43 protein-coding genes, 2 tRNA genes and 2 pseudogenes are annotated in these 57671 nt (G+C 72.4%); 9 read left to right on the top strand and 38 right to left on the bottom strand.

The annotated features are described in order from the left end of the window. Window positions 1-111: 111 nt before the first annotated feature. The 5 genes from DEH69_RS02390 to proB form a co-directional block, all read right to left on the bottom strand. On the bottom strand, window positions 112-1197 hold the full coding sequence (locus tag DEH69_RS02390; protein WP_113685184.1) for a hypothetical protein: 1086 nt from the start codon (window positions 1195-1197) through the stop codon (window positions 112-114). Window positions 1198-1294: 97 nt separating this feature from the next. Then, window positions 1295-2002, bottom strand: coding sequence for a hypothetical protein (locus tag DEH69_RS02385; protein WP_113685183.1), 708 nt, complete (start codon window positions 2000-2002; stop codon window positions 1295-1297). Window positions 2003-2051: 49 nt separating this feature from the next. After that, on the bottom strand, window positions 2052-3344 hold the full coding sequence (locus DEH69_RS02380; protein ID WP_113685189.1) for a glutamate-5-semialdehyde dehydrogenase: 1293 nt from the start codon (window positions 3342-3344) through the stop codon (window positions 2052-2054). Window positions 3345-3397: 53 nt separating this feature from the next. Next, window positions 3398-3787, bottom strand: a complete 390-nt coding sequence (locus DEH69_RS02375) for a hypothetical protein (protein WP_258534382.1) — start codon at window positions 3785-3787, stop codon at window positions 3398-3400. Between the two features lie 207 nt (window positions 3788-3994). Then, complete coding sequence (proB, locus tag DEH69_RS02370) at window positions 3995-5137, bottom strand: glutamate 5-kinase (RefSeq protein ID WP_113685182.1); 1143 nt, start codon at window positions 5135-5137, stop codon at window positions 3995-3997. Between the two features lie 204 nt (window positions 5138-5341). Here proB and DEH69_RS02365 point away from each other — a divergent pair, with 204 nt between their 5' ends. Then, complete coding sequence (locus DEH69_RS02365; RefSeq protein ID WP_113685181.1) at window positions 5342-7450, top strand: hypothetical protein; 2109 nt, start codon at window positions 5342-5344, stop codon at window positions 7448-7450. 77 nt (window positions 7451-7527) lie between these two features. Here the strand turns inward: DEH69_RS02365 and DEH69_RS02360 are convergent. Further along, window positions 7528-8152 (bottom strand): annotated as a pseudogene (locus DEH69_RS02360) (alpha/beta family hydrolase); the annotation flags it as partial. A gap of 77 nt (window positions 8153-8229) precedes the next feature. Between DEH69_RS02360 and DEH69_RS02355 the strand changes: the two are divergent. After that, window positions 8230-9309: an acyltransferase family protein gene (locus tag DEH69_RS02355; RefSeq protein ID WP_113685180.1), complete on the top strand. Its 1080-nt coding sequence runs from the start codon at window positions 8230-8232 to the stop codon at window positions 9307-9309. Between the two features lie 13 nt (window positions 9310-9322). Here the strand turns inward: DEH69_RS02355 and DEH69_RS02350 are convergent, their stop codons facing one another. The 20 genes from DEH69_RS02350 to DEH69_RS02255 all read right to left on the bottom strand — a co-directional run bounded on the left by DEH69_RS02350 (window position 9323) and on the right by DEH69_RS02255 (window position 39307). Then, entirely contained in the window at window positions 9323-12109 is a 2787-nt protein-coding gene (locus tag DEH69_RS02350) for a CDP-glycerol glycerophosphotransferase family protein (RefSeq protein WP_309302750.1), read from the bottom strand. A 4-nt stretch (window positions 12110-12113) separates the two neighbouring features. Beyond that, on the bottom strand, window positions 12114-14219 hold the full coding sequence (locus tag DEH69_RS02345) for a hypothetical protein (protein ID WP_258534380.1): 2106 nt from the start codon (window positions 14217-14219) through the stop codon (window positions 12114-12116). Then, window positions 14216-15736 (bottom strand): bifunctional cytidylyltransferase/SDR family oxidoreductase, encoded by a 1521-nt coding sequence (locus tag DEH69_RS02340; RefSeq protein ID WP_113685179.1) that lies wholly within the window; start codon window positions 15734-15736, stop codon window positions 14216-14218. Before DEH69_RS02340 ends, DEH69_RS02345 begins: the two co-directional genes overlap by 4 nt. A 187-nt stretch (window positions 15737-15923) precedes the next feature. Further along, the gene (obgE, locus tag DEH69_RS02335; protein ID WP_113685178.1) at window positions 15924-17366 is read right to left on the bottom strand and encodes a GTPase ObgE; all 1443 of its coding nucleotides are present in this window, start codon (window positions 17364-17366) and stop codon (window positions 15924-15926) included. 116 nt (window positions 17367-17482) lie between these two features. Then, the gene (gene rpmA, locus DEH69_RS02330) at window positions 17483-17743 is read right to left on the bottom strand and encodes a 50S ribosomal protein L27 (RefSeq protein WP_113685177.1); all 261 of its coding nucleotides are present in this window, start codon (window positions 17741-17743) and stop codon (window positions 17483-17485) included. Window positions 17744-17757: 14 nt separating this feature from the next. Next, window positions 17758-18081 (bottom strand): 50S ribosomal protein L21, encoded by a 324-nt coding sequence (rplU, locus tag DEH69_RS02325; protein ID WP_113685176.1) that lies wholly within the window; start codon window positions 18079-18081, stop codon window positions 17758-17760. A gap of 219 nt (window positions 18082-18300) precedes the next feature. Continuing rightward, on the bottom strand, window positions 18301-22065 hold the full coding sequence (locus DEH69_RS02320; RefSeq protein ID WP_113685175.1) for an Rne/Rng family ribonuclease: 3765 nt from the start codon (window positions 22063-22065) through the stop codon (window positions 18301-18303). Window positions 22066-22262: 197 nt separating this feature from the next. Further along, on the bottom strand, window positions 22263-23057 hold the full coding sequence (locus DEH69_RS02315; RefSeq protein ID WP_113685174.1) for a TIGR03936 family radical SAM-associated protein: 795 nt from the start codon (window positions 23055-23057) through the stop codon (window positions 22263-22265). A 107-nt stretch (window positions 23058-23164) separates the two neighbouring features. After that, on the bottom strand, window positions 23165-23710 hold the full coding sequence (locus tag DEH69_RS02310; protein WP_113685187.1) for a GNAT family N-acetyltransferase: 546 nt from the start codon (window positions 23708-23710) through the stop codon (window positions 23165-23167). A gap of 117 nt (window positions 23711-23827) precedes the next feature. After that, the gene (locus DEH69_RS02305) at window positions 23828-25753 is read right to left on the bottom strand and encodes a TIGR03960 family B12-binding radical SAM protein (RefSeq protein WP_113685173.1); all 1926 of its coding nucleotides are present in this window, start codon (window positions 25751-25753) and stop codon (window positions 23828-23830) included. A 72-nt stretch (window positions 25754-25825) separates the two neighbouring features. Next, on the bottom strand, window positions 25826-27301 hold the full coding sequence (locus DEH69_RS02300; RefSeq protein WP_113685172.1) for a CYTH and CHAD domain-containing protein: 1476 nt from the start codon (window positions 27299-27301) through the stop codon (window positions 25826-25828). Between the two features lie 83 nt (window positions 27302-27384). After that, window positions 27385-28569, bottom strand: coding sequence for an FtsW/RodA/SpoVE family cell cycle protein (locus DEH69_RS02295; RefSeq protein ID WP_258534381.1), 1185 nt, complete (start codon window positions 28567-28569; stop codon window positions 27385-27387). Between the two features lie 46 nt (window positions 28570-28615). Then, the gene (gene mrdA / locus DEH69_RS02290) at window positions 28616-31030 is read right to left on the bottom strand and encodes a penicillin-binding protein 2 (protein WP_113685170.1); all 2415 of its coding nucleotides are present in this window, start codon (window positions 31028-31030) and stop codon (window positions 28616-28618) included. Further along, window positions 31027-31740, bottom strand: coding sequence for a rod shape-determining protein MreD (mreD, locus tag DEH69_RS02285; protein ID WP_113685169.1), 714 nt, complete (start codon window positions 31738-31740; stop codon window positions 31027-31029). The genes mrdA and mreD overlap by 4 nt, the downstream gene beginning before the upstream one ends. 3 nt (window positions 31741-31743) lie before the next feature. Next, entirely contained in the window at window positions 31744-32835 is a 1092-nt protein-coding gene (gene mreC / locus DEH69_RS02280; protein ID WP_258534379.1) for a rod shape-determining protein MreC, read from the bottom strand. 81 nt (window positions 32836-32916) lie between these two features. Next, a complete protein-coding gene (locus DEH69_RS02275) occupies window positions 32917-33936 on the bottom strand; it encodes a rod shape-determining protein (RefSeq protein WP_113685168.1) in 1020 nt (339 codons plus the stop codon). Window positions 33937-34266: 330 nt separating this feature from the next. Then, window positions 34267-34680: a nucleoside-diphosphate kinase gene (ndk, locus tag DEH69_RS02270; protein WP_113685167.1), complete on the bottom strand. Its 414-nt coding sequence runs from the start codon at window positions 34678-34680 to the stop codon at window positions 34267-34269. Window positions 34681-34768: 88 nt separating this feature from the next. After that, window positions 34769-35125, bottom strand: coding sequence for a DUF4233 domain-containing protein (locus DEH69_RS02265; protein WP_113685166.1), 357 nt, complete (start codon window positions 35123-35125; stop codon window positions 34769-34771). Then, entirely contained in the window at window positions 35125-36645 is a 1521-nt protein-coding gene (locus DEH69_RS02260; protein WP_113685165.1) for a folylpolyglutamate synthase/dihydrofolate synthase family protein, read from the bottom strand. Before DEH69_RS02260 ends, DEH69_RS02265 begins: the two co-directional genes overlap by 1 nt. A gap of 31 nt (window positions 36646-36676) precedes the next feature. After that, window positions 36677-39307, bottom strand: a complete 2631-nt coding sequence (locus tag DEH69_RS02255; RefSeq protein WP_113685164.1) for a valine--tRNA ligase — start codon at window positions 39305-39307, stop codon at window positions 36677-36679. A gap of 408 nt (window positions 39308-39715) precedes the next feature. Between DEH69_RS02255 and DEH69_RS02250 the strand changes: the two genes are divergently transcribed. Further along, window positions 39716-40726, top strand: a complete 1011-nt coding sequence (locus DEH69_RS02250; RefSeq protein ID WP_113685163.1) for a hypothetical protein — start codon at window positions 39716-39718, stop codon at window positions 40724-40726. 115 nt (window positions 40727-40841) lie between these two features. On the opposite strand, the gene clpX is transcribed toward DEH69_RS02250, so the two are convergent. The 5 genes from clpX to DEH69_RS02225 all read right to left on the bottom strand — a co-directional run bounded on the left by clpX (window position 40842) and on the right by DEH69_RS02225 (window position 45440). Beyond that, window positions 40842-42149 (bottom strand): ATP-dependent Clp protease ATP-binding subunit ClpX, encoded by a 1308-nt coding sequence (gene clpX / locus DEH69_RS02245; RefSeq protein ID WP_113685162.1) that lies wholly within the window; start codon window positions 42147-42149, stop codon window positions 40842-40844. 195 nt (window positions 42150-42344) lie between these two features. After that, window positions 42345-42995, bottom strand: coding sequence for an ATP-dependent Clp protease proteolytic subunit (locus tag DEH69_RS02240; RefSeq protein WP_113685161.1), 651 nt, complete (start codon window positions 42993-42995; stop codon window positions 42345-42347). 64 nt (window positions 42996-43059) lie between these two features. After that, entirely contained in the window at window positions 43060-43662 is a 603-nt protein-coding gene (locus tag DEH69_RS02235; RefSeq protein WP_113685186.1) for an ATP-dependent Clp protease proteolytic subunit, read from the bottom strand. Window positions 43663-43812: 150 nt separating this feature from the next. Continuing rightward, window positions 43813-45261, bottom strand: a complete 1449-nt coding sequence (gene tig, locus DEH69_RS02230; RefSeq protein ID WP_113685160.1) for a trigger factor — start codon at window positions 45259-45261, stop codon at window positions 43813-43815. 102 nt (window positions 45262-45363) lie between these two features. Further along, window positions 45364-45440, bottom strand: a tRNA-Pro gene (locus DEH69_RS02225). Between the two features lie 115 nt (window positions 45441-45555). On the opposite strand from DEH69_RS02225, the gene DEH69_RS02220 reads away from it, so the two are divergent. Further along, window positions 45556-45626: transfer RNA gene (locus DEH69_RS02220), tRNA-Gly, on the top strand. Window positions 45627-45679: 53 nt separating this feature from the next. Here DEH69_RS02220 and DEH69_RS02215 read toward each other — a convergent pair. Beyond that, window positions 45680-45898 carry a hypothetical protein gene (locus DEH69_RS02215; RefSeq protein ID WP_077061373.1) on the bottom strand — a complete coding sequence of 73 codons (219 nt, stop codon included), beginning with the start codon at window positions 45896-45898 and terminating at the stop codon, window positions 45680-45682. Between the two features lie 484 nt (window positions 45899-46382). On the opposite strand from DEH69_RS02215, the gene DEH69_RS02210 reads away from it, so the two are divergent. Beyond that, window positions 46383-47636, top strand: a complete 1254-nt coding sequence (locus DEH69_RS02210; RefSeq protein WP_113685185.1) for an acyltransferase family protein — start codon at window positions 46383-46385, stop codon at window positions 47634-47636. Here DEH69_RS02210 and DEH69_RS02205 read toward each other — a convergent pair. Both DEH69_RS02205 and DEH69_RS02200 read right to left on the bottom strand, forming a co-directional pair. Next, the gene (locus DEH69_RS02205) at window positions 47626-48384 is read right to left on the bottom strand and encodes a murein hydrolase activator EnvC (protein WP_258534378.1); all 759 of its coding nucleotides are present in this window, start codon (window positions 48382-48384) and stop codon (window positions 47626-47628) included. The two genes, DEH69_RS02210 and DEH69_RS02205, sit on opposite strands and share 11 nt — an antisense overlap. A gap of 179 nt (window positions 48385-48563) precedes the next feature. Further along, entirely contained in the window at window positions 48564-49718 is a 1155-nt protein-coding gene (locus DEH69_RS02200) for a PP2C family protein-serine/threonine phosphatase (RefSeq protein WP_113685158.1), read from the bottom strand. Between the two features lie 124 nt (window positions 49719-49842). Between DEH69_RS02200 and DEH69_RS02195 the strand changes: the two genes are divergently transcribed. Then, window positions 49843-51072: a GNAT family N-acetyltransferase gene (locus DEH69_RS02195; protein WP_113685157.1), complete on the top strand. Its 1230-nt coding sequence runs from the start codon at window positions 49843-49845 to the stop codon at window positions 51070-51072. 164 nt (window positions 51073-51236) lie between these two features. Here the strand turns inward: DEH69_RS02195 and DEH69_RS02190 are convergent, their stop codons facing one another. The 3 genes from DEH69_RS02190 to DEH69_RS02180 all read right to left on the bottom strand — a co-directional run bounded on the left by DEH69_RS02190 (window position 51237) and on the right by DEH69_RS02180 (window position 53202). Then, on the bottom strand, window positions 51237-52058 hold the full coding sequence (locus DEH69_RS02190; RefSeq protein ID WP_113685156.1) for an Fpg/Nei family DNA glycosylase: 822 nt from the start codon (window positions 52056-52058) through the stop codon (window positions 51237-51239). A gap of 6 nt (window positions 52059-52064) precedes the next feature. Continuing rightward, window positions 52065-52541, bottom strand: coding sequence for a ribose-5-phosphate isomerase (locus DEH69_RS02185; protein ID WP_113685155.1), 477 nt, complete (start codon window positions 52539-52541; stop codon window positions 52065-52067). Between the two features lie 70 nt (window positions 52542-52611). Next, window positions 52612-53202: a biotin transporter BioY gene (locus DEH69_RS02180; protein ID WP_113685154.1), complete on the bottom strand. Its 591-nt coding sequence runs from the start codon at window positions 53200-53202 to the stop codon at window positions 52612-52614. 191 nt (window positions 53203-53393) lie between these two features. On the opposite strand from DEH69_RS02180, the pseudogene DEH69_RS02175 reads away from it, so the two are divergent. Then, window positions 53394-53483, top strand: a pseudogene (locus DEH69_RS02175) (superoxide dismutase); the annotation flags it as partial. Between the two features lie 149 nt (window positions 53484-53632). Here DEH69_RS02175 and DEH69_RS02170 read toward each other — a convergent pair. Further along, window positions 53633-54271, bottom strand: a complete 639-nt coding sequence (locus tag DEH69_RS02170) for a DsbA family protein (RefSeq protein ID WP_113685153.1) — start codon at window positions 54269-54271, stop codon at window positions 53633-53635. 159 nt (window positions 54272-54430) lie between these two features. Between DEH69_RS02170 and pepN the strand changes: the two genes are divergently transcribed. Together pepN and DEH69_RS31210 are read left to right on the top strand one after the other, a co-directional pair. Continuing rightward, window positions 54431-57028, top strand: a complete 2598-nt coding sequence (pepN, locus tag DEH69_RS02165) for an aminopeptidase N (protein WP_113685152.1) — start codon at window positions 54431-54433, stop codon at window positions 57026-57028. 312 nt (window positions 57029-57340) lie between these two features. Beyond that, window positions 57341-57490 carry a hypothetical protein gene (locus DEH69_RS31210; protein WP_181727214.1) on the top strand — a complete coding sequence of 50 codons (150 nt, stop codon included), beginning with the start codon at window positions 57341-57343 and terminating at the stop codon, window positions 57488-57490. Window positions 57491-57671: the final 181 nt, after the last annotated feature.

Genomic DNA, 57671 nt, shown 5'->3' with positions numbered 1-57671 from the left:
CCGGGGGAGGTACTCGCGCGATGCGGCAACGCAGCCCGGGAGTCCCCCCGGACGAACTCTGGGGGAGGGATGCCAGTCGTCGCGAGCCCGCCGGGGATGGTCAGACAGGCCCTAGACCGGGGGGTCGGGCCTGGGGTCGCCCGCCGCGAACGTGGCGCACAGGGCGGCGCGTTCGGCGTCGAGGACATACGGGTCGGCGCCCTCGGACGCCGGGTGGTCGGCCCGCTCGCCCGCGAGCAGCGGGTGGAGCACCGCCGAGCGGTCCACGGCGCAGTCCATCGGCCCCGCCGCGGTCTCCACCTGCCGCACCACGACATAGCGGTCGCGCAGCTCCTCCTCGCCGAACTGGAGCCGCACCTGCCGCTGCACCGTGAACAGCGCGGCGGGCGCGGCCCGCACCCCGGCCGGGCGCAGCGCGTACACGAAGACGTGCCTGCCGTGGACCTGGAGGATGTCGTCGGCGACCTCGGTGATGCTGAAGCCGCCCTCCACCCGCACCTGCGGGTCGGCGAGGACGGCCTCGTCGGGGTCGAAGCGCACCAGCCAGTCGGTCGCGACGGAGAGCGTGCCATGGCCGCCCACCGCCTCGTCGAAGTGCTGGCGCTGCTCGGCGCCCAGGAGCTCGCGCACCGGAACGGTCGTCGTCCCTGCCAGCACCTCGGGCGTCAGCGCGCTGGCGACGACATACTCCTTGGCCAGGGTCAGCGCGGTGAGGACCTGCTCGGTGGAGAAGTGCGCGGTGGCCACGGGGTCGGGCAGGTCGACGCCGCCGGGGCCCGCGCCATACCCGGCCGCCGGCCCCTGGGCGTAGAGGCGCGCGACGTCGTCGCCACCGGGGACCTCGCCCTCGGGCGCCAGCGCGACGGTCAGCGCGGACGGGGGGTCGGCGACCAGGGAACGGCCCACGTCGTAGGGGTTGTTGGCGCCCAGGTAGATGGCGGCGGCGAAGGCCATCAAGATGATGAGCGCCAGGGCTATGCCCTGCTTGGGCACCGTTCTGCCGCCCTGGCCACCGGGCTCGGGCGGGCGGGTGCGCACGGCGGTGGTGTGGTCCTCGAGGCGCTGGCGCGCGGAGAACTCCTGGAGGCGGGCAGCCCTGACGAACGACTCGTCGAAGACGGTCGCTCGGTACTCCTCGTCCCCGGCTCCCGGGGCTCCCCCGGAACCTCCCCCGGGAGGGTCAGCTCGCCCGGCCACCCTTCAAGCGTAGGTCGCCGGGCGAGGTGTCAACAGCCCTCACGGCGGGGCAATTCACGACGCGGCCCGCCGAGGCGGCCGCCGGGGGGCGCCGTTGTCATGAGCCGCCCTCGGCGCCGTCCGGCTCGACCACCGTCCGCTCGTCCTCGCCGGGGCCCGGGTCGCGGGACTGGACCGCGCCCGCGCGCTGCACGGCTATCAGCGCGAACGCGATCACGCTGATCCCCATCACCATGGCCAGCACACAGGCGACGGGCCGCTGCCAGCGGGCGGGCCGCCAGCCCGGCCCGCGCGTCCCCCAGTGCGGCGGGCGGCTCCTGGCGTGCGGGGGCGAAGGCGGGGCGGGGGCGAACGCCGGTGGCAGGCCCGCGCCTTCGCCGCCGTCCGGCTCATCGGTGGTGTAACGCGTGTAGTCGGAGCGGTCGAACCGGCCCTCCTCGTCCGGGTCTTCGCCGTCCGGGTCTTCGCCGTCGAAGCCGGAGAACGGGTCGGCCCGCTCGGGTCGGAACAGGTCGGAGGGGTCGGGGGAGTCGGGTCCTTCGAAGCCGGTGAGCCCGTCGGCGCCACCCGGGTCGATGTCCGGATCGCGGTAGTACAGGCCGAACTCGGCCACCGCCTCGGACTCCGCGCGCTCCATCGCGGCGAACAGGATCCGCTCGGCGGCGGTCGGCTCGTGGATCTCCGCGGCTTCGACAAAGTCGTCGTCGAGGACCAGGGAGGCGAACGCCTCGTCGGCGGCCCTCCGTTCCTCGCTGTCGGGGCCCTCGCCGTCTCGGAACGGCAGGCCCCCCAGATCGTCCGGCACGCATCCAGCCTAGGACGAATGTGTCCGTGAGGGGAGGGTCGCCCGGAATTCACCCCCGGGTGTGACCGTCCCCCGTCACCACATACGTGGTCGAGGTGAGCTCGGGGAGGCCCATCGGGCCCCTGGCGTGCAGCTTCTGCGTGGAGATGCCGATCTCGGCGCCGAAGCCGAACTGCCCGCCGTCCGTGAAGCGGGTGCTGGCGTTCACCATCACGGCCGTGGAGTCCATGCGCGCGACGAACCGCCGCGCCGCCGCCGTGTCGCGCGTCACGATCGCCTCGGTGTGGCCCGAGGTCCAGCGGCGGATGTGCTCGACGGCCGCGTCGAGCGAGGGCACGACGGCCGCCGCGATGTCGTAGCTCAGATACTCGGTCTCCCAGTCGGCCTCGGTCGCGGGGACGACGGGCGTGCCCGCGTCCTGCCCTGCCTTCTGCCACGCCTCGTCGCCGTGCACCGTGACCCCCGCCTCGGTCAACGCGGCCAGCGCGCGCGGCAGGAAGCGGTCCGCGATCCCGGCGTGCACGAGGACGGTCTCGGCGGCGTTGCACACGCTGGGGCGCTGGGCCTTGGAGTTGACCAGGATGTCGACGGCCATGTCGAGGTCGGCCAGCTCGTCGACGTACACGTGGCAGTTCCCGACGCCGGTCTCGATGACCGGGACGGTGGACTCGGTCACCACCGTGCGGATCAGGGAGGCGCCGCCGCGCGGGATCAGCACGTCGACCAGGCCGCGGGCGCGCATCAGGGCGTGCACGCAGGCGCGCCCCTCGCCCGGCACCAGCTGCACCGCGTCGGCGGGCAGCCCCGCCCCCGCGACGGCGTCGCGCAGGACGGCGACGAGCGCGGTGTTGGAGGCGTACGCGGAGGAAGAGCCGCGCAGCAGCACGGCGTTGCCCGACTTCAGGCACAGGGCGGCGGCGTCCACGGTGACATTGGGCCTGGCCTCGTAGACGATGCCGACCACGCCGAGCGGGACGCGGACCTGCCGCAGCTCGAGGCCGTTCGGCAGGGTGGAGCCGCGGACCACCTCGCCCACCGGGTCGGGCAGCGCCACCACGTCGCGCACATCGGCCGCGACGGCGGCGATCCGCTCGGGGGTCAGGGTGAGCCGGTCCACGATGGCCGCCGGCGTCCCGGCGGCGCGGGCCCGCTCGACGTCCGCGGCGTTGGCCTCGACGACCTCGGCGGAACGGGCCGTGAGCGCGTCGGCCACGGCCGTGAGCGCCGCGTCGCGCGCGGTGCGCGGCAGCGGGGCCAGCAGGGCGGCCGCTGCCTTGGCGCGGCGGGCGGCGGCGATGACGTCGGCCGCCTCGGGGGTGGTCTGCTCGGGGTCGCGGCTCATGCGGTGCAGCATAGTCGGGTCCTCGGACACCGGACCGCCGGATATCGCCACGCTCAGAAGGGGTGGACCCCCACCGGAACTGCCGGGGGCGGGCCGTAGCCCTCCGCGATCCGCTGGTGGTACGTCTCGCGCCCGATGACCTCGAGGCCGACGATCTCCCAGGGCGGCAGCTGCGCCGTGCGCCGGTGCTCGCCCCACAGGCGCAGCGCGACGGCCGCCGCGTCGTGCAGGTCGCGGGCCTCTTCCCAGTAGCGGATCTCGGCGTGGTCGCACGCGTAGCGGCTGGTCAGCAGGAAGGGGTGGTCGTGGGCGAGGCGTTCGAGGCCGCGCCGGACATCCGTCAGCGGAGCCGCGTCCCCGGCCACGCTGAGCGTGATGTGCCACAGGCGCGAAGCGTCGCGCCGCGCCCTCTCCCAGCGCTCGTCTTCCCCGACGCTGGCCAGTCGTCTCACCGGCAGCCTCCTGACATGGTGCTGACTGACATGGTGCTGAAGTGGTGCAGTGTGGTGGGGGTGGGCACCCCGCACGAGTGGACCAGGCCGCGCTGACGCGGGGGGCCGTTTCCCCGGACCTTCCGTGGAAAGACTGGTCTTTCACAGATCCGGCACCGACCCGGGCCCCCTCACGGGTACACGGACTCGCCGAAGGGACTATGCCCGCAACAGAACCAGGTCATCGCGATGTACGACTTCTCTTTCGTATGCAGGGCCGAGATCGCGCGCCAGCTCGTGCGTGGAACGCCCGATCAACCGGGGGATTTCCCTCGCGTCGAAGTTGACGAGGCCACGGGCGATCACCCGGCCCCCCGCATCGCGCAGCTCGATGGGCTCACCCACCGTGAACTCCCCTTCCACGCCCGTGATTCCGGCGGGCAGCAGCGAGCTGCCGCGCTCGGTGACGGCGGCCACCGCGCCGTCGTCGAGGATCACGGCGCCGCGCGGCGTGGAGGCGTGGGCGAGCCACAGCAGGCGGCCCGCGGCCCTGCGCCCGGTGGGCGCGAAGTAGGTGCCGACGGGCGCGCCGGAGAGCGCGTCCGCCGCGGCGCTCGCGGCGGAGAGGACCACGGGGATGCCCGCGCCGGTCGCGATGGCCGCGGCCTCGACCTTGGTGGCCATGCCGCCCGTGCCGACCCCGGCCCGCCCGGCGCGGCCGAGCTCGACGCCCACCAGGTCGCCCGGTCCCCTGACCTCGGAGATCCGGCGCGCGCCGGGCCTCGCCGGGTCGCCGTCGTAGAGCGCGTCGACGTCGGAGAGCAGCACCAGCAGGTCGGCGCGGACGAGATGGGCGACGAGCGCGGCGAGCCTGTCGTTGTCGCCGAAGCGGATCTCGTCGGTGGCGACGGTGTCGTTCTCGTTCACCACGGGGGTGACGCCCATGGCGAAGAGCTGGTCAAGGGTGCGGTAGGCGTTGCGGTAGTGCGCGCGGCGGCTGGTGTCGTCCGAGGTCAGCAGCACCTGCCCGACGCGCCGGCCGTAACGGGCGAACGACGCGGTGTAACGCGCGAGGAGCAGTCCCTGCCCGACGGAGGCCGCGGCCTGCTGGCGCGCGAGGTCGGCCGGGCGGCGCGGCAGGCCCAGCGGGGCGAGACCTGCGGCGATCGCACCCGAGGAAACCAGTACGATCTGCCTCCCGTCCTGTTTCACCAGCACATCGACGAGCGCGTCCACGCGGTCGGCGTCAAGCCCGCCTGCCGCGGTGGTCAGTGAGGATGAGCCGATTTTGACGACGACCCTGCGCGCATCGGAGACTCCCGGTCTCCCCGGTGCCTGGGCGGCCGCTTCCGTGTCGCTCACGGTGGCACTACCTCCGCCTTCGTCGCTCACCGGCCGAGCCGGGCTTACCTCCGTAATCTATGTCACCGCGCGAGGGAGTCGCTCGCTCATATCACCGCCATGAAAGCCGCCCCCGCCCCACACCTTCCATCCCCCAACCGGAGCCAGACCGTGTCAGCAGGACCGTGGTCCCGCCGCGGCGCCCAGTGGAGCGCGCTCGTCGCGATGGGCTGCCTCTTCACCCTCCAGTTCGTCGGCGCCCAACTCCCCAGCGCCCTCATACTGTTCATCGCCACCGGCCTCGGCCTCGCCCTCGACCTGACGCTGCGCCGCTGGCAGCCCGGCATCATCGGCGCCCTCGGCAGGCTGCACTTCGACGAGGCCGTCAGACAGCTGCTGCGCGACCTGCTCGTCGTGCTGGGCATCGCGCACCTCTCGGGCATCGACACGGTCGCGCGGCTGCTCATGGTGGGCGGCCTCCTGGCGTGCTACGCCGCGCACTTCGTGTGCCGGGCCCTCGCGGTGGTGGTGCGGCGTTCGCGCACGCTGCCCGTGGTGACCAGGAACATCGACACCGCCGCCCTCGGCCTGACCCCCGCCCCCCCGCGCCTGCTGCTGCGGCCCGCGCACCGCATGCCGCTGCTCCAGGTGCCCGCGACGCTGGGGATGCTGCTCACCGCGGTGGCCGACCGGGCGATCTGGGGGCTGCTCGGCGTCGGGATCTCGCTCGTGCTGCTCAGCGGCTGCGTGGCCCACCTGGCCACGTGGCTGCTGCCGGGGAAGCGGTCGCCTGGCGAGGAGCGCACGCTGGCGTTCTTCCAGAGCTGGCTCGACTCCTACCGCCCCGACGTCGGCATCTACTTCTCCGGCGGCTCGGGGACCGCGTACCAGGCGAACATGTGGCTCTCCACGCTGGCCGCCGTGGCCGAGCGGCCGCTCGTGGTGCTGCGCGAGCGCGGCATGGTGCAGCAGATCGCGGCCACGGACGTGCCGGTCATCTGCGTGCCGAGGGTGGCGCACCTGATGCTGCTCGAGCGCTCCACGCTCAAGATGCTGCTGCACCCGGCCAACGCGCCCAAGACGTCGCAGGTGCTGCGCATCCCGACGATCAAGCATGCGTTCACCAACCACGGCGAGAGCGACAAGCTCTCAAGCTGCAACCCGTATGCCAAGGTCTACGACCAGGTGTGGGTCGCGGGGCCCGCGGCGCGCAAGCGGTACGCGGTGGCCGACGTGGGCGTGGACGACCGGGACGTCGTGGAGGTGGGCCGCCCGCAGCTCGCGCCGATCAGGCCATGGGCCGGGCGGCCAGAGCCGGGGCGCGCGCTGACCGTGCTCTACGCCCCCACGTGGGAGGGCTGGACGAACGACCCGGGGAACACCTCCGTGCTGCTCGCGGGCGAGAACATCGTCAGGACCCTGCTGGCCGACCCGCGTGTGCGGCTGCTGTACAAGCCGCACCCGATGACGGGCTCGGTCAACCGCAGGGCGGGCGAGGCGGACGCGCGGATCCGCACGCTGATCGCGGAGGCGAACGCCGGGACGGCGGCGCGCGCGGAGCGCTCCGACCGCGCTGGCCTGGGCGCGCGTTCCGAACGCGGCTCGCTCGCCACGCCCCCCACCGCCACCGACACCGTCGCGGCCGAGCCCGCGCGGGGCAGGGGCGAGGGGGCGGCATCCGCCGAGGCCCGCGCCGAACTCGCGAGGTGCACCGAGGAGTTGAACCGGCTCACGGCCCGTGTCTTCCGCCCTGGCGCGGACGAGATGGAGCGGATGATGCGGCAGTCGGCCCCCGAGCCCGGGCGGGCCGAGGCGGTCGAGGCGGCCATGGAGGCGTGGCGGGCGGCGTTCTGGGCGGCGCAGCCGCGCGACGCGCACCTGGTGCTGACCGGCTCGCGGCCCGACATCTACAGCTGCTTCAACCAGGCCGACCTGCTGATCTCGGATGTCTCGTCCGTGGCCGCCGACTTCCTGGCGAGCACCAAGCCCTACGCGGTGGTCAACACCAGCGGGCTGTCCGAGGCGGACTTCCGCGCGGCCAACCCGACGGTCAGGGCGGCCACGATCATCACGCCCGAGGCGCGGGAGATCCCCGCGCTGCTCGCGGCCGTGGCCGACCCCGACCTGGACACGCTCGCCGACGAGCGGGTGGCGCTCCAGACGTATCTGCTTGGCCCGTCCGACCCGCCGTCGCTGACGCGGTTCACGGAGGCGACCAGGGCGCTGTCCGCCGAGGCGGATGCCCGCAGGTCGCGTCAGACGCGGCTGGCCTCGGGCGACTCCGGCGTGGAGCTGCCGATACCGCGACCTTCGGGCCACCGGATCACGGGCTGACCCGGTCCAGGACTCCCCCGAGCCAGCGAAACGGCGCTGGCGGCCGCGGCCGCCAGCGCCGTTTCGCGGTCCTGGGCCGCGCTCTTGGGCACGGCGAAGCCGTGGTCGGCGTCCGGGACCGTGACCAGCTCGGTCCCATCGGGGAACTCATCGGGCCGCCCGAAGAGGTCGCGGGACCCCTGGACCACCAGCGTGGGAACGCCGGAGCCCAGCAGCTCGGCCACGCGGGACCGCTCGGGCCTGCCGGTGGGGGTACCTCCAGGCCCCCGAGGGCCTGGGGGACGATGGAGGGGGAACGCCAGCGCGAGAACGGCGTGTGCGCCGGTGGTGCGCGCCGTGCGGCAGGCGACCCGCGCCCCGGCGCTGCGCCCGCCCACGACGACGGGGACGCCAGGCTCGGCGAGCGCGGGGGCCAGCGCGGTCCAGGCCGCGTCGAGGGTGCGCGGCGGGGGCGCGAGGCGTTTCCCCTTGACACTCCCCCAGGCCCTAGGGGCCTGGGAGGTACCCCCATGGGCTGCTCGACCAGCGCGACGGTGTAGCCGCGCGGGGGCAACGCGGCGGCCAGGGCCGCCAGATCGGGGGCCTCGATCCCGCCGCCCGCGCCATGGCCGAGCGCGACCACGGCGCGGGGCCGGGGGCGGCGGCGTGGTGCCAGGTGATGCGGGCGTCCCCGACGGGGGTGGGGTGCGGCGTGCACGTCATGCGCACAAGTCTCCTCCAACCTCCGCGACCCCCGGGGGACACCTGGGCGTCACCTGTCGTTAAGGTGCATTGGTGTGATGAGCGGCCCGCAGCAGACGAAGGAGAGCGCGTCCGTTCCCCCTCAGGCCCACGAGGGCGCCGGAGCGGGGGCGCGCGCGCCGGAGCGGGACGCGTTCTTCGACAACGCCAAGTATCTGGCGATCGTGCTGGTCGCCGTCGCCCACGCGTGGGAGCCGCTGCACCCCGACTCGCGCGTCGTCATGGCGCTGTATATGACGGTGTACACGTTCCATATGCCCGCGTTCATCGTGATCGCGGGGTACTTCTCCCGGAGCTTCGACCACAGTCCCCGTCGTGTGGCGCGGCTGGTGACCGGGGTCGCGGTGCCCTATGCCGTCTTCCAGGTGGCCTATGTCTTCTGGATGCGCTGGCTCGATGACGACCGGAACACCTATGTGCCGCTGTTCGAGCCGAAGTGGCTCATGTGGTTCCTGCTTGCGCTGCTGCTGTGGCGGCTGACCGTGCCGCTGTGGCAGGCCGTGCGCTGGCCGCTGCCCCTGTCGCTCGCGATCGCGGCCGCCGCTTCCGCCTCGCCCTCGCTTGGCAACGACCTCCAGATCCAGCGCGTGCTCCAGTTCCTGCCGTTCTTCGTGCTTGGACTGGTCTTGCGGCCCGAGCACTTCAGGATGGCCAGGCAGCGCGCGGTGCGGCTGCTCGCGCTCCCGGTCTTCGCGGGCGCGACGGCGGTGGCGTACCTGGTCGCGCCGCGCATGGAGTACCAGTGGCTCTACCACCGCGAGTCCGCGCAGGAGCTGGGCGAGGCGTGGTGGGCCGGGGTCGGGATGACGCTGGCGCTCTTCGGCTGCGCGGTGGTGCTGACCGTGTGCTTCTTCTCGCTGGTGCCGGGGCGGCGCACCTGGTTCACGGCGCTGGGCGCGGGCACCATCTCCGGCTATCTGCTGCACGGCTTCCTGATCTCGGGGGCCCGCGCGTGGGGCTGGTACGACCCCGAGGTGGTGCGGCAGCTGCCCTCGTCGCTCGCGATCACCTCGGCGGTCGCGGCCGTGGGCGTGACGCTGCTGTGCACGCCCCCGGTGCGGCGGGCGTTCGGCCCGGTGATGGAGCCACGGATGGCCTGGTTCTTCCGCCGCCCGTGACCCCACCCACTCCTCAACGGCGCCGGTCGGCCCACTGAAGCATCGTGTCCACCACCTGGGCCGTCGCCCGGCCGTCCGCGGGCTCGCAGAACTTCTCGACGAACGCGGCGTAGCGGTCGGCGTACTCCTTCTCGACCGTCTCCAGGTCCCGCAGCGCGTCGATCAGCTCCTCGGTCGTCTTCACCAGCGGCCCCGGCGAGGTGCCGGTGAAGTCGAAGTAGAAGCCGCGCAGCGTGTCCCGGTAGTGCTCCAGGTCATAGGTGAAGAAGACCATCGGGCGCCCGGTGTGCGCGAAGTCGAACATCGACGACGAGTAGTCCGTGATGAGCACGTCCGAGACCAGATAGAGGTCGGAGATCTCCGCGTACGCCGCCACGTCGCGCACGAAGCCGTCGCGCGCGCCCGTGATGTTGTTGAGCATCTTGGGGTGCTTGCGGAACAGCAGCACATACTCGTCGCCCAGCGCCCGCTCAAACGCCGCCAGGTCGAGCTGAAGGTCGAGCTTGAACTTCTTGCCCGTGCCGAAGCGCTGGTCGTCGCGCCAGGTCGGCGTGTAGAGCAGCACCTTCTTGCCCTCGGGCAGCCGCAGCGTCCTCCGCACGCGCGCCGCGATCTCCTCGCGGTCCTCGCGGTAGAAGACGTCGTTGCGCGGATAGCCGGTCTCCAGGATCTCGTTGGGGAAGCCGAACGCGCTGCGCATGATCGGGGTGGTGAACGCGTTGGGCGAGACCAGGTAGGCGAACTGCTCGAAGCGGCCGGGCAGCGTCGCGATGTAGGCGGGGTTCGCCTTGGACGTGCCCAGCAGGTCGGCGCCCATCTTCTTGAGCGGCGTGCCGTGCCACGTCTGGACGAACAGCTGGTCCTCGCGCCGCTTGATCCACGACGAGATCATCACGTTGGTGACCAGGAAGCGGCTGGTGGCCAGCGCCTCGTGCCACTCGGCGCTCTTCCACTCCACCGTGCGCATGCCATCGGGCACCACGGCCTGCCGGTCGCTGGTCCCCCACACGTGCTCGACATCGGCGCCGCGGCGCACCAGCTCCTCGTAGATCGCGCGGGGCGAGTCGGAGAACTGGCGGCCGTGGTAGCAGTTGTAGAAGACGACGTCGCGCAGCGGCTTCTCGCGGTCGCGCACATACAGCTCGCGCAGCCTGCGCTGCCGGTACTTGCCGCGGTCCTCCTCGCGCAGCGGCGAGCCAGCGGCGAGGAAGATCCGGTCGAAGAAGCGGCGTTCGACGGTGTACGTGCGGTGCGCGCCCTGGTGGGTCAGCGGCAGCGTGTCGACGAGGTCGCCGCGGATCTTGACGGGCACGTCGCCGCCCCTGTCGGCCTCGCCCTCGGGGCGGAACGACAGGTACCAGCGGCCCTCGCGCAGCTCCTGCGGGCCGTCGTAGGACTCCATGCGGTCCGGCGGGATCACCAGCGTGAAGCGGTTGTCCTCGCGGGTGAACGGGAGGGTCTTCTCCTCCATGTACTTGCCGTGCCGCAGGACGAGTTCGAGGCCGCTGGCGTCGCCCGTGTAGGCGCCGCGCAGCTCGAGCTCGCCCGCCTCGGTCCAGCGCAGCTCGTCCACCACGGCCTGCCGCACCCGGTCGTGCAGCTTGAGCAGCCCAGGCCCGTCGGTCGTGACGGCGATCTCGCGGCCCTCGGCCACGGGGTACTGGCCGGGCGCGAACCCCGCGCGCACGGTGGCCCTGCGGGGCTCGCCCTCCGCGAACTCCAGCGTGGCGATGAGGTCCTGGGTCGGCGCGTCGGCCGCCCCCGCCACCGTCAGATCGGCGAACGGGACATCGGCCGCGAGCCCTTCCCCCTCCGCCCCCTCCGCCCCCTCCGCCACGACGTCGTAGGCGCCCGTGAACGCGCCGCCCTTGTGCGCGAGCAGGAGCCGCTTCGGCGCCCTGCCGCTCGGCCCCGGGGGCACGCGCAGCCGCAGGCGCAACGCGTCGCCCACGCGCTCGTGCCCGGCGATCTCGGCCGCCGGGGTGTCGATGGTGAGCTGGAGGCGCTCGTCGGAGAAGCCCGCGACCAGCCTGACGCCATCGGCCAGTTCGCGGGCCTGGGAGTGGCCCGCGCTGCCGATGTCGGTGCGGTCGAGCGAGCCGAGGCGCACGACGCCTGGCGAGGGCAGCGCGAGCGTCAGCTGCCACACGCCCGCCTGCCAGCGGCCCGACGTGCGCAGCTTCGCCGGGTCGACGGTCAGCTCGAACCCGGCCTCGTCGTAGGAGTGCAGTGCCTGCCCCGAGTCGCGGGTGGCGCGCAGATCGGTGCGCGGGCGCACCCGCACGGGAACGCGCCGGCGCGCGCCCTGCTGCCGCAGCCAGCCAAGGCGCGGCAGGCGCACCCTGCCATCGGCAGGGACGTTCTGCACATAGGCGTAGCCGGTGACGACGAGCTTGCCGTCCTGCCAGCGCGCCTCGGTGGCCTTGCCCTTCACGGGCAGCTCGCCCTGGCGCAGCCGCACCACGTCGGGGGGCAGCGAGCCGCTGTCGAGCCCGGGGATCGCCAGGCGCGGGCGCAGCCTGCCGGTGACGGAGAACGACGAGGCGCGGTACTCGCGTTCGTGCGCGAGCACGGTCAGCAGGTCGTCGAGCCGCCGCTCGCGGGCGAGCTGCCACTTGACGCGCATGAGCGGCGGCAGCTTGGCGAGCTTGCGCGGGTCGGCGGTCGCGAGGAACGCGCCCGCCTCGTCGAAGAACGCCTCGCGCTCCTCGGCGGAGGACTCGGGGAGCCAGTGCATCGAACGCCGCAGCTCAGCGGGGAGGAAGTCCTCCGGCTTCTTGGCCGGTTTCTTGGGGGCCACCGGGTCAGCCTTCCTGAGCGGGGACGGGGCGGCGCGCCGGGTCGCCCGGCGCGGGGACGGTGTGCGCGGAGGGCGCCTCGTCGGCGCCCTGCGCGGTGTTGCGCGCCTCGGCCTTGGCGGCCAGGGCGGCGACGGCCGCGGCGAAGCGCGCCTGGGACGGCGGCTCGTCGGGGCCGATGAGGTACTGCCTGAGCTCGCGGCGCGCGCCCGCGAGCGGGTCGCGCTCCGGGTCGCCCGGGGCGTGCGCGGCGGCGATGACCTCGCCGAGCCGGTCGGCGTCGTTGGAGAGGATCACGGCGGCGCGCACCGCGGTGTTCTGGCGCATGAACTCCTCGGCGCCCAGGCCGGCCGAGTCGGTGACGGCATAGGGCTTGCCGCTGGCGATGAAGTCCGAGACGACGCTCGAGATGTCCGAGACCAGGGCGTCCGACTCGTTGAAGCAGTCGAAGAGCAGCGGCTGCGGGCCCGTGATGACGCGGTGCTCCCACCAGCCGCGCGAGCGCCAGTAGGCGTTGTTCCACTCGACGAGCGCGCGCTCCTCTTCGGCCGCCTGGGCCGCCGGGGTCTGCGCGTCGCGCGAGACCGACGCGTCGTCCCACGCGGCCACGGTGGCCTGGCCGAACGCGCCGCTCTCCGCCATCGCGCGCAGCGTCGCGGCGGCGCGCTCGCGCTCGGCCTCGCTCGCGGCGGCGGCCTCGCGCCAGCGCGGATCGGCGGCGCGCTCGGCGGCCGCGCGCTCCATCATCTCCACGATGCGCCGGTGCGCGGCGGCGGCCTCGGGGTCGCGCGAGCCGGTGAACGGGTGCGGCTTGTACAGCACGCGCACGGGCCGCTCGGAGGCCAGCAGGCCGCGGATGATGTTCTCGCCCGCGAGCATCAACGACGTGTTCCCCGGCTCGTCCGTCCAGCCCTCCCACGTGGGGGCGTAGAGCACGGTGGGGATGCGCCCCTCGCGCGGGCCCGCGCCGGTCTCGATGGACGCCAGCTGGGGGCGGCCCACCTCGACGATGTCCTCGTCCCGCACGCCCACGTCGGCCAGCATGAAGCGGTCGCGCCCGGCCCGCCCCGCGGTCCACACCTCGTCGTACGCCTTGGCGTAGGGGTTGATGCTGGCGACCTTGTCGCTGTCGCCGTGCCCGATGAAGACGTGCTTCATGGTCGGGACGCGCAGCAGGTGCAGGTTCTTGCCGACATTGGCGGGGTAGAGTCCGACGCGCAGCATCGACAGGTCGAGGTTCATCAGGTCCACCGCGCTCGGCACGCACATGACCGGCACGGTCGTGGTGGCGAGCCTGCTGAGGATCGCCCGCTCCCGCAGGATGACCACGGTGCGGACATCGAGCCCGGCCATGGTGTCGAGCCACATGTTGACCTGGTAGGCGGAGTCCTTGGAGCCCGAGAAGTACAGCGCGACGACGGGGCGGTAATCCCGCAGCCACGCGTCGAACCACGCGAGCGCCGCCTCCTTCGACGGCGGCAGCCGCCTGGCCCGCAGGAACGGCAGCAGCACCGCGACATAGCCGAGCACCAGCGCGAGCGTGACGGCGATGCCCGCGTAGCCGAACGCGGCGGTGCCCGTCGCCACGGCGGCCAAAAGCCCCGCCTGCGCCGGGACTTCGGTGTGCAGCACCTTCTCGACGGCCCGGTGGGTGAGCCAGCGCGGCGGCCCGTCGGGCACCGGCATCGTGGACAGGTCGATGTTGCGCGTCCCGATGGGCAGCCGCCGCAGCCTGCGCAGCACCATCACCAGCGCGGTGTGCGGCGCCTGGAGCGCGTAGAACGCGAGGAAGCCCACGACGGCCGCGGAGAACATCCGCTCCCCCGCCCAGTCCTCGCGCGCGAGGAGCAGGACGAGCAGCAGCTGCCTGACCAGGAAGCGGACCGTGAGCCCGAGCCTCGCCTTGCCCATCCGCACCAGCAGATAGCTGCCCCTGCGGTGCAGGAAGTGGTCGCCCGCGTAGCTCAGCGCGGCGGCGGCGATGAACAGCCACGTCAACGGCAGCAGCGCGCCAAGCAGCATCAGCGGATAGCTGACCCCCATGAGCAGCGCAGCGACGAGCTCGGCACCGGTGGCCACCCCCGCGAGCCGGTGCAGCAGCCCCCCCGTCATGCCACCTCCCCCGCGGAGTCGGCCGCGCCCGCGGCGATCGCGGCGGCAAGCGCGCGTTCGAACGACCCGGCCTGGCTGGCGTCGGCCGTCGGGTCCTGCTGCCGGACGTCGATGACATGCCCGGTCAGGGGCGAGAGCAGGACGTCGAGCGACGTGCGCGCCACGGCCTCGGACGACAGCAGCGTGCCCGCGGGCTCGTCGCCGAACGCCCGCGTGCGCATCGGGGTCGCGGTCCGCTCGGGGTTGACGCAGTTGACGCGGATGCCGTCGGCGGCCCACTCGTCGGCGAGCGCCTGCGTGAGGTTGACCATCGCGGCCTTGGTGGAGGAGTAGAGGCTGTACTCGGCGCGGCCCCGCGTGTAGCTGCTCGAGGTGTACAGCAGCAGCTGGCCGCCCGACTCGGCGAGGTAGGTGTGGGCGGCGCGCGCGATCCGCACCGGCGCCAGGTAGTTGACGGTGAGCGCCTCCTCGATCGCGGCGTCATCCGTCTCCGCCAGCTTCCCGATGCGCAGCACTCCCGCGGTGTTCACGACATAGTCCACGCGCCCGGTCTCCGCGTACGCGCGCGCGAGGGCGTCGGCGATGTCGCGCGGGTTCTCCACATGGGTGCCCGTGGTGGAGCGGCCCAGCGCGTACACCGTCGCGCCATGGCGCTCGGCCAGGTCGGCGATGTCCTTGCCGATGCCGTAGGAGCCGCCGAAGACGACGACCGTCGCGCCCTTCAGCCGCTCGCGGTAGGCGTCGTCGGCGGACTGCGCGGGCGCGGCCGTCGAGGCGAGCTGGAACAGCTTGTCGGCGATGAAGACGTCGACGGGCTGCGTCACCTTCAGGTTGAACTCGTCGCCAGGCACCACATGGATCGGCACGTCGGGCAGGTACTTCAGCACCACGGAACAGTCGTCCGTCGCCTGGAAGTTGGGGTCGTCGGCGGCCACCTCGTAGGCCCTGCGGATCGTGGAGAGCCGGAACGCCTGCGGGGTCTGGCCCCGGCGCAGCCGCGAGCGGTCCGGCACATCGGTGATGAACTCGCCGTCCTCGCCGTGCGTGCGCGTGACGATGATGGTGTCGGCCGACGGTATGGCGACGTCCACCGCGCGGTAGCGGTCGAGCGCCGCCACGCAGTCCGCTATGACGCGGCGCGACAGCAGCGGGCGGACGGCGTCGTGGAACAGCACCTTGCGGTCCTCGTCGTCCGCGAGCCCCTCGCCAAGCACCTCGATGGCGCGCCGCGTCGTCTCGTTCCGCGTCGAGCCGCCCTCCACGACCCGGGTGACCTTGCCGAGGCCGCCCTTGGCGACGATCTTCTCCACCTCGGCCGTGTACCCGGGGGCCATCATCACGAGGACGTCGTCGATCTCCTCGGCCTCCTCGAAGATCGCGAGGGTGTGCTCGATGACTGCCTTGCCCGCCACCTTGATCAGCTGCTTCGGAATGGAGAGCCCTACGCGCTGACCCGTTCCACCGGCCAGCACGACCGCGGTGGTGTGTGGGGACGGGCCTGGGGGATGGATGGTCAAGGAAGCTCCAGCCGGGTATCAGAAGTGTCGCCTACGCGAGGAGAAGGTTAACCCCAGTGGAAGCTTGACCCCCAAACCAGATGAACGGTTGTCCTCCGTTATCGCTTTGCGACAGCGCCGCGTTACCGTGCGGCGCCCTCCAACGTCGGCAGATGCGGCCTTATGTCACTCACATTCCCCCCATATCTCAGTCAAAAGGGCTGAATTCCTCGAATTCCCGCTGCGCCTGGTCGCCGCGGCGCGCCTCCCGTTCCCTGCGGCGTTCCTCCGCGGGCCGCACGGCGTTCAGGCGGTGATCCTCGCCACGCCTGCCCAGCATCTCGGCGCCGCCGCTCACCGAGGGCTCGAAGTCGAAGACCACGGCGTCGTCGTCGCCGCCGATCCCCACCCCGTCGCCCTCGCGCGCCCCGGCGCGGCGTAGCTCGTCCTCGACGCCGAGCCGCGCGAGGCGGTCCGCGAGATAGCCCACGGCCTCGTCATTGGTGAAGTCGGTCTGCCGCACCCAGCGTTCCGGCTTCTCGCCGCGCACCCGGAAGAATCCCTCGCCCTCCTCGGTCACCGTGAAGCCCGAGTCGTCAATCGCCCTGGGCCTGATGACAATGCGCGTCGCCTCCTCGACGGGCTTCGCCTCCCGCGCCTTCGCGACCTGCGCGGCAAGCGCGTAGGAAAGATCACGAAGGCCCTTCCGCGAGACCGCCGAGGCATCGAATACCTCAAGCCCTCTCGCCTCGAGATCGGGGCGCACGATATCCGCGAGATCCTGACCCTCGGGAATATCCGTCTTGTTGAGCACGACAAGCCGCGGCCGGTCGTCGAGGCCGCCGTACCGCGCCAGCTCGGCCTCGATGACGTCCAGGTCGGTCAGCGGGTCACGGCCCGGCTCCAGCGTCGCGCAGTCCAGCACGTGCACCAGCACCGAGCAGCGCTCCACATGCCGCAGGAACTCCAGCCCGAGGCCCCGGCCCTCGCTCGCCCCCGCGATCAGCCCCGGCACGTCCGCCACCGTGTACACCGTCGAACCGGCCGTCACCACACCGAGGTTGGGCACCAGGGTGGTGAAGGGGTAGTCCGCGATCTTGGGCTTGGCCGCGGAGAGCACCGAGATCAACGACGACTTGCCCGCGCTCGGGAAGCCGACGAGCGCCACATCGGCGACCGTCTTGAGCTCCAGGACGATGTCGCGCTCCTCGCCGGGCTCGCCGAGCAGCGCGAACCCCGGGGCCTTGCGGCGCGGCGAGGCGAGCGCGGCGTTCCCGAGCCCGCCCCTGCCGCCCTGGCCCGCGACAAACGTCGTGCCCCTGCCCACCAGGTCGGCCAGCACCTCGCCGTTCCCGTCGAGCACGACCGTGCCGTCGGGCACGGGAAGCACCAGGTCCTGGCCGTGCGCGCCCGTGCGGTGGCCCCCGCCGCCCGGCTTGCCGTTGGTCGCCTTGCGGTGCGGCCTGTGGTGGTACTCGATGAGCGTCGTCACATCCGGGTCCACCACCAGCACGACATCGCCGCCGCGCCCGCCGTCGCCCCCGTCGGGGCCGCCGAGCGGCTTGAACTTCTCCCGGTGCACGGAGGCACAGCCGTGGCCGCCGTTCCCCGCGACGACATGCAGCTCGACGCGGTCCACAAAGGTGGTCATGACGGTCACTCCTGTACTGGGGTTCTTCGAGAGGGGGTCTTTTTTGGGGGGACAAGCGAAGGGCGGACCGGCTTCCCGGCGCGGGAAGACGGTCCGCCCTCGGCAGTGCCGCGCGCTTACTCCGCGGCGACCGGAACGATGTTCACGACCTTGCGGTCCCGGTACGTGCCGAACTGCACATGACCGGGGCGCAGGGCGAACAGCGTGTCGTCGCCGCCACGGCCCACGCCCTTGCCGGGGTGGAAGTGGGTGCCGCGCTGGCGGACCAGGATCTCACCGGCGTTCACCAGCTGGCCGCCGAAGCGCTTGACGCCGAGGTACTGGGGGTTGGAGTCGCGGCCGTTCCGGGTGGAGGAGGCGCCCTTCTTGTGTGCCATCTGTGCTCAGTCCCTTACTTCGAGGCGGCCGGGGCGGGGATGTCGGTGATCTTCAGCTGGGTGTGCAGCTGGCGGTGGCCCATCCGCCTGCGGTAGCCCGTCTTGTTCTTGAACTTCTGGATGCGGATCTTGTCGCCCTTGTGGTGGTCGAGAACCTCGGCCTGGACCTTCACCCCTGCCAGCACCCACGGGTCGCTGGTGACGGTCTCGCCGTCCACGACGAGCAGGGCCGAGAGCTCGACGGTGTCGCCGACCTCACTGGACAGCCGGTCGACCTCGATGACGTCGCCGACAGACACCTTCTGCTGACGGCCGCCGGTGCGCACGATCGCGTACACGCGGAACTCTCCCTCACTCGCTGACGGGGCCCCTGATGCCAGCAACGGGCAGGCCCGGCCTCTCCCCCGCGCGAAACCGCGCGGCACGGGAGGAAGATCGCTCAGGGGCATGGCGCATCCGGTGACACGCCAGTCGTCAACAATACGGAGGCGCCGACAAGGCGGTCAAATTCCCGCCCTGCCGACGCCCGTCCGCTCGTGCCGCTCAGCCAGTGCCGCTCAGCCGTCCGTCGACGCCGAGACCGAGGGCGGCTGCGGCTGCTCGGCCGCCGCCGTGGTCTTGGCCGACTTCTTGGCCGCGGCCTTCTTGGCGGTCGTGGCGGCCTTCGCCGTCTTGGCCGTCTTGGCCGCCTTCTTCGCCGCGGTCTTCTTGGCCGCGGCCTTCTTCGCCGGGGCCTTCGCCGCCTTCTTGGCCGCGGCCTTCTTCGCCGCCTTCGCCGCCTTCGCCGCCTTCTTCGCTGGCGGGGCCGTGACGACCGTCACGACGGCCTCGCTCGCCCCCTCGGGCGAACCGGCCGGGGCCGACGCCCTGCGCACCGCGCGGCGGCGGGGCGGCGGGGCCTCGGAGACCGGCTCGGGCACCGGCTCGGGCTCGGGCGCCTCCACCGGCTCGGACGCGACGACGAGCACCGCGTGCTCCTCGGCCGTGCTCCTGGGCGAGCCCGCGGGCGCGGACACCTTGCGGCGCGCGCCGCGCCTGGCGCGTTGCGGCTCGGGCTCGGGGCTCGGCTCCTCGCCCGCGGGCTCCACCGGCACCTCGGGAACGGGCTCGGCCGCGGGCTCGGGCGCCGGGACCACGGTCACCGCGGCCTCCTCATCGGCGGCCGAGGGCGGCGGCCCTGCCGGGGCCGACACCTTGCGGGTGACACGCCTCCTGCGCCGGGGGCGTTCGGGCGCGGCCTCCTCGACGACCGGCTCGGGCTCGGCCACCGGCTCCGGCTCCACGACCTCCACCGGCTCGACGACCTCGACGACCGGTTCGGGCTCGGCGGGCGCCACGGCCTCGACCGGCTCGATCGCCTCCTCATCGGCGGCCGCCGCCTCCACGGCCTCGGCCTCGGCCGTCTCACCAACGTCGACCGCCACCGGCTGCCTCGGCTCCTCGGCCGCCGCCCTGCCGCGCTTCCTGCCCTTCCGGCCGCCGCCCCCGCCACCCGCGGGCGCGTGCACATGGTCCATGTGCACGATGACGCCGCGGCCGTTGCAGTGGACACACGGCTCGGAGAACGACTCAAGCAGCCCCTGCCCCACGCGCTTCCTGGTCATCTGCACCAGGCCGAGCGACGTGACCTCGGCCACCTGGTGCTTGGTGCGGTCCCTGCCCAGGCACTCGAGCAGCCTGCGCAGCACCAGGTCGCGGTTGGACTCCAAGACCATGTCGATGAAGTCGATCACGATGATCCCGCCGAGGTCCCGCAGCCGCAGCTGGCGCACGATCTCCTCGGCCGCCTCCAGGTTGTTCCTGGTGACGGTCTCCTCGAGGTTGCCGCCCTGGCCCGTGAAACGCCCGGTGTTGACGTCGATCACGACCATCGCCTCGGTGCGGTCGATGACCAGCGAGCCGCCGCTCGGCAGCCACACCTTCCGGTCGAGCGCCTTCATCAGCTGCTCGTCGATGCGGTACGTCGCGAACACGTCCACGTCCGACGTCCACCGCGACAGGCGGCCCACCAGGTCGGGCGCCACGTGCGAGACATAGCCGTGGATGGTCTCCCACGCCTCGTCGCCGCTGACGATGACCTTGGTGAAGTCCTCGTTGAAGATGTCGCGCACGACCCGGACCGTCATGTCGGGCTCGCCATACAGCAGCGAGGGGGCGTTGCCCTTCTTGGCCTTCTTCTGGATCTCCTCCCACTGCGCCTGGAGCCGCTCGACGTCGCGCGTCAGCTCCTCCTCGCTCGCGCCCTCGGCGGCGGTGCGCACGATGACGCCCGCGTCCTCGGGGACGATCCGCTTGAGCACCTGCTTGAGCCGCGCCCGCTCGGTGTCGGGCAGCTTGCGGCTGATGCCCGTCATCGAGCCCTCGGGGACATAGACGAGATAACGCCCGGGGAGCGAGATCTGGCTGGTCAGCCGGGCGCCCTTGTGTCCGATGGGGTCCTTGGTGACCTGCACGAGCACCGGCTGGCCCGACTTGAGCGCCGACTCGATGCGGCGGGGGCCGTTGCCGAGGCCGAGCGCCTCGAAGTTGACCTCGCCCGCGTAGAGCACGGCGTTGCGGCCCTTGCCGATGTCGACGAACGCGGCCTCCATCGACGGCAGGACGTTCTGCACCTTGCCGAGGTAGACGTTGCCGACGTAGCTGGAGGACTGCTCCTTGTTGACGAAGTGCTCCACCAGGACGTCGTCCTCCAGGACGGCGATCTGCGTGCGCTCGCCGCTCTGCCGGACGATCATGACCCGCTCGACCGCCTCGCGGCGCGCCAGGAACTCCGCCTCGGTGATGATCGGCGCCCTGCGCCTGCCCTGCTCACGGCCCTCGCGGCGGCGCTGCTTCTTGGCCTCAAGGCGCGTGGAGCCCTTGATCGACTGAACGCCGTCCGCGCTTTCGGTGGCCTCCTCACGCCTGCGGCGCGGCTCGCGGACCTTGACGACCGTGCGCTCGGGGTCGTCGCCGCCCGCTGGCGCCTCGCCCGACTCGCCGCTGCGCCTCCTGCGGCGCCGACGGCGGCGGGAGCCGCCCGAGCCCTCGGCCTGCTCGTCGGCCTCGACCACGGCCTGCCCGGCCTGCTCGGCCTCGGCCTGGTCCTCGTCCGCCGCGGCCTCGTCGGCCTCGGCCTCGTCGCCCGCCGCCTTCCCCGCGGCCTCGGCGGCGCGCTCCGCGGTCTCGCCGCGCCTGCGCCTGCGGCCGCCGCGGCGGCGGCGCCGCGCGGGGCGGTCGGCCTGCGCCTCGTCCTCGTCCGCCTCGGGGACCTCGGGAAGCTCGTCGTCGTCGGGGCCTTCGGCGAGGTCGGCGAGGTCGGTGAGCTCCTCCTCTTCCTCGTCCTCGTCGGCCCGCTGCCCGGCGGCGCCGCGCACCGCCTCCTCGGCGGCCCGCTGCGGGGTCTGGAACATCGGCGCCTGGAAGACAGGGGCCTGGAAGACGGCGGTGGTGGCCACGGGAACGGCGGGCGGCAGCGGCACATCGGCCTCGTCGGTGTCCGCGGGCACGGGCGCGGCCTCATCGGCCTCGGGCGCGGGCGCGGGCGAGGCCGCCTTCGCGGTCGAACGCCGTCGGCGCCGCGGCGCGGGCTCCTCTGTCTCAGGGGCGGCCTCGGGCGCGGCCTCGGGGGCCTCGGCGACCGCCTCGGGCGCGGCGGCGGCGCGGGTCGCGCGGCGGCGGCGCTTCGGGGGCGCGGGCTCCTCTGCCTCGGGCGCGCTCTCGGGGGCGGGCTCGGGCGCCGCCGCGGCGCGCGTCGCGCGCCTCCTGCGCTTGGGCGCGGGCTCGGGCTCGGGCTCGGCGGGCTCTTCGACCACGGGGGTCACGGCCACCGGGACCTCGGCCGCCGCCTCCTCGGCCCCCTCGGCCGCCTCGGGCGCGGCAGCGGCACGCGTCGCGCGGCGGCGGCGCTTGACCGGCACCGGCTCGGGCTCCGGCTGCGCCTCGGCTGCCGCGGCCTCGGCGTTCGCGGAAGGCTCATCGGCCTCGGGCGCCGACGCGACACGCGTCACACGCCGACCGCGCTTGGGCGCGGGCTCATCGGTCGCCTGCTGGGGAACGCCGTCGGCCTCCGCCGTCGTGGCCGCGGCCGCGCGGGTGGCGCGGCGCCGCTTCGGGGCCGCGGGCGCCTCGTCGGCGCCGCCGCTCTCGCCCGCCTGGGCCGGGGGCCCGGCCGGGCGTGAGGCCGCGCGGCGGCGGCGCGGGGGCAGCGTGTCGCTCGGGCTCGTGGTGTCGTTCGGGCTGGTCGTGTCGTTCGAGCTCGTGGTGTCGGATGAGCCATGGGGAACGGTGGTGTCGGTGCGTTCCGCACCGTCCGTTTCCACGGACTTGTCGGTCTCTTGCATGCGGGCGGTTCTCCCGTCACGCTCCCGGGCGCCTCACATGGAGCGGGCGCCGCTCGGGAGCTGTCGTATCACTCGCCGGTTCCGGTCCAGCGTGGGCCGGCTTCGGCGAAAGTCTTCTGGTCGGCGCGTCGCCCGGAACTGCCTGACCCGAGTGGCTCCCTGGCACCTGGCGGTTCGGCGGCGCAGCAACGGCATCGCTATCCGGTGATCCCCGGCGCCGCCGCGGCCTGCTGCCCGGCGGCCCTGGTCAGGGCGGCTTCGGCAGCGTCGCGGTCGGGCGCGAACGGGTCGGTCACCGTGCCGGACTCATCGAGCGGCCCCTGCGCCAGCCTGGTCACCGCTGCGGGGACCGGCGGCGCCAGGTCGGCCGTAGCGCGGAGACCGGACAGGACGTCGTCGGGTCGTACGGCAGGGGTGAGGTGCCGTACTACCAGGCGCAGTATCGCACAAGGGTGGGACACGGGCCCATCGGGCCCGCTTCCGCCCCGATTCCTCGGGGCGGCAACCGCGTCGAGCGCGACCACGGCGGAGCGGGCGTCGAACACGCGCGTCCCCCGCTTGGTCTGGCGCCGTACCTCGACGCTCTCGGCCGCGAGGAACATCCCGACCGCCTTCGCGGCCGCCTCTGGCTCGACGCCGTCGAGCCGCAGCTCCCACACGGAGGCGCGCAGCCGCTCGGCGAAGTCGGCGGTGCGGGCCTCGACCACGTCGACGATGTCGAGCCCGGCGGGCAGCGACGCGTCGAGCGCGGCCCTCAGCTCGCCGGGGTCACGCCGCGCGGCCAGGGCGATCTCCAGGTACTCGGCTTCACTGGCGGTACCGGTGGGCGCCGCGTTGGCATAGGAGACCTTGGGGTGCGGGGTGAAGCCGGCGGAGTACGCCATCGGCACCCCGGCGCGGCGCAGCGCGCGCTCGAAGGCGCGCTGGAAGTCCCGGTGGCTGGTGAAACGCAGGCGCCCCCGCTTCGTGTACCGCATCCTGATGCGCTGCACCGCCGAAGCGGGCGGCGGGCCGACCGGCTGTCGCTTGCCCAGTGGTCCTCAGTCCCTCGATCGTGCTGACCCCGTGGCCCTGCTGCGGGCCGTTGCTTGACTCCAGGTTACGTGCCCGACGTGGCGATCCAGTAACGCAGCTTCTCCGCCCGCTGGTCCTCGAAGACCCCGCCGCACGCCTCGATGACCTTGCGGGAGGCGACATTGTCGTGGTCGCACGTGACGAGCACCGGGTCATGGCCCAGCTCGTGGGCGTAGGGCAGCGACGCGCGCAGCATCGCGGTCGCGTGGCCGCGGCGGCGCGCGGACGGGCGCACGTCGTAGCCGATGATGCCGCCCCAGTCGAGCAAGCGCCTGGTCAGGCGGTGGCGGATGGAGAGGCGGCCGATGAATGTGTGATCCGTCACATACCAGAGGACGGTGGAGGGCACGAAGCCCATCGGGCGCGGTGATGTCTCCTGCCCGTCGGCGATCGTGCGCCTGACGTAGTCGGCGAACGCCGCCGGGTCGTTCCAGCGGCGTCCGTAGACCTCCATGTCGCGGGCGAGCGTCGTGTTGTCCCCCGCGCCGCCCCGGCCCTCGGCCCGCCACTCGGCGACGGCCTCGAGGAACGAGATGTGGACCTCGGTGGTGGGAAGGACGAGCTCGGGCACCGCCTCATCCTCCACCGCCCCGGTGGCCCGGGCAACCCGGGCCCCGTCCCGGTGGAACGCCCGGCCGCAACGCCCTCTCAGCCGCCGCGGCCGAGCCGACACCCCGCGTGAGGCGGCCTACTTCACCACGCTCAGCGGCAGCAGCCGCTTGCCCGTCGGGCCGATCTCGATGGACGTGCCCATCTGCGGGCACACGCCGCAGTCGAAGCACGGGGTCCAGCGGCAGTCCTCGACCTCGGTCTCGTCCAGGGCGTCCTGCCAGTCGTCCCAGAGCCAGTCCTTGTCCAGGCCCGAGTCCAGGTGGTCCCACGGCAGGACCTCCTCGTGGCCGCGCTCGCGCGTGGTGTACCAGTCGACGTCCACGCCCTGCGGCGCGAGCGCCTCCGCCGCGCACCGCATCCACTGCTCGTACGAGAAGAACTCCCGCCAGCCGTCGAAGCGCCCGCCCGCCTCGTACACCGCGCGGATCACCGCGCCCACGCGCCGGTCGCCGCGGGACAGCAGGCCCTCGACGATGCCGGGCTTGCCGTCGTGGTACCGGAAGCCGATCGAGCGCCCGTAGCGCTTGTCCGCGCGGATCGCGTCGCGCAGCTTCGCGAGGCGCGCGTCGGTCTCAGCGGCGGAGAGCTGCGGCGCCCACTGGAACGGCGTGTGCGGCTTGGGCACGAAGCCGCCGATGGAGACGGTGCAGCGGATGTCGTTGGACTTCGACACCTCGCGGCCCTTGGCGATCACCTTGGTCGCGAGCTCGGCGATCTGGAGCACGTCCTCGTCGGTCTCCGTGGGCAGGCCGCACATGAAGTACAGCTTCACCTGGCGCCAGCCGTTGCCGTACGCGGTGGCGACGGTGCGGATCAGGTCCTCCTCGGAGACCATCTTGTTGATGACCTTGCGGATCCGCTCGCTGCCGCCCTCGGGCGCGAACGTCAGGCCCGAGCGCCGCCCGTTGCGCGTCAGCTCGTTGGCCAGATCGATGTTGAACGCGTCCACCCGGGTCGAGGGCAACGACAGACCGATCTTGTCCTCTTCGTAGCGATCGGCGAGGCCCTTGGTGATGTCCCCGATCTCGCTGTGGTCGGCCGACGACAGCGACAGCAGGCCGACCTCCTCGAAGCCCGTGGCCGCAAGGCCCTTGTCGACCATCTCGCCGATGCCCGTGATCGACCGCTCGCGCACCGGGCGCGTGATCATGCCCGCCTGGCAGAACCGGCAGCCGCGCGTGCAGCCGCGGAAGATCTCCACCGACATCCGCTCGTGCACCGTCTCGGCCAGCGGCACGAGCGGCTGCTTGGGGTAGGGCCACGCGTCGAGATCCATCACCGTGTGCTTGGCGACGCGCCACGGCACCCGGGGGCGGTTCGGCGCGACGCGCGCGATCCGGCCGTCCGGCAGGTACTCCACGTCGTAGAACGCGGGAACGTACACCCCGCCCGTGCGCGCGAGCCGCAACAGCAGCTCCTCGCGCCCCCCTGGCCGCCCCTCGTCCTTCCACTCGCGCGTGATGCGCGTGATCTCGAGCACCGCCTGCTCGCCGTCGCCCACGACGGCGCAGTCGATGAACTCGGCGATCGGCTCGGGGTTGAACGCCGCGTGCCCGCCCGCCACCACCACCGGGTGGTCAGTCGTGCGCGCCGCCGCCTCCAGCGGGATGCCCGCGAGGTCGAGCGCGGTCAGCAGGTTGGTGTAGCCGAGCTCGGTGGAGAACGAGACGCCGAACAGGTCGAACGCCGCCACCGGCCGGTGCGCGTCCACCGTGAACTGGGGCACGCCGTGCTCGCGCATCAGCTTCTCCAGGTCGGGCCAGACGCTGTAGGTGCGCTCGGCGAGGACGCCATCGCGCTCGTTGAGCACCTCGTACAGGATCATGACGCCCTGGTTTGGCAGGCCGACCTCGTACGCGTCCGGGTACATCAGCGCCCAGCGGACGTCGCAGGCGTCCCAGTCCTTGACCGTGGAGTTGAGCTCGCCGCCGACGTACTGGATCGGCTTCTGGACGTGCGGGAGGAGGGCCTCCAGGCGCGGGAAGACCGACTCGACAGGCATGGGCTTACGTCTTTCCTGCTGGGCTGCGGGAAGCTGCTCGGCCAGGGCCTGGAACGGGCCCGGACGGACCATTCAGCCTACCCGCACTTCCCCAAGACGCCGGACGCGGGCGCGGGCCAGCTCCGTCTCGCGCGCGTGCATCACCCCGTAGCTGAACGACGGCTCACCCGCCGCGTGCGCCTCCCCCGCGATCGCCATGAGCGCCTCGCGGGCCAGCACGCTGTCCTGGTGGTCGCCGAGCACGCGCTGCACGCGCCGGAACGCCACCCGCTCGCGCTCGGCCGCCTTGCGGCGCGCGCTCCTGGCCGTCTCCGCGGCATAGCGCGCCCGCTTCGCCGCCTTGCGCGCCCGGTGCAGCGCGGCGTCGCGCTCGGCTCCCTCGGGCGCCGCGAGCGCGGCCTCGACGCGCGCGTCGAGGCGTTCGCGCTCCCTGGCCACCGAGCGCGCCAGCGCCGTGCGCGCGGGCTTCGCCGCGCCCTTGCGCAGCGGCGGCGCGGCAAGCAGCGCGTCGAGGGCGTCGAGCAGGGCGAGATAGCGCTCCTCGTCGAGCAGCGCCGCGACCGCGCCGCGCGCCCGCCCTGGGCTGAAGTGCGCGTCCAGGCGCCGCGCGACCGGGCCGACACGCAGGTCGGGCGGCAGCTCGCCCAGGCGCGCGGCCAGCCGCTCGGCCACCACCTCGCGGTCGCGCTCGACGCCGAGGCCCGCGGCGAGCCAGCCGAGCTCGTCGTCGAGCGGCCGGGTCACCGCGCGGTCGAGCACCCGCCGCTGCACGCGCAGGCAGCTGCGCAGCCGCCGCGTCGCCACCCGCATCCGGTGCACCGCGTCGGGGCGCGAACGGCGCACGGCGGGGTCCAGCTGGACGATCGCGCGCAACTGGCGCCTGGCGTACGCCAGCACATGCGCCCCCGCGCTGTCGTCCTCCGGCCCTTCGGCGCGCGCGGGGCGCGGATGGGCGACGCCCGTCTCGGCCAGCGCCCTGGCCAGCTTGGACGGCGCGCCGGAAACGGGCAGCCCGGCCTCGGTGAGCCGCGCGCCGACCGCGTCGAGGACGTCCGTGCCGCCCGCCCCCGCCAGCTCGACCTCGACCTCGGACCAGCGCGCCTCGCCCCCGAGCGACCGCGCGGTGACCCGGTCGACGACCAGCTCGGCCAGCACGGCGCCCCCGGCGTCCAGCAGGTCGCGCGGGGCGCGTTCGGTCTCCAGCGTGACCACGGGCAGCAGCGGGCGCCGGCGCACGCGCGAGCGCACCAGCGCCAGCAGCTCACCGGGCGGCCCGTCAGGCGCCCCTTCGCCCAGGGGCGCCCTGATCTCCTCGCGGGCGTCGCGCCCCACGGGCACCTTGAGGTGCCAGCCCTCGTCCCCGCCGCCGGTCCTGCGGCGCAGCGTGATGCCGTCGCCGGCGAGGCGGCCGTCATCGGTGTCGTAGTAGACCGCGCGCAGCGACAGGGGCGCGCGCTCGCGCACCGATGTGACGGGCCCGGCGCCCGACAGCTCGGGCAGCGGCGCCGCGGCCTCGTACTTCCGCTCGGTCTCGTTGATCGTCTTCATCCGTCGTCACCCGCCCTGGGTCCTCGTGCTCGTCGGAACGCGTGCCCGGGATCGGGGCGGACATTCCGGGGGACAGGCGGCACTCACGCGGAAAGCGGACGTTTCATCCTGACGGACTGGAGGAGCCCTATGGCGATCCAGGCCGCGAACATCGCGGTGCCGCCGTAGGAGAGGAACGGCAGCGGCACGCCAGCGACCGGCATGATGCCCAGGGCCATGCCGATGTTCTCGAAGCACTGGAACGCGAACCACGAGACGATCCCCGCCGCGATGATCGTGCTGTACAGGTCGGGCGCGCCGCGCGCGATCCGCAGCGCCCGCCACAGGACCACGCCGACCAGCGCGATGATGCCCCCCGCGCCGATGAAGCCGAGCTCCTCGCCTGCCACGGTGAAGATGAAGTCGGTGTGCTGCTCGGGGACGAACTGCCCCGTCGTCTGGGTGCCCTCGAAGAGGCCCTTGCCGTCGAGACCGCCCGAACCTATCGCGATCCTGGCCTGGTTGGTGTTGTAGCCGACGCCCGCGGGGTCCCTCGACGGGTCGGCGAACGCGGCGAAGCGGTCGATCTGGTACTCGTCGAGCAGCCCGAGCGCCCAGACCAGCACGGCCGCGCCGACGCCCGCCAGGATCAGCCCGATCGACCAGCGCATCGCCGCGCCCGACGCCAGGAGGATGCCGAGGACGATCACGGAGATGACCATCGCCATCCCCAGGTCGTCGATGACGACCACCGCGAGCGGCGCGGCGGCCAGGGCGAGCGCCTGGAGAACGGCCCGGCTGCCGGGGTAGTCGCGGTCGCCCGCGTCCACCTGGGCCGCGAGGATGAGCGCCATCCCGAGGACGACGGCCACCTTGGCGAACTCGCCGGGCTGGAGCGTGTACCCGCCGAGGGACAGCCACGCGCGCTGGCCGTTGATCGTGGTGCCGAGCGGCGTGAACACCAGCAGCATCACCGCCATCGAGAACGCGAAGAACAGCGGCACCGCGGCCCGCAGCCGCTGGTGGCCGAGCCACATCACGCCGACCGCGAGGGCGATGCCCACCGCGAGGTTGATCAGCTGGCGGGTCAGGAAGAACTGCTCGTCGCCGCCGTTGATCTCGGTGCGGTTCCTGGTGGCCGACCACACGAGCACCGAGCCGAGGAGCGAGAGCGCCAGGGCGGCGAGCAGGAGGACCCAGTCCACCCGCCTGGCCACCGAGTCCCTGGCCACGATCCTGCGCAACGTGCCCTTGCGCGGCGCGTGCCGGTCAAGACTCAGGGTGTGCACACTCACCGGGGTGTTCCGTCCGTCCCGCCGTCGCCGCCGTGGTCACTCACTCGTCGAGCGGCTCGCGCCGCCCCTCCTGCTCGCCCTCGCCGGGGTCGGGCGGGTCGTTCCCGCCGCCGCCGTCGCCTTCCTCGCGTTCCGCCCGTCTCTCCCGCTCCTCCGAGCGCTCGGGGGTGGGCGGCGGGGGCGGGGGCATGGTCGGGCGGGCCTCGCGGTCGCGCTGCTCGCGCTCGCGCCGCTGCTCGTCGCGTTCCTCCTCGTCGAACGGCGGCGCCACCTCCTCCTCGAGCTGCGTCTCGGGCTGGGTGCCCTCCTCCCGCTCCTCGCCGTCCTCGCCCTCTCCGCGCTCGTCCTCGTCCCCCTCGTCCCCCAGCTGGGGAACGATGGCGCCGGTCTCGTCGATCGCCGGCAGCTCGCGGTGGGGCTCGGGCAGGAGCGCGGCGTCCTCGTTGACCGAGCCGCCCGAGACGCCGTACATGGCCTCCCAGATGCGGCGGACGGCGTCACCCGAGGCGCCTGAGCCGGTGCCCGCCTGGTTGATCGTCATGACGACGGTGTAGTCGTCGGTGTACGTCGCCAGCCACGACGTGGTCTGCTGGTCGCCCGACGCCTCGGCGGTACCGGTCTTGCCGCGCAGGGTGATCTCGTTCTGCGGCCAGCCGCCGAACTTCCAGTCGGCGCTGCCTGACGTGATGACACTCGCGGTGGCGGCGCGCAGGTTCTCAATCGTGCCCTCGTCGGCGGGCAGGCGGCCCGCCTCGGCCGGCTCGAACTCCTCGACCTCCCGGCCGTCCGCGCTGATCACGGCCCTGCCGACCTGCGGCGTGTAGAGCGTGCCACCATTGCCGAGCGCCGCGTAGACGGACGCCAGCTGGAGGGGGGTGACCAGCACGTCGCCCTGGCCGATGGAGAAGTTGAGCATGTCACCCGCGCGCATCTGCATGCCCTCGGTGCAGTTCTCGCGCGCGATCCTGGCCTCGTAGTCGTCGCGGTCGGTCTCGGCGATCTCGCACCAGTTGTCGCGGTTCAGCTCCCAGTACTCCTGCTTCCACTGGCGGTCGGGGATGCGGCCTGGCGCCTCGTTGGGCAGGTCGATCCCGGTCTGCTCGCCCAGGCCGAAGTCGTGGGCGGTGCGAAACAGCCAGTCGTCGGGGTTCTCCTTGGGGTCGATGCCGCCGTCGGCGCGCCACTCGCGGTGGGCGATGCCGTAGAAGACGGTGTTGCAGGAGACCCTGAGGGCGTCGCCCAGGGTGATCGAACCGTACGCCTGGGACTCGAAGTTGCGGAAGACCTGGCCGCCGACCTCGTAGGACGAGGGGCAGTTGTAGCCGCCGTCGAAGTCGAAGCCCGCGTTGACCGCCGCGGTGCTCGTGACCACCTTGAACGTCGATCCCGGCGGGCCCTGGCCCTGGATCGCGCGGTTGAGCAGGGGGTCGTTGGCGTCCTCGTCGGTCAGCGCGGCGTAGTCGTCGGTCGCGATGCCGCCGACCCACACGTTGGGGTCGTAGTCGGGCGCCGAAGCCATCGCGATCACGCGGCCCGTGTCGTTCTCCAGCACCACGGCCGATCCCGCGTCGGCCTCGAAGTTCCGGCCCGAGATGGGGTCATGGGTCGCGCGGGCGGCCTCCATGGCGCCGACCAGCTCGCTCTCCACGACGGCCTGGACGCGGGTGTCGATCGAGGTGACCAGGTTCGATCCGGCCTGCGCGTCCTCGCTTTCGGACTCGCCGAGCACGCGACCGAACTTGTCCACCTCGTAACGGGTGACGCCCGCGTCGCCACGCAGATAGCTGTCGTAGCTGCGTTCGAGCCCGGAGCGGCCGATCTGGTCGGAGCGCAGGAGCGGGGCGTCCGTCTCCTCCGTCTCCTCAACCTCCTCGTCGGTGACCGGCGAGAGATAGCCGAGCACCTGCGCGGTGTTGGCGCCGTCGGGCGAGGGGTAGCGCCGCACCGCCGTCAGCTCCGCGCTGATCCCGGGGAAGTCCTCGGCGCGCTCGCGGATCTGGAGCGCCTGCTGCGTCGTCGCCTCGTCGGTGATGGGGATCGGCTGGTACGGCGAACCGTTCCAGCACGGCTGCGGCGTCTGGGCGTCACACAGCCGCACCTGGTTGGTGACGTCCTCGACGGGGATGTCGAGCAGCTCGGCCAGGTCGGCCAGCACGCGCTCGCCGTCGTCGGGCAGGCGGCTCAGCTCGGTGCGGTCGGCCGAGACGACGAGCCGCGTCTCGTTGTCGGCGATCGGCACGCCGCGCGCGTCCAGGATCGAGCCGCGCACGGCGGGCTGCACGACCTGCTGCACATGGTTGCCCGCCGCCTCGGCGGCGAACTCGTCGCCCTGCCTGATCTGGAGGAACCACAGCCTCCCGCCGAGGGTGAGCAGCAGCGAGAAGACCAGTATCTGGATGACCACGAGCCGGATGGTGATCCGCGAAGTCCGCCCGGTCTCCGGGATGTTGGTCACAGCCGCTTCACTCCCTTGATCCTTCCGGCCCGGTTGCGCGCCGAGCGGCTGAGCAGCGTGGAACGCGGGCCACCGACGCTCGACGCCTTGCCGTACCGCGTGCGCCGGGGGGCGCGCGTGCGCAGACCGGTGCCCCCGCCGCCCAGCCAGCTCACGGGCGCCTCAAGGCCCGCCGAGCCGCCGGGGCCGCCGTCCCCGGCGAGCGGGTCGCTCTCCAGGCGGCGCGCCAAGGCCATCACCAGCGGCACGGTGAACGGTGCGAGCAGCAGGTCGTAGATCGTCGCGGTCAGCAGCAGGTTGGTCAGGCCGACGTCGCGCGCCGCGGTGTCGCCGACGAGCGCCCCCACGCCCGCGTACAGCAGCGTCGAGCTGGCCGCGCCCGCGGCCACGACCAGCATGGGCACGGTGGCCGAACGGTGCTGCCCGCCCTCGGGCTTGGTCAGCCCCGCGGCATAGCCGACGACGCACAGCACCAGGGCATAACGGCCCACCGCGTGGTCGGCCGGGGGCGCGAGGTCGGCGAGCAGCCCCGCGGTGAACCCCACGAGGCAGCCGCCGACATGGCCGTAGACCAGGGCGAGGCCGAGGACGGTCAGCAGCAGCAGATCGGGCGTGGCGCCCGGAAGTTGGAGCCTGGCCAGCACGCTGACCTGCACGACGAGCGCCACGGCCACGAGCAGGGTGGCGAGCAGGGTACGGGTGACGCGCATCGGTCAGCTCCTGGTGGCCGGGTCGTCGTCGGCGTCCGCTGCGTCGGCGCCTTCCTCGGTGCCTCCGTCCACGTCCGTACCGGCGTTCTGTTCGACGTCGCCCTCTTCAACGTCGTCCTCTTCAGCGGCGTTCTCTTCGACGGCGTTCTCTTCAGCGGCGCTCTCTTCGACGGCGTTCTCCGACCGTTCGTTCCGCCCCTCGCGCCCCTCGCGCTCGTCCCGCGCCTCGTCCTCGGGCCGGGGCGGCAGCACGCTGTCGCGGGGGTTGTCGCGCGGCGGCTCGACCACCACGCCGACGAGGTCGAGCTGGGTGAACGCCACATAGGGGCGCACCTGGACGGTCCTGGTGAGGTCGCCGTTGGAACGGTCCACGCTCACCACCTCGCCCACGGGAACGCCGGGCACGAACGGGCGGTTCTCCTCGGAGCCGAAGGTGACGAGCCGGTCGCCCTCCTCCACCTCCGCCTTCTGGTTGAGCAGCTGCACATCCAGGGTGTTGTCGCCGCGGCCCGTGGCGAAGCCGAGCTCCTCGCTGTCCTCGAGGCGCGTGCCAACCGTGAAGTCCGGGTCGTTGGCGAGCAGAACGGTCGCGGTGCCAGGGCCGACCGTGGTGACGCGGCCCACCAGGCCCTCGCCGTTGAGCACGGTCATGTCGCGCGTGATGCCGTCGTCCGTGCCCGCGTCGATCGTGACGGTCCAGGAGAAGCCCTGCTTGGACCCGATCGCGATGACCTGAGCCCCCACGATGCCGTACCGCCCCGCGCCCGATGTGCGCAGCAGGTCGTCCAGCTGCTCTATGCGCGAATCGCGGTGCGCGTCGCTGCCGAGCTGCTGCCGCAGCTCCGCGTTCTCCCGCTCCAACTCGCTGATGCGGTCGTGCCGGTCGCCGGACTCGCGGACGGCCGAGATGGCGTTGGCGACGGGGTCGACCGCGCCGGCGACGCCCTCCTCGACCGGGCCGAAGACCGAGGCGGCGGCCTCGCGCGCGCCGTCGAGCGGGGAGTTCTCGCCGCTGCGGATGTCCATCGTGATCAGGGCGAAGGCGATGGAGACCAGCAGTACGAGAAGCAGCCGGCTCTCTCGGGTGTCCCTCACGTGCGGCGGCCGTGCCTTTCTGGTCGTGGATCTGGGCTGACGATCCGCGGGGCGGATCGGTCCCTGGGCGGGCCGCGGGCGTTACCGCCTGGGCTGGGCGTCCAGGACCTGCTGGAGCGCCTCGAACTCCTCGACGCACTTGCCCGAGCCCAGGGCGACCGAGTCCAGCGGGTCCTCGGCGATGTGAATGGGCATGCCGGTCTCCTTGCGGAGCCGCTCGTCGAGGCCGCGCAGCAGGGCGCCGCCCCCGGTGAGCACGATGCCGCGGTCCATGATGTCACCCGACAGCTCGGGCGGGCACTTGTCCAGCGTGGTCTTGACGGCGTCCACGATGGCGTTGACCGGCTCCTCCATGGCCTTGCGCACCTCGGCCGACGAGATGACCACCGTCTTGGGCAGGCCGCTGACCAGGTCGCGGCCGCGGATCTCGGTGTGCTCGTCCTGGTCCATCTCGTGGGCCGAGCCGATCGTGATCTTGATGCTCTCCGCGGTGCGCTCGCCCAGCAGGAGGCTGTACTCCTTCTTGATGTGCTGGATGATCGCGTTGTCGAGCTCGTCGCCCGCGACGCGGATCGACTGGGCGGTCACGATGCCGCCCAGCGAGATGACCGCGACCTCCGTCGTGCCGCCGCCGATGTCGACCACCATGTTCCCGGTCGCCTCGTGCACCGGGAGGCCCGAGCCGATCGCCGCGGCCATCGGCTCCTCGATGATGTGCACCTGACGCGCGCCCGCCTGCGTGGACGCCTCGATCACGGCGCGGCGCTCAACGCCCGTGATACCGGAGGGAACACACACCACGACGCGCGGGCGGGCGAGATAACGCCGCTTGTGGATCTTCAGGATGAAGTACCGCAGCATGCGCTCGGTGATCTCGAAGTCGGCGATGACGCCGTCCTTCAGGGGGCGCACCGCCACGATGTTGCCCGGGGTGCGGCCGATCATCTTCTTCGCTTCGGCGCCGACCGCGAGGATGTTGCCCGTATTGGTGTTGATCGCGACGACCGACGGTTCGTTGAGGACAATCCCTCGACCTCTGACGTACACCAGCGTGTTGGCCGTCCCGAGGTCGACTGCCATGTCACGGCCGATGAACGACATATTGTTCGCCATAGGGATACATCTGGCCTTCCAGCTGGAGCGATTTGTGCGGGAGGTCGGCAGGGGTGCGATGAACGACGCGCCTTACGGGTCCCCGCGGGTGCGGGAATGAGGTGGCGTCGATGCCATCGTATCCACGGCCGGTCGAACACGGAGCGCCGGAGCGCCGCTTTCGCCATTGTCGGCGGAACGTGGTCCACCCTCCATCATGGTGACGGCGTGTTCGGGGAACGGGTTCCGCCGTTCGACTGTACGGGTGCGAACAAAAGACTGCATTCAGGCGAACTCTCCGCGCCCCCCGGCGAGGGGAACCTCACGCCGTGCGGCGGGTCAGGCGCCGCCGGGGAAGAAGATCTTCAGCTCGCGCTCCGCCGACTCTTCGGAGTCGGAGGCGTGGATCAGATTCTCCCTGACCACGGTGCCGAAGTCGCCGCGAATGGAGCCCGGGGCGGCGGCGATCGGATCGGTCGGCCCGGCCAGCGCGCGCACCCCCTCGATGACCCGCTCGCCCTCGACCACCATCACCACGCTGGGCGCCCCCGCCATGAACGCGATGAGCGGCTCGTAGAACGGCCGTCCGACGTGCTCGGCGTAATGCGTCTCCAGCGTGGCCCGGTCCAGGGTGCGCAGCTCAAGCGCGGTGATGGCCCAGCCCGCCTTCCGCTCGATCCGGCCGACGATCTCACCGATCAACCCCCTGGCGACCGCGTCCGGCTTCAGAAGGACAAGGGTGCGCTGGCTCATATCAGGCGGCTCCTCGAAGAACCTCGAAAACCAAGGGAATAAGGGGGCGTACGACGCCAGGGAGAGATTACCGGTGCGGCGGCACCGCTCAGCGCACGGGTGCCCCGGCGCCGCTCCCCGACGCGGCGCGCGCCGCCTTGAGCTGGTCGACGAGGCGGCCGTAGTGCACCGAGGCCCACCACAGCGCGGCGAACGCGGTGCCGAGCAGGAACATCGCGGGGATCACAAAGCCGCTGGCGACCAGGCCCGCCTGGAGCACCCAGCCGAGCCGCACGCCCCCGGGTCTGCCGACCATGCCGCACAGCAGCAGCGACAGGACCATCGCCGTCCCGCTGACGGCCCACAGCGTGCCGCTTGGCACGTCGGAGGTCCGCATCGCGACCAGCCCCGCCAGGCCGATCACGATGAACTCGCCAACCAGCGTCGCGGAGCACAGCGTGCGCATCAGGCACCCCTCCTCAGCAGCAGCCTGGCCTCGCCCGCCGTGATGACCGAGCCGGTGACCAGCACCCCGGCCCCGGCGTACTCGTGCTCCTCCTCGGCCAGGGCGATCGCCGCGTCAAGCGCGTCGTCGAGGCGCGGCTCGACGACGACCCGGTCCTCGCCGAAGACCTCGACGGCCACGGCGGCCAGCGCGTCGGCGTCCATGGCGCGGTGGCTGGCGTTCCGTGTGATGACGACCTCGCCCAGGACGGGCTCGAACGCCTCAAGCAGGCCCCGCACATCCTTGCCCTCGCTCGCGCCCACCACACCGATGAGCCTGCTGAAGCCGAACGCCTCGGTGACGGCCGCCGCGGTGGCCCTGGCCCCCGCGGGGTTGTGCGCGGCGTCGAGCAGCACCGTCGGGCTGGTGCGCACCACTTCGAGGCGCGCGGGGGAGGTGACGGAGGCGAACGCCGCCCGCACCACGTCGATGTCGAGCGGGGCCGCGGGTCTGCTCTCGCCCACCCCGAAGAACGCCTCAACCGCGGCGAGCGCCACCGCGGCGTTGTGCGCCATGTGCTCGCCGTACAGCGGCAGGAACACCTCGGAGTACTCGCCGCCGAGCCCGCGCAGCGTCAGCATCTGCCCGCCGACCGCGACCTCGCGGGAGAGCACGCCGAACTCCAGGCCCTCGCGCGCGACCGTCGCGTCCACCTCGACCGCGCGGCGCAGCACCACGGCCGCGGCCTCGACGGTCTGCTGGGCGAGCACCACGCGGGAGTCGGCCTTGACGATCCCGGCCTTCTCCACGGCGATCGCCTCGGGCGTGTCACCGAGCCGGTCGGTGTGGTCGAGGGCGATGGGCGTGAGGACCGCGACCTGGGCGTCCACGACGTTCGTCGCGTCCCAGGTGCCGCCCATGCCGACCTCGACCACGGCGACGTCCACGGGGGCGTCGGCGAACACCGCGTACGCCATGCCCGTGAGCACTTCGAAGAACGACAGGCGGTACCCCTGCCGCTCGTCCACCAGGTCGAGATAGGGCCTGATGTCCTCGTACGCGGCGACGAAGCGGTCGGCCGGGATGGGCGCGCCGTCGACGCTGATGCGCTCGGTGATCGACTGGACGTGCGGGCTGGCGAAGCGCCCCGTGCGCAGGTCGAACGCCTCGAGCAGCGCCTCGATCATGCGGGCCGTGCTGGTCTTGCCGTTCGTCCCGGTGATGTGGATCGCGGGGTAGGAGCGCTGCGGCTGGCCCAGCACGTCCATCAGGGCCTCGATGCGGACCACCGAGGGGTCGAGCTTGGTCTCGGGCCAGCGCTTGGCCAGCTCGGCCTCGACCTCGCGCAGCGCGCGGTCGGTCTCCGGGTCCTCCGGCCTGGCGGGCAGGTCCGCGGGCCTGGCGGGCCCCGCCTGGGTGCGCAGGGTGCGGCTGCCCGCCTCGATCACGGCCAGATCGGGGTCGCGGTCGCTCTCGGCGGCGACGATCTCCTCGAAGGGGTCGCCGGGGTCGGGGGCGCCGGGTGCCGTCTGCTCACTCACGCAGCCAGTCTACGGACGCCCCCTGACACCGCTACGGGAGCCTGGCCAGCTGCGCCGTGATCCGCTCGATGTCGGCCCTCGCGGTCTCCTGGCGGGTCCTGATCCTGTCCACGACGTGGTCGGGAGCCTTGGCGAGGAAGCTGTCGTTCCCGAGCTTGGCGCCGGTCTGGGCCAGCTCCTTCTCCGCCGCGGCCAGGTCCTTGGTCAGCCGCTTGCGCTCCGCCTCGTAGTCGATGGCACCCGACAGGTCGAGCGCGACCGTCGCGCCGCCGACGGGCAGCGTGGCCGTCGCGGAGAAGCCCTCGCCCGGCGCGGTGAGGCGCAGCAGGGCGCGAACGGCCTCCTCGTGCGCCGCCAGGCCGCTGCCCGACAGGTCGAGCGAGGCCGGGACCCGCTGCCCCGGCTGGAGGCCCTGGTCGGCGCGGAACCTGCGGACCTCGGTGACCAGCTGCTTGACGGCCTCGATCTCCCGCTCGGCGTCGGCGTCGCGGAAGCCAGGGTCGGTGGGCCACGCGGCGACGACGACGGACTCGCCCCCGGTGAGCGTCGTCCACAGCTCCTCGGTGACAAAGGGGACGACCGGGTGCAGCAGGCGCAGCGTGGTGTCAAGGACCTCGCCGAGGACCCTGCGGGCCGCGTCGGCGGGGGCGCCGCCCGCGGCAAACGTCGTCTTGCTCAGCTCGACGTACCAGTCGAAGACCTCGTCCCACGCGAAGTGGAACAGCGCGTCGCTCAGCTTGGCGAACTGGTAGTCCTCGTAGTACGCGTCGACCTCGGCGACCACCGCGCCGAGCCGGGAGAGGATCCAGCGGTCGGCGGGGGACAGCTCGTCGGCGGGCGGCAGGGGGCCTTCGACGGTCGCGCCGTTGAGCAGGGCGAAGCGGGTGGCGTTCCAGATCTTGTTCGCGAAGTTCCGGGATGCCTGGACCCAGTCCTCCCCGATCGGGACGTCGACGCCGGGGTTGGCGCCGCGGGCCAGCGTGAAACGGACCGCGTCGGAGCCATAGGTGTCCATCCAGTCGAGCGGATCGACCGCGTTCCCAAAGGACTTGGACATCTTCTTGCCGAACTGGTCGCGGACCATGCCGTGCAGCGCGACCTCGCGGAACGGGGGAACGCCGTCCATCGCGTAGGTGCCGAACATCATCATCCTGACGACCCAGAAGAAGAGGATGTCGTACCCGGTGACCAGAACGGAGTTGGGGTAGAACGCCGCGAGACTCTCGGTCCGCTCGGGCCAGCCCAGCGTGGAGAACGGCCACAGCGCCGAGGAGAACCACGTGTCGAGGACGTCGGTCTCCTGGTGCCAGCCCTCGCCCGTGGGCGGCTCCTCGTCGGGGCCGACGCACACGATCTCGCCGTCGGGCCCGAACCAGACGGGGATGCGGTGGCCCCACCACAACTGGCGTGAGATGCACCAGTCGTGCATGTTGTCGACCCACTCGAAGTAGCGCGACGCCATGTCCTTGGGGTGGATGGTGACGCGGCCCTCCCTGACCGCGTCGCCCGCCGCCCTGGCCAGCGGGGCGACCTTGACCCACCACTGCGGGGAGAGCCGGGGCTCGACGGTGGTCTTGCAGCGCGAGCAGTGGCCGACGGAGTGCCGGTAGGGGCGCTTCTCGTCGACGACGCGCCCCTCGGCGCGCAGCGCGCCGACGACGGCGGAGCGCGCCTCCAGGCGGTCGAGCCCGAGGAATGGGCCGTGCACCGTGATCGCCGCCTGCTCGTCCATGACCGTGAGCTGCGGCAGCCCGTGGCGGCGGCCGATCTCGAAGTCGTTGGGGTCGTGGGCCGGGGTGACCTTGACCGCGCCCGTGCCGAACTCCGGGTCCACGTGCGGGTCGGCGACGACGGGGATCGTGCGGTCGGTCAGCGGCAGCGTGATCTCGCGGCCGACCAGGTGCGCGTAGCGCGGGTCGTCGGGGTGGACCGCGACGGCGGTGTCGCCGAGCATCGTCTCGGCGCGGGTGGTGGCGACGACGAGCGAGTCCTCGCCCTCGCCGTATCGGATGGAGACCAGCTCGCCGTCGTCCTCCTGGTACTCGACCTCGATGTCGGAGATGGCGGTCAGGCAGCGCGGGCACCAGTTGATGATGCGCTCGGCGCGGTAGATCAGGCCGTCGTCGTGCAGCCGCTTGAAGATGGTGCGGACGGCGCGCGAAAGGCCCTCGTCCATCGTGAAGCGCTCACGCGACCAGTCGACGCCGTCGCCGAGGCGCCGCATCTGCCCCGCGATCTGGCCGCCCGACTCGGCCTTCCAGCGCCAGACCCGCTCGACGAACGCCTCGCGGCCCAGGTCGTGGCGTGACATGCCCTCCTTGGCCAACTCGCGCTCCACGACGTTCTGCGTGGCGATGCCCGCGTGGTCCATGCCCGGCTGCCACAGCGTCTCGTACCCCTGCATGCGCTTGCGGCGCGTGAGGGCGTCGATCAGCGTGTGCTCGAAGGCGTGGCCGAGGTGGAGGCTGCCCGTGACGTTCGGCGGGGGGATGACGATCGTGTACGGCTCTTTGTCGCTTTTCGCGTGCGCCGCGAAATAGCCGCGCTCCACCCAGCGCTCGTACAGCTTCCCCTCTACATCGGCCGGCGTGTACTGCGTCGGCAGATCGGCGGGGGCGCTTGCGGGCCCGGTCGTGCCGGGCGGCTGGGTGTTCTGGGTCACGGCGCAAGTCTACGAGGCCGGATGTCTCAACTTCGAATCGGATTCCGCGCGGTCGGCTTTGACGCCTTTCCCCCGGCGCCACGATGATCGGCGGCCACATGGCCTCAGCATTCCCAGGGGGCACGTTCCAGTCGACGACTCCGAGGAGGCCGTGGACCTCTTCTTCTCCTCGGGCGCGGGGACGTTCACCGAGGGAGGCACGACGGAGCTGACCGGGAGCGTCGACCAGGGCGGCGCGTCGGGCGAGGTCTTCGGCTGACCGCGAACCGGCCGCAAACCCCCCGCGGGGCCCGGGAGATGGGCCATCGGGGCCCGAAGGGGTCCGCCGCGCGAATGTACAGCGAGGCGTCTCGTCGGACAGGATGTGCGCAGTAGTGCGTATATCCAGGTTCCTCGAGGGGGAGCATCATGAGTTACAACCAGCCGGGCCCCTACGGCCAGCAACCTGGCCAGCCCGGACCATACGGGGGACAGCCGCCGCAGGGTCCACCGCCCGGCGGCGGCAACCCGTACGGCCAGGGCGGGGCACCGGGCTCCCCCGGCTACGGCTTCCCGCAGCAGCAGCCGGGCTCGCCCGGGCCGCCGCAGGGCTCGCCCTACGGCCAGCCGCAGGCCCCGGGGCCCTACGGCCAGCAGCCGCCGCCCCCGGGCCAGTACCCGCCGCCCGGCGGCTACCCCGGGGGCCCGCCCCCGCCCGGCTCGGGCAAGAACAGGACGCCGATCATCGTCGTCGCGGTCATCGCCACCCTGGCCGTGATCGGCGGTGGCGCGTTCTTCCTGCTGGGCGGCGACGACGGCGCCACCGGCGCCCCGAGCGACGACGGCACGGTGTACACGCTGGCCCTGCCGGACTCCAGCGGCGAGTTCACGCGCTCCGAGGATCTGGGCGGCATGGACCTGCCCTCCGACGAGGAGCAGGCGGAGCTGGGCCTGTCCGACATGGAGGGCGACAGCGGGGCCTACGCGAACGTCGCCCTGAGCGGCGACATCCCCGAGCCCGGCGGCATCATCGCGATGGTCGGCGGCATGTGGGGCGACGTTCCCGACCCCGAGGCGGGCGTCGACGCCCTCTTCGGCCTGGCCACCGAGGAGGCCAACGCCGAGGACAGCGGCATCGAGCTGGAGGGCGAGCCGTCCGACTTCTCGAACGACGACGCGTTCCTGAAGTGCCAGATCGGGCGCGGCGTCGAGGATGATCCGTCGCTTGGCTACCCCGTGCAGGCCACGATCTGCGCGTGGGCCGACTACAGCACGATGGGCGTCGTGCTGCTCCAGGGCACCCCCGAGTTCCCCGCGGACTTCGACCCGAACACGGCGACCGAGATGCCGGAGATGGACGCCCCCGAGCCGCCGAGCCTGTCGGACGCCGCCGAGATCACCCGGCAGTTCCGCGCCGACTCCGTGGTGGAGGCGGGCTGACCCCGCCGCCGCCCACGCCCACGACGAAGGGGCCTGGACCGAGTGGTCCTGGCCCCTTCGTCGTGCTCGACTTCGTCGTGTTCGTCGTGTTCGTCGTGTGTCCGACGCGCGGCGCTCAGGCGGTCTTCTCGTGCGGCGGCGCGGTGGTGCCGCGCTGCTGCTTGGTGAGCCGGGAGCGGGGCACCAGCGTGGGGTTCACATTGGAACGCACCACGTCCTCCGTGATCAGCACCTGGCCGACGTCCTGGCGCGAGGGCACCTCGTACATCACCGACATCAGGACCTCCTCCATGATCGCGCGGAGGCCGCGGGCGCCCGTGCCGCGCAGGATCGCCTGGTCGGCGATGGCCTCAAGGGCGGGGAGGTCGAACTCGAGCTCGACGCCGTCCAGCTCGAAGAGCCGCTGGTACTGCTTGACCAGGGCGTTCCTCGGCTCGATCAGGATGCGGAGCAGCGCCTCCTGGTCGAGGTTGTGCACGGAGGTGATCACCGGGAGGCGGCCGATGAACTCGGGGATCATGCCGTACTTGACCAGGTCCTCGGGGAGGGCGTCGGTCAGCGGCTGGGCGGTGTCCCGGTCGCGCTTGGAGCGCAGGTCCGCGCCGAAGCCGATGCCGCGGGCGCCCGAGCGGGCCCTGATGATGTCGTCGAGCCCGGCGAAGGCGCCGCCCACGATGAAGAGGACGTTCGAGGTGTCGATCTGGAGGAACTCCTGGTGCGGGTGCTTGCGCCCGCCCTGCGGCGGCACCGCGGCCGTGGTGCCCTCGAGGATCTTCAGCAGCGCCTGCTGAACACCCTCGCCCGAGACATCGCGCGTGATCGAGGGGTTCTCGCTCTTGCGGGCGACCTTGTCGATCTCGTCGATGTAGATGATCCCCTGCTCGGCCTTCTTGATGTCGTAATCGGCGGCCTGGATGAGCTTGAGCAGGATGTTCTCGACGTCCTCGCCCACATATCCCGCCTCGGTGAGGGCGGTCGCATCGGTGATCGCGAACGGGACGTTCAGCATGCGGGCGAGCGTCTGGGCCAGCAGCGTCTTCCCCGAGCCCGTGGGGCCGAGGAGCAGGATGTTGGACTTGCCGACCTCGATCTCCTCGTCACGGGACTGGCCGGTGTCCACCTCGCTGGCGCGCACGCGCTTGTAGTGGTTGTACACGGCGACGGAGAGCGCCTTCTTGGCGTCCTCCTGGCCGACCACATAGCTCTCGAGGAAGTCGTAGATCTCGCGCGGCTTCGGGAGCTCGCTGAGGTCCGAGTCGGGCGACTCGGCCAGCTCCTCCTCGATGATCTCGTTGCAGAGATCGATGCACTCATCGCAGATGTAGACCCCCGGGCCTGCGATGAGCTTCTTCACCTGCTTCTGGCTCTTTCCGCAGAACGAGCACTTGAGCAGATCGCCGCCATCACCGATACGTGGTGCCACGAGGTGCTTCCCCTTCGCCTGCGCACCGCCGGGAGACGGTGCACTGATGCCTTCTGAAGACGACGGTACCTTGTCGCCGGGGCGCAGTGGCCCCCCTTGACGGGAATCCCCCTCCGCGGGGCCTTCCCGTCACAAGGGGGTGGCCGGTCGTCCTCATGCGTTGTCGTGTGCCATGGTGCTGTGCGCGGGGCCGATTCAGTCGGCCGTCGAGGTGCGCGTGGTCACGATCTGGTCGATCAGACCGTACTCCACCGCCTCCTCGGCGGTGAGAATCTTGTCACGCTCGATGTCGTCGCTGATCTGCTCGATCGGACGGGTGGAGTGCTTGGCCAGCATCTCCTCGAGCTGGGTGCGCATGCGCTGCACCTCGCGGGCGGCGATCTCCAGGTCCGAGACCTGGCCGCGGCCCGTCTCGGTGTACGGCTGGTGGATCAGCACCCTGGCGTTCGGCAGGGCCATGCGCTTGCCCCTGGTGCCCGCCGCGAGCAGCACGGCCGCGGCGGAGGCCGCCTGGCCCATGCAGACCGTCTGGACGTCCGGCTTGACGAACTCCATCGTGTCGTAGATCGCGGTGAGCGCGGTGAACGAGCCACCCGGGCTGTTGATGTAGATCTGGATGTCGCGGTCCGGGTCCATCGACTCGAGGCAGAGCAGCTGCGCCATCACGTCGTTGGCCGACGCGTCGTCGATCTGCACGCCGAGGAAGATCACGCGCTCCTCGAAGAGCTTGGCGTACGGGTCGTACTCGCGCACGCCCTGTGACGTCCGCTCGACGAAGCGTGGGATCACATAGCGGGACTCGGCGGGGAGACGGTCGTAGAGGCCGGAGCCTGGAAAGGAGTTCATGGGGTGTGTACCGCCTTGGGGTATGGGGGCGTCCGAACGAGGGCTTGGGGCCTGGCGCGAGCGCTCAGGCGCCCGTGCCGCCACCGCCCGCGACGTCCGCGGCGCTGGTGATGACCTGGTCGAGCAGGCCGTAGTCCCGGGCCTCCTCGGCGGAGAACCAGCGGTCCCTGTCGGCGTCTCGCTCCCACTGCTCGATGCTGACGCCCGAGTGCTGGGCCGAGAGCTTGGCCATCTTCGCCTTGGTGCGCAGCAGCTGCTCGGCGTGGATCTTGATGTCAGAGGCGGAGCCCGCGAGGCCAGCGGAGGGCTGGTGGATCAGCACCTCGGCGTTCGGCAGGGCGTAGCGCTTGCCTGGGGCGCCCGCGGTCAGCAGGAACTGGCCCATCGACGCGGCCAGGCCCATGGCGATCGTCACCACGTCGTTCTTGATGTACTGCATGGTGTCGTAGATGGCCATGCCCGCGGTGATGGAGCCGCCGGGGCTGTTGATGTAGAGCCAGATGTCCTTGTCGGGATCGGCGGCGAGGAGCAGCAGCTGGGCGGTGATCCGGTTGGCGATGTCGTCGTCCACCGGCTGGCCGAGGAAGATGATCCGCTCGTTGAGCAGCCGGTTGTAGACCTGATCGCCGAGGCTGCCGTTCGTCGGCTCCGCCATGGCGGAGGGCATCGAGAGCGTCACGTATCCACCTGCTCATTCTCGGACGGCCAGGCAGCCGCCCGGCCGTCACTTGGCATCTGCGTTGTATCTACGGACCCTAACGCGCGGTGCCGATCGACCCATCCCGACCTGGGAACTGTTCGCTGTGAGCGCAGGGTGTCAGGCGCGGGTGTCCGCGTCGCCCGCGTCGGCGGCCCTGGTCTCGTCGGCGGTCGCGGTGTCGTCGGCGGCCCTGGTCTCGTCGGCGGCCTGGGCCTCCTCGGTCTCGTCCGCCGCGGTCTCCGCCGCGTCCTCGTCCTCGTCGTCGAGGTGCACCGTCTCGCCGTTGGAGTCGGTCACCGTGACGTGCTCGACCACGACCGCGAGGGCCTTGCCGCGGCTGACCTCGCCGACCAGCATCGGCACCTGGCCGCCCTCGACGACGGCCTTGGCGAACTGGTCGGGGCTCATGCCCGAGGACTGCGCCCTGCGCATGAGGTGCTCGGTGAGCTCCTCCTGGCTGACGTTGAGCTTCTCGACCTTGGCGATCTCGTCGAGCACGAACTGGGTGCGGATCCCCTTCTCTGCCTGCTCGCGCAGCTCGGCCTCGAACTCCTCGCGCGTCTTCTCCTGGAGGGAGAGGTAGGCGTCGAGGTCCATGCCGAGCTGGGCCAGCTGGTGGTGCTCGAGGTTGTGCGTGCGGGTCTCGATCTCGTCGGCGAGCAGCTTCTGCGGGATCGGGACCTCGACCAGCTCAAGCAGGGCGTCGAGCACCTTCTCCTGGGCCTCGGTGGCCTGCTGGTACTTCCGCTCGTCGACCAGCCGGCGGCGGCTGTCGTCGCGCAGCTCGTCGAGCGTGTCGAACTGGCTTGCCAGCTGGGCGAAGTCGTCGTCGAGCTCGGGCAGCTCGCGCGACGAGACCGTCTCGACGGTGACCGTGACCTCGGCCTCGCGCCCGGCGGCCGAGCCGCCCTTGAGCTCGCTGGTGAACGTCGCGGTGCCGCCTGCCTCAAGCCCGGTGACGGCCTCGTCGAGCCCGTCGAGCATCTGGCCTGAGCCGATCGTGTAGCTGACCCCCGAGGCGACGCCGTCGTCGAGCACCTCGCCGTCGACGCGGGCCTCAAGGTCGATCTTGACGACATCGCCTTCCGCGGCGGCGCGCTCGACGACCGTGGTGGTGGCGAAGCGCTGGCGCAGCCGCTCGACGGCGGAGTCCACGTCCTCGTCGGCGACCTCGGCCGCGTCGACGGTGACCTCGATGCCCGTGTAGTCGGGGATCTCGATCTCGGGGCGGATGTCGACCTCGGCGGTGAACGTCAGCAGCTCGTTGTCCTTCAGCTCCTTGATGTCCACGTCGGGCTGGCCCAGGGGGTTGATCTCACCCTCGGAGACCGCCTCGCTGTAGAGCTTGGGAAGCGCGTCGTTGACCGCCTCCTCGAGGACCGCCCCGCGGCCGAACCGCTGGTCGATGATGCGCGCCGGGATCTTGCCCCTGCGGAAGCCGGGCACCTGCACCTGCTGGTTGATCTTCCGGTACGCCGCGTCGAGGCTGGGCTTGAGCTCCTCGAAGGGCACCTCGACAGTGAGCCGAACCCGGGTGGGGTTCAGGGTCTCCACGGCGCTCTTCACGGTCGGTCTCCTTGGGGCTGACATCAAGAGGTCGGGCACGGGTCCTGGCGGCCCGAATCGTCGCGCGGGCACGCCTCAGGCGCGCGAGTTATTCATAGTACGTGGTCGGGGTGGCCGGATTCGAACCGACGGCCTTCCGCTCCCAAAGCGGACGCGCTGCCAAGCTGCGCCACACCCCGCTGAAGGCTCACGACGCGACACGTAGCGTACAGGCCCGCACGCGGTCGCCTCCGCCGGGGGACCCCGGCGGAGGCGGGCGATGGGGCGCCCGCCGCTGCTACGATGCTCACCGTCGCGGGCGTAGCTCAATGGTAGAGCCCTGGTCTTCCAAACCAGCTACGCGGGTTCGATTCCCGTCGCCCGCTCGGTTCTTGGCCCGGCGCCCTCGTCGTCTCACCGCGGGGGGCCGGGCCTTCGTCTATTCGCCGCCCGAGTCGTTGATGGAGTCGTCGACGTTGTCCACGGCGTCGGTGACCCCGTTGAGGAAGTCCTCTATGGGGTCGGCCGCCCCGGTGGAGGCGAGGGAGAAGCCGAAGAGGATCGCCACGATGGCCGGTCCCCACTTGATGACCCCGCCGCGGATCATGAAGAACATGATCACGCCGAACAGCAGGGCCAGAGAGAACGAGATAACCACAACTGATCACACCTTCGGAAGCTTCGCCTCTGCTCGTCCGGGGGCTTGACCACGGCCGCCGCACCCCCGCAGGCACCATCGTGCCATCAACACGACGGCGCGTGGAGGGCGGTGACGCACCGTTCACCTTCGCCTCAGGGCCCGACCCCCACCTAGGTACCGACGTTGAACGTTATCGCCCCGTGATGCATGAGGCGTGCGGTCACGGGGAATTCGATGGGCCCACACAGCAGCGGCACACTTCGGGCGCGAGAAATCCCGGCGAGCCGATTAACGCGCGGCGCGCAGGTGTCCTGCGGGCGGGCGGAGTTGGGCGATACGACCCATATAAGCCGGTCACTTCACGGCATTTCGGGCGCTCGGGCGATCCATGTCGTCATGACCCGCCCTCGCGCGGGGTGGCGAGCGGTGTCGGCCACGCGATGTCGGTGAGAGTTGTCACGAGGATTTACCGGTCGCGGGGAAAAGCGCTAGCGTGTGGACGATGTTGCACGTCCGTAATCAACGAGCCTCCCTGCCCGCGGTCCGGGCGACGGCGGCCGACCCCCCACCGTCAGTCACGGACGATCCGCCGCGGGTGAAGCCGCGCGACCCCTTCTTCGACAACGCGAAGTACCTGGCGATCCTGCTCGTCGCCATGGGGCACGCCTGGACCCCGCTGCGCGACGACTCCAGGGCCGCCTCCGCGCTCTATGTCTTCGTCTACACGTTCCATATGCCCGCGTTCATCCTGATCGCGGGGTATTTCTCCCGGTCGTTCGCCGGGCGGCCCGACCAGCTGCGGCGGCTGATGGCCGGGATCCTGGTGCCGTTCCTGGTGTTCGACACGCTGTATGTCCTCTTCAAGCGCTGGGGCGACGACGACCCCGACTACCCCATCAGCCTGCTCGACCCCTACTACGTCACCTGGTTCCTGATCGCGCTGTTCATCTGGCGGCTGACCGCGCCGGTGTGGAAGCTCATCAGGTGGCCGCTGCCGGTGGCGCTGGTGATCGCCGCACTCGCCGCGGTCTCCCCGCACCTGGGGAACGACCTCAACATCCAGCGCGTGCTCCAGTTCCTGCCGTTCTTCGTGCTCGGACTCCTGGCGCGGCGCGAGCACTTCGCGTGGGCGCGGCGGCGCGAGGTGCGGCTCGCGTCGGTTCCCGTGGTGGCGGCGGCGCTCGCCATAGCGTACTGGGCGGCGCCGCGCATGGAGCACGGCTGGTTCTACCGCACGCACAGCGCCCAGGAGTTGGGGCAGCCGTGGTCGGTCGGCGTGGTGATGAGCCTGGCGCTCTTCGGCTGCGGCCTGGTGCTGACGGTGTGCTTCCTGGCGTGGGTGCCGACGGGGCGCACCTGGTTCACCGTGCTGGGCGCGGGGACGGTGTACGGGTATCTGCTGCACGGCTTCGTGGCCAAGGGCTCGCGCTGGTGGGACTGGTACGAGGCCCCGTGGGTCGCCACCCCTGGTGGGGTCGTGGCGGTGACCGGGATCGGCGCGGTGGTGATCACCGTGCTGTGCACGCCGCCGGTGCGCCGGGCGTTCCGCTTCCTGGTGGAGCCGTCGATGAGCTGGGCGTTCAGGCGCGAGGCGCGGGAGCGGGAGGCGCGGGAGGCGCGCGGGGTCGAGGCGCGCGGGGCGGCTCCGGAAGCGCGGGAGCGTGAGGGCGAGGCGCGGGAGCGTGAGGGCGAGGCGCGGGAGCGTGAGGGCGAGGCGCGGGAGCGGAACGCCTCGGGGCAGCCCGTCAGACCGTGACGCCGTGCCGGGCGAGGTAGGCGACGGGGTCGACGTCGCTGCCGTAGTTCTCGCCCGCTCTGACCTCGAAGTGCAGGTGCGGCCCCGTGCTGCGGCCCGTGTCGCCGCTCTCCCCCACCTGGGTGCCGCCCGAGACCTGCTGGCCCACGCGGACCGCGACCGAGGAGAGGTGCGCGTAGAGGGCGTAGTAGCCGTCGGTCATCTTGATGATGACGGCGTTTCCGTAGTCGCCCGCCTCCCCGGCGAGCACGACGGTGCCGGGGCCGACGGACCGAACGGTGGTGCCCGTGGGCGTGGCCCAGTCGATGCCCGTGTGGTATCCGGCCGCCCAGCCCCCTGTGATGCCATAGGCGGCCGAGACGGGGTGGCCGCTGACCGGGGCCGTCCACGAGTCGGCCCACGCGTCGGCGGAGAACAGGCCCCAGAAGGGGTCGCGCGGCACCACGGGCCCGACCGGGCCGAGGGGCGCGAGCGGCAGGTCGTAGAGCCCGGTGCCGAACGGCTCGGGGCCCAGCGGGCCCTGCGCCTCGGCGCCGTGGCCGACGGCCTGGACGGTCACGGGGCCCGTTATCACCAGGGCGCCGAGCAGGGTGCAGCCGATGGCGCGGTGGCTCAGGCGCCTGCCGGTGGGGCGTTGCTCCGTGGGGCGCTGACGCCGGTTCATGGCGCGCTGAAGCCCGGTCATGGCACGGTGGCGCGCGGGGCGCGCGTGGGGTGTGCCGGGGTGTGTGGCGGGGGCATCGGTCATGGCTCCGAGCCAACGGCAGCGCGCCGCGCGGCGCATCAGGGCGGTCGGGTGGGCCGCCGCCGATCGGCGGACACGGGGGCGCCCGCACCGTGTGTGATCGGCCCAGCTCATGACGGCCTGCCGTGCCGTCAGGCGGCGCGCGGGGCAATCCGCCCCGCCGGGTGATCACTCGCGGCCGATCACTCGCGGCTGATCAGCAGGAGGGCGCGGTCGTCGTTGACGTCCTTGGCGACGGCCTCGATCAGGTGCCACGCGGCGCCGCGGAAGCCCGTGGTGACATAGCGGTCGGCCTCGCCGGTGAGGCGGTCGATGCCGTCGGACAGGTCGCGGTCGGAGCGCTCGACGAGCCCGTCGGTGAACAGCATGAGCACATCACCGCGGCGCAGCGTGCCCTTCGCCGGGTGGAACTCCGCGCCGTCGTAGACCCCGAGGAGCGGGCCCTCGGCGGCGATCTCCTGCCAGCGGCCCGTCCCGGCGCTGAGCTGGACGCCCGGCAGGTGTCCCGCGGATATCAGCTCGTAGTCGCCGGTGTCGAGGTCGAGCACCAGGTGGATGGAGGTCGCGAAGCCCTCGTCCCAGCTCTGGCGCAGCAGATAGCCGTTGGCCGCGGGCAGGAACTGGTGCGGCGGCAGCGAGCCGAGCAGGCCGCCGAACGCGCCCGAGAGCAGCAGCGAGCGGGAGGCCGCGTCCATGCCCTTGCCCGAGACGTCGGTGAGGACGACCTCGAGCGTGCGGCCCTCGGGCCCGGTGCGGGCGGCGACGACGAAGTCGCCCGAGAACGACTGGCCGCCCGCGGGGCGCAGCGACATCTCGCGGTGCCAGCCCTTGGGCAGCGGAGGCAGCGCGCTCTGGGCGCGGATCCGCTCGCGCAGGTCGAACAGCATCGTGCCGCCACGCCGCCACGGCACGCCGACGCGGCTGCGGAACTGGGCGATGAGCAGGCCGATCAGCGCCACGGCGGCCACCACGAGGATGGATCCGGGGCGCACGGGGTCGGGGCTGACGTCCCGCGCCTCGATGAGCGCGGTCTCGAGCACGAGCGCGGTGGCGGCGATGGCGTAGAGCCCGAGCAGGCTGGCGGGCCGCAGCAGCAGGCCGCCCGCGACCAGGGGCAGGACAAGCGCCTCGGGCGGGCACCAGGCGGGCCAGACGACGGTGGCCCCGGTGAAGACGGGGACGGTCAGGAAGAGGGCGAGGAACGCCAGCCACTCGGAGCCGCCGCCCCTGAAGTAGTCGACGGCGGAACGGCGCAGCCCCGTGCGCAGGCGGTGGACCGTCTTGTGGGCCCTCTCCCGCCTGGCCCTCAAGAGTGCCGTCCTACTGCCGCGCGCCATGACCTGCGACCCTATCCACCCGTTCGGCGCCGCGTCGAACCCCTGGCCCCGCGAGGGCCTCGGCCCGGGCGCCCGCGCGGAAACCTCCTCGCCCCGCGTCGCGCCCCCTGGTAGGCATGGGCGCATGACGACGAAGCTGCGGACGGTGTCCAAGGACGATTTCGACGCGTGGTACGCGGGGCTCGAGTGGGCCTTCGGCGGGCTGAAGGAGTCGGCCGATGAACGCCGCCTGTGGCACGAGCTTGTCGACCTCGACCGTTCGCTCGGGGTGTGGGACGGGGACCGGGTGGTGGGCTCGCTCGGGACGTTCGCGCTGCGGGTCTCGGTGCCTGGCGGGGCCGTGGTGTCCGCAGCGGGGGTCACGATGGTGCATGTCGCGGCCACCCACAGGCGGCGCGGGCTGCTGCGCCTGATGATGCGCAGGGCCCTGGACGACTACCGCGAGGCGGGCGAGCCGCTGGCCGTGCTGACCGCGTCGGAGCCGGGCATCTACGGCCGCTTCGGCTTCGGGGCGGCGACATGGCGGATGCTCGCCACGATCGACACGGCCAGGGTGGCGGTGAACGCGCCCGCGGGGGCGGACGACATCGCGCTGCGCGTGGAGGACCCGGCGCGGGCGGCGCGGCGCTGCGAGGAGCTGTACGCGCGCCTCGTGCCGCGGCGGCCCGGGATGCTGGAGCGGCTGCCCGGCTGGGAGCGGCTGCCGTTGCTCGATCCTCCCGGGGAGCGCGAGGGGGCGTCCGCGCGCCGGTGTGTGCTGGCGGAGCGCGAGGGGGAGCTGCTCGGCTATGCGCGCTATGCCCTCAGGCCGAGGTTCGCCGAGGCGGGGCCAGAGGGCGCGGTGGTGGTGCGCGATCTGGAGGCGGCCACGCCCGAGGCGTATGCGGCGCTCCTGCGCTATCTCGCGGAGATCGACCTGATGAGCACGGTCGTGCTGCGCGATCTGCCGGTGGACGCGCCGCTGCTGCACCTGGTGTCGGATGTGCGCCGGTGCGAGCTGCGGGTCCAGGACCGGATGTATCTCAGGCCGGTCGACGTGGGCGCGGCGCTGGCCGCGCGCTCCTACACGACCGAGCTCGATGTGGTGCTCGACGTCACCGACGACATGTGCCCGTGGAACGCCGGGCGCTGGCGGCTGTCCGGCGGGCCAGGCGGCGCGGTGTGCGCCCGCACCGGGGACGCGGCGGATCTGGCGCTTCCGGTGCGGGCCCTGGGCGCGGCCTATCTCGGGGGCGTCTCGCTGGCCTCGCTCGCCGGGGCGGGGCTGGTCGGCGAGCGGCGCGCGGGCGCGCTCGCGGCGGCGGGCGCGGCGTTCACCGGCCAGCTCGCGCCCTGGCTCCCCCATACGTTCTGACGACCCCACACCTGACGGCACATCTGACGGCACATCTGACGGCACAGGCCCACCCTCCCGGTGTCGTGAAGGCCGAGAATACGGCCCCGCACCGACACCCGGGAGGCTCTTGGCCTGAGAGGGCACCGGGGGCGGAACGGGGGTGGCCCCGGGGGTGGAAGGGGTCACCGCGGCTGGCACACGGGGCACCAGAAGAGGTTCCTCGCGGCGAGCACGGCGGTGCGCACGGGCGTTGTGCACACGTGGCACGGCGCCCCGGCGCGGCGGTAGACATAGACCTCGCCGCCGTGCTCGTCCTGGCGCGGCGGGCGGCCCATGGCCTCGGGGGTGTGCTCGGGTCTCACGGTGTCGATGCGCCCGGCGCGCACGCCCTCGCGCATGAGCGCGACGAGGTCGTCCCAGATGGCGTCCCACTCGCGGCGCGTGAGGCCGCCGCCCGGGCGGTGCGGGTCGATGCCGCGGCGGAAGAGGACCTCGGCGCGGTAGATGTTCCCGGCCCCGGCGATGACGCGCTGGTCGAGCAGCAGCTCGGCGATGGCGACGCGGCGGCCCGTGACGCGGGGCCAGGCCCGTTCGGCGTCCTGGCCCGGCTCGCCCGCGCGCAGCGGGTCGGGGCCGAGGCGGTCGATGACGGCGCGCTTCTCGGCGTCGGTGACGAGCGCGCAGCGGGCGGGCCCGCGCAGGTCGGCCCAGTGCTCGGCGGTGGCGAGGCGGAGCCTGACCTGGCCGACGGGCGCGGGGGCTGGGCCCTCGCCGAACGCCACCTTGCCGTAGAGGCCCAGGTGGACGTGCACCCAGCCGACGCCGGTGAAGCCGAGGAAGAGGTGCTTGCCGTGCGCCTCGGCCGCGGTGAGGGGCTGGCCGTCGAGCAGGGCGGCGCCGTCGGCGAACTTGCCCTGGGGGGAACGGGCTCGCACCGGGGCGCCGCCGCCGAAGCGCTCGCCGTACGCGGCGGCGAGCCGGTGGATGGTGTGGCCTTCCGGCACGGGCGCTCAGTCCAGCTCGGGGGCGGGGGGAATGGTGCCGTCGGCCTCGTAGCCCGCGAGCATGGCGATGCGGCGGCTGTGGCGCTCCTCGCCGGTGAACTCGGTCGCCAGGAACACCGCGACATACGACGTGGCCTCGTCGGTGGTGTGCATGCGGGCGCCGAGGCTCAGGAGGTTGGCGTCGTTGTGGAGGCGGGCGAGGCGGGCGGTCTCCTCGCTCCAGGCCAGCGCGCAGCGGGCGCCGCGCACCTTGTTGGCGGCGATGGCCTCGCCGTTGCCCGAGCCGCCGATCACGATGCCGAGCGATCCGGGGTCGGCCACGGTGCGTTCGGCGGTGCGCAGGCAGTACGGGGGGTAGTCGTCGGCGGGGTCGTAGTGGTGGGGGCCGCAGTCGACCGGCTCGTGGCCATGGCCCTTCAGCCAGTCGGTCAGATGGCTCTTGAGTTCGTAACCCGCGTGGTCGGAGCCGAGGTAGACGCGCATGGGTCGAGTCTGGCACGGCCGGGGAGAGCGCCGTTCGGCGGTCTCCCCGACGCGCTTCCCCGACGCGGTGTCAGCGCTCGTCGTCGGCGTCGCCGGGGCGGACGAGGCGCCAGGCGAGCGGCAGGGCGCCCATCGCGAGGGCCGCCTTGAGCGCGTCGCCGACGAGGAACGGCGTCAGACCGGCGTCGATCGCCTCGGCCGCCGACATGCCGGTGTCGAGGGCGAGGTAGGGAACGCCGACGGCGTAGGTGATCGCCATGCCGACGAGCATCGTGCCCGCGGTGCGCGGCGCGGTGCGGTCGCCGCCGCGGCGGGCGAGGGCGCCGACGGCCACGGCGGCGGCGGTCATGCCGATGATGTAGCCGAAGGACGGCATGGACCAGCCGGAGGCGCCATCGGAGAACCACGGCATGCCCGCCATGCCGACCAGCGCGTAGAGCAGGAGCGAGGCGAAAGCGCGCGCCGGGCCGAGCGAGGCGCCGATGAGCAGCGCGGCGAACGTCTGCCCGGTGACCGGGACCGGGCTGCCCGGCACCGGCACCGCGAGCTGCGCGGCGAGCCCGGTGAGCGCGGCTCCGCCGACGACCAGCGCGGCATCGCGCGCCCGCGCGCGGGGCAGGGTGGCGGCGGGCAGCAGATCGGCGAGAACGGCGGTGCTCATGGGCGGCTCCTCGGTGGAGTCGGGGACGGAACGGTTCGGCACCCGGGGGTGCCCACCGACGCTAGCCCAAGCCCCGTGCCTCGACGGGGTGATGTTGACGACACCGCCAGGGCTCTCCGCTGGTACCGTGCTGTTGCAAAGAACTCGCAATTAGTGGGTGCGGGCAACGGTGCCGTCGCGTCTTCGCCCCGGCCATGTGGCGCGTGGTGAACTGGCAGGATGTCGCCGAGCGGTACACGGCGGCCAGGGAGCGGGCGAACGCCCTGCTGATCGCCCTCTGAAGGCCGCCCAAGGACCCCCCGGCCGCCTGATCGTCTTCTCACCGCACCACCGGGCAGGCGGACGGACCAGGGGAACGGCCCCCGCGCGGAGGCATCGCGCGGGGGCCGATTCACCGGGCTCACCGCCCCACGGGGAGACGCCGCGGCCCTCAGTCGAACTGCGGGCCGACCGTCCTGGTGCGCTTGATCTCGTAGAAGCCGGGGATCGAGGCGACCAGGAGCGTGCCGTCCCACAGCTGCGCCGCCGCCTCGCCCTTGGGAGCCGGGGTGACGACGGGGCCGAAGAACGCGATCTGCTCGCCGTCCGCGCCAGGAACGGCGATCACGGGCGTGCCGACGTCCTGGCCGACGAGGTCGATGCCCTCCTTGTGCGACGCGCGCAGCTCCGCGTCATAGGCGTCCGAGTCCGCCGCGTCCGCCAGCTCGGCGGGCAGCCCGGCCTCCTCAAGGGCCTCGACGATCACCTCGCGCTCCAGCTTCTCGCCGCCGTTGTGCGCGCGGGTGCCGAGCGCCGTGTAGAGCGGGCCGAGCACGTCGTTGCCATGGGCCTGCTCCGCCGCGATGCACACGCGGACCGGGCCCCACGCGTTGCGCATGAACTCGCGGTACTCCTCGGGCACCTCGTCCATCCTCGGCTCGTTGAGCACCGCGAGGCTCATCACGTGCCAGCGGACCTGGACCGGGCGCACCTTCTCGACCTCGAGCATCCAGCGCGACGTCATCCAGGCCCACGGACAGAGCGGGTCGAACCAGAAGTCGGCGGGCGTCTTCTCTGCGGTCTCGGGCATGTCTTTTCATCTCCTTGTGCGAACGGCACGCCTGGCGCAGCTTCAACGCGTGCGCGCCCCGGCGCATTCCGCGATGCGCGGCGCAAGGGGGCCATGACATCCTGACTCGCGCCCACGGAGGGACAAGACGGACACCGCCACGGACGAAGGAGTGTCGCTGTGCCAGGAGAGAATCTGACCCGTGACGAGGCCCGCGAGCGGGCCAGGGTGCTGAGCGTCCACGGGTACGAGGTGGCACTCGACCTCAGGTCCGCGACCGGCCCGGGGCCCGCGCCCGGCGCCGGGCCGAGGACGTTCCGCTCGACGACCACGATCCGCTTCGCGTGCGCCGAGCCCGGCGCGACGACGTTCGCCGACCTGCTGGCGCCGCACGTGCACTCGGTGACGCTCAACGGGGTGTCGCTGCCGGTGGACCGCGTCTTCGACGGCACGCGCGTGCTGCTGGCCGACCTCGCCGCGGAGAACGAGCTGACCGTGGACGCCGCGTGCGCGTACAGCCGCACCGGCGAGGGGATGCACCACTTCGCCGACCCGGAGGACGGCGAGGTCTACCTCTACACCCAGTACGAGCCCGCGGACGCGCGCCGGGTCTTCGCGAACTTCGAACAGCCTGATCTGAAGGCCCCGTTCACCTTCCGCGTCACCGCGCCCGAGGCGTGGACCGTGCTCAGCAACGGCGCGGAGACCGGGCGCGAGCCGCTGGGCGACGGCGCGGCGACGTGGACGTTCGCCCCCACGCTGCCCATCTCGACCTATATCACCGCGGTGGTCGCGGGCCCCTACCACTATGTGCGCGACCACTACCGGCGCGAGCTGCCCGACGGGGCCGCTCTGGAGATCCCGCTGGGCGCGCTGTGCCGCAAGGGCCTGGCCAGGCACTTCGACGCGGACGAGATCTTTCTGCTCACCAAGCAGGGGCTCGACTTCTTCCACGACCACTTCGGCTACCCGTACCCGTTCGGCACCTACGACCAGGCGTTCGTGCCCGAGTACAACCTCGGCGCGATGGAGAACCCCGGGCTTGTGACGTTCCGCGAGGAGTATGTCTTCCGCGGGCGCACCACGCGGGCGGCGTACCAGGGGCGGGCGAACACGCTGCTGCACGAGATGGCGCACATGTGGTTCGGCGACCTGGTGACCATGGAGTGGTGGGACGACCTGTGGCTCAAGGAGTCGTTCGCGGACTTCATGGGCGCGTTCTCGCTCGTGGAGGCGACGCGGTTCGACGAGGGGTGGATCGCGTTCGCCAACCGCCGCAAGGCGTGGGCCTACCGGGCCGACCAGCTGTCGTCGACGCACCCGATCACCGCGGACATCCGCGACCTCCAGGACGCCAAGCTCAACTTCGACGGCATCACCTACGCCAAGGGCGCCTCGGTGCTCAAGCAGCTGGTGGCGTATGTGGGGCGCGAGGCGTTTCTCGAGGGCGCGAGGCGTTACTTCAAGCGCCACGCGTTCGGCAACACGCGCCTCGACGACCTCCTCGCCGTGCTCGCCGAGGTCTCGGGGCGCGACATGGGCGAGTGGGCCAAGGCGTGGCTCCAGACCGCGGGCGTCAACACCCTGACGCCCGCGGCCACATATGGCGCGGACGGGCGGATCCTGGAGCTGACGGTCTTCCAGGAGGCCGCCCAGGACAGCCATCCGACGCTGCGCCCGCACCGCGTCGCCGTGGGCCTCTACCGGCGCGACGAGCCGGGCGGGCCCGTGGTGCGCTACGCGCGTGCCGAGGTGGACGTGACGGGCCCGAGCGCGACCGTTCCCGAGCTGGCGGGGCATGAGGCGCCGCTGTTCATCCTGGTCAACGACGACGATCTGACCTACTGCAAGGCGCGGTTCGACGAGGCGTCCCTGGCCGGGCTGCGCGAGGGGCTCGGCGATGTCGCCGACCCGCTGGCGCGGGCGCTGTGCTGGTCCGCGCTGTGGAACCTGACGCGCGACGGGCTGCTGCCCGCGCGCGAATTCCTCGACCTGGTGGGCCGGTTCGCGGGCGCCGAGGACCAGGTCGGCGTGCTCCAGATGGTGCACAGCTGGGCGCGCACCGCGCTCGTGCACTACAGCGCGCCCGAGCGCAGGGACGCGGCGGGCGCCGCGCTGGCGCGCACCGCGCTGGGCGAGCTGCGGCGGGCCGCGCCCGGGGGCGACCTCCAGCTGGCGTGGGCCCGCTTCTTCGCGGGCTGCGCCGCGTCGGACGCGGACTTCCAGCTGCTCGCCGGGCTGCTCGCGGGCACCGCGAGGATCGAAGGGCTCGATGTGGACCAGGAGCTGCGCTGGACGTTCCTGCGGCCGATGGCGGCGCACGGCCACGCGGGCGAGGCGGAGATCGAGGCCGAGCTGGCGCGCGACGACACGGCGTCGGGCCACCGGCACCAGGTGCGCTGCCTGGCGGCGCGGCCCTCGGCCGAGATCAAGGAGCGCGCGTGGGCTGAGGTCGTGGAGGCGGACCGGCTGTCCAACGCGCTGGTGGAGGCCACGATCGACGGCTTCGCGCAGTCGAGCCAGCGGGACCTGCTCGCGCCTTACGCGCCACGGTACTTCGACGCGCTGACGCGCGTGTGGTCGGAGCGGACGATCGAGATCGCGATGTCGATCGTGTCGGGGCTCTATCCGTCGCTGGGCGACCCGGAGCCCGTGCTCGACGCGACCGACGCGTGGCTCACGGCGCACGCGGACGCGCCGCCCGCGCTGCGGCGCCTCGTCGCGGAGGCGCGCGACGACACGGCGCGCGCCCTGGCGGCGCGGCGCCGGGACAGCTGACCTCGGGTCCCGAGGCGGGACGTGTGAGGCCGTGGCGGCGCGGGCGGCGACGGCCTCCTCTGGCATGCGATGGCGTCCGAGGCGGCTCGGCAGGTCGCGTGGGCGGCCTTCGACCAGAGCCGCCCCGGTGTTGCCCAGCGCTTCTTCGACGGCTCCCTCCGGGCCTCCGCCGAGGCCGGTGATCCGATCAGCGGGGCCTATGCCCTCTCGTTCGCCGCGATCCAGTGCTATTCCGCCCCCGGACAGGCGGGTAGGGCGGTATCGCTCCTTCAGACGGCCCAAGAGCAGGTGAGGCACAAGGCGACTCCGCGCATGCACGCCATGCTGGCCGCCCGCACCGCCCGCACGCTGTCGAAGACCGGCGCGACAAAGGAGTGCGCCCACCACCTCCACGTCGCCCGCGCGGCGCTGGACAGGGACCACACGACGACGCCCCGAAGACCCTGTACTGGGTGGACTTGAGTGTTATGCGGCCTGTCAGGGTGTCCCGTTCCCGAATGCCGCATGGAACGGTGATCCATCTCGACGGTGTGGGGGGGCGTTCTCGGCTTCCAACGCGGTGTTGCGCAAGGCAAGTACCTGTATGTGGTTACTGAGGTTGAACTCGTGGTGACGCCTTTGGCTAAGGTTTGATGGTCAGGCC

The organism is Streptomyces sp. PT12 (assembly GCF_003311645.1).
Taxonomy (GTDB): domain Bacteria; phylum Actinomycetota; class Actinomycetes; order Streptomycetales; family Streptomycetaceae; genus Streptomyces.
The sequence above is the reverse complement of the archived record's forward strand: the minus strand, read 5'-3'. Positions and strand labels throughout refer to the sequence as shown.

Coding starts and splice junctions, on each gene's coding strand:
- DEH69_RS02380 (WP_113685189.1), bottom strand. CDS start 3,344: ATGAGCCGCGACCCCGAGCAGACCACCCCCGAGGCGGCCGACGTCATC.
- DEH69_RS02365 (WP_113685181.1), top strand. CDS start 5,342: ATGGGCTGCCTCTTCACCCTCCAGTTCGTCGGCGCCCAACTCCCCAGC.
- DEH69_RS02355 (WP_113685180.1), top strand. CDS start 8,230: ATGAGCGGCCCGCAGCAGACGAAGGAGAGCGCGTCCGTTCCCCCTCAG.
- DEH69_RS02345 (WP_258534380.1), bottom strand. CDS start 14,219: ATGACGGGGGGGCTGCTGCACCGGCTCGCGGGGGTGGCCACCGGTGCC.
- obgE (WP_113685178.1), bottom strand. CDS start 17,366: ATGACCACCTTTGTGGACCGCGTCGAGCTGCATGTCGTCGCGGGGAAC.
- rpmA (WP_113685177.1), bottom strand. CDS start 17,743: ATGGCACACAAGAAGGGCGCCTCCTCCACCCGGAACGGCCGCGACTCC.
- DEH69_RS02320 (WP_113685175.1), bottom strand. CDS start 22,065: ATGCAAGAGACCGACAAGTCCGTGGAAACGGACGGTGCGGAACGCACC.
- DEH69_RS02305 (WP_113685173.1), bottom strand. CDS start 25,753: ATGCCTGTCGAGTCGGTCTTCCCGCGCCTGGAGGCCCTCCTCCCGCAC.
- DEH69_RS02300 (WP_113685172.1), bottom strand. CDS start 27,301: ATGAAGACGATCAACGAGACCGAGCGGAAGTACGAGGCCGCGGCGCCG.
- mreD (WP_113685169.1), bottom strand. CDS start 31,740: ATGCGCGTCACCCGTACCCTGCTCGCCACCCTGCTCGTGGCCGTGGCG.
- DEH69_RS02275 (WP_113685168.1), bottom strand. CDS start 33,936: ATGTCGTTCATCGGCCGTGACATGGCAGTCGACCTCGGGACGGCCAAC.
- ndk (WP_113685167.1), bottom strand. CDS start 34,680: ATGAGCCAGCGCACCCTTGTCCTTCTGAAGCCGGACGCGGTCGCCAGG.
- DEH69_RS02265 (WP_113685166.1), bottom strand. CDS start 35,125: ATGCGCACGCTGTGCTCCGCGACGCTGGTTGGCGAGTTCATCGTGATC.
- DEH69_RS02250 (WP_113685163.1), top strand. CDS start 39,716: ATGAGTTACAACCAGCCGGGCCCCTACGGCCAGCAACCTGGCCAGCCC.
- DEH69_RS02240 (WP_113685161.1), bottom strand. CDS start 42,995: ATGAACTCCTTTCCAGGCTCCGGCCTCTACGACCGTCTCCCCGCCGAG.
- DEH69_RS02235 (WP_113685186.1), bottom strand. CDS start 43,662: ATGCCCTCCGCCATGGCGGAGCCGACGAACGGCAGCCTCGGCGATCAG.
- DEH69_RS02210 (WP_113685185.1), top strand. CDS start 46,383: ATGTTGCACGTCCGTAATCAACGAGCCTCCCTGCCCGCGGTCCGGGCG.
- DEH69_RS02205 (WP_258534378.1), bottom strand. CDS start 48,384: ATGACCGATGCCCCCGCCACACACCCCGGCACACCCCACGCGCGCCCC.
- DEH69_RS02200 (WP_113685158.1), bottom strand. CDS start 49,718: ATGGCGCGCGGCAGTAGGACGGCACTCTTGAGGGCCAGGCGGGAGAGG.
- DEH69_RS02195 (WP_113685157.1), top strand. CDS start 49,843: ATGACGACGAAGCTGCGGACGGTGTCCAAGGACGATTTCGACGCGTGG.
- DEH69_RS02185 (WP_113685155.1), bottom strand. CDS start 52,541: ATGCGCGTCTACCTCGGCTCCGACCACGCGGGTTACGAACTCAAGAGC.
- DEH69_RS02180 (WP_113685154.1), bottom strand. CDS start 53,202: ATGAGCACCGCCGTTCTCGCCGATCTGCTGCCCGCCGCCACCCTGCCC.
- DEH69_RS02170 (WP_113685153.1), bottom strand. CDS start 54,271: ATGCCCGAGACCGCAGAGAAGACGCCCGCCGACTTCTGGTTCGACCCG.
- DEH69_RS31210 (WP_181727214.1), top strand. CDS start 57,341: ATGCACGCCATGCTGGCCGCCCGCACCGCCCGCACGCTGTCGAAGACC.